This is a genomic window from Streptomyces sp. NPDC046349 (assembly GCF_055587885.1).
Genome location: NZ_JBVJFK010000011.1, coordinates 167,306 through 224,086, shown reverse-complemented (window position 1 = coordinate 224,086; position 56,781 = coordinate 167,306). Strand labels below are relative to the sequence as shown.

The 56,781-nt window shown below is 71.6% G+C and carries 50 protein-coding genes, 1 tRNA gene and 2 pseudogenes (2 of these 53 only partly in view); 23 read left to right on the top strand and 30 right to left on the bottom strand.

Translation table 11 applies throughout. The features are described 5' to 3' along the window. Window positions 1-404, top strand: the end of a protein-coding gene (locus ACZ6JS_RS25975) for an SDR family oxidoreductase (protein ID WP_469301381.1). Its footprint begins 514 nt before the window's first position; only the last 404 of its 918 coding nucleotides appear in the window; the start codon falls outside the window, past its left edge; it ends in the stop codon at window positions 402-404. A 136-nt stretch (window positions 405-540) separates the two neighbouring features. On the opposite strand, the gene ACZ6JS_RS25970 is transcribed toward ACZ6JS_RS25975, so the two are convergent. From ACZ6JS_RS25970 to ACZ6JS_RS25910, 13 genes are all read right to left on the bottom strand, one after another. Further along, window positions 541-1,272 carry a TetR/AcrR family transcriptional regulator gene (locus ACZ6JS_RS25970; protein WP_469301379.1) on the bottom strand — a complete coding sequence of 244 codons (732 nt, stop codon included), beginning with the start codon at window positions 1,270-1,272 and terminating at the stop codon, window positions 541-543. A 65-nt stretch (window positions 1,273-1,337) separates the two neighbouring features. After that, entirely contained in the window at window positions 1,338-2,693 is a 1,356-nt protein-coding gene (locus ACZ6JS_RS25965; protein WP_469301378.1) for an amino acid permease, read from the bottom strand. A gap of 228 nt (window positions 2,694-2,921) precedes the next feature. Continuing rightward, complete coding sequence (locus tag ACZ6JS_RS25960) at window positions 2,922-3,668, bottom strand: SDR family NAD(P)-dependent oxidoreductase (RefSeq protein WP_469301376.1); 747 nt, start codon at window positions 3,666-3,668, stop codon at window positions 2,922-2,924. Window positions 3,669-3,720: 52 nt separating this feature from the next. Further along, the gene (locus ACZ6JS_RS25955; protein WP_469301374.1) at window positions 3,721-4,917 is read right to left on the bottom strand and encodes an MFS transporter; all 1,197 of its coding nucleotides are present in this window, start codon (window positions 4,915-4,917) and stop codon (window positions 3,721-3,723) included. A 116-nt stretch (window positions 4,918-5,033) separates the two neighbouring features. Beyond that, window positions 5,034-5,627 carry a TetR/AcrR family transcriptional regulator gene (locus ACZ6JS_RS25950; protein ID WP_469301373.1) on the bottom strand — a complete coding sequence of 198 codons (594 nt, stop codon included), beginning with the start codon at window positions 5,625-5,627 and terminating at the stop codon, window positions 5,034-5,036. 60 nt (window positions 5,628-5,687) lie between these two features. Further along, window positions 5,688-6,194 (bottom strand): cupin domain-containing protein, encoded by a 507-nt coding sequence (locus tag ACZ6JS_RS25945; RefSeq protein WP_469301372.1) that lies wholly within the window; start codon window positions 6,192-6,194, stop codon window positions 5,688-5,690. Window positions 6,195-6,197: 3 nt separating this feature from the next. Then, the gene (locus ACZ6JS_RS25940) at window positions 6,198-7,142 is read right to left on the bottom strand and encodes a methionyl-tRNA formyltransferase (RefSeq protein ID WP_469301370.1); all 945 of its coding nucleotides are present in this window, start codon (window positions 7,140-7,142) and stop codon (window positions 6,198-6,200) included. Window positions 7,143-7,190: 48 nt separating this feature from the next. Next, window positions 7,191-8,369 (bottom strand): acyl-CoA dehydrogenase family protein, encoded by a 1,179-nt coding sequence (locus ACZ6JS_RS25935; RefSeq protein ID WP_469301368.1) that lies wholly within the window; start codon window positions 8,367-8,369, stop codon window positions 7,191-7,193. Window positions 8,370-8,416: 47 nt separating this feature from the next. Further along, window positions 8,417-9,901 carry an FAD-binding oxidoreductase gene (locus ACZ6JS_RS25930; protein ID WP_469301366.1) on the bottom strand — a complete coding sequence of 495 codons (1,485 nt, stop codon included), beginning with the start codon at window positions 9,899-9,901 and terminating at the stop codon, window positions 8,417-8,419. Between the two features lie 58 nt (window positions 9,902-9,959). Continuing rightward, complete coding sequence (locus ACZ6JS_RS25925; protein WP_469301365.1) at window positions 9,960-10,334, bottom strand: chorismate mutase; 375 nt, start codon at window positions 10,332-10,334, stop codon at window positions 9,960-9,962. Next, complete coding sequence (locus ACZ6JS_RS25920) at window positions 10,331-10,870, bottom strand: flavin reductase family protein (protein ID WP_469301363.1); 540 nt, start codon at window positions 10,868-10,870, stop codon at window positions 10,331-10,333. The genes ACZ6JS_RS25925 and ACZ6JS_RS25920 overlap by 4 nt, the downstream gene beginning before the upstream one ends. Before the next feature lie 371 nt (window positions 10,871-11,241). Continuing rightward, window positions 11,242-11,919 carry an HAD family acid phosphatase gene (locus ACZ6JS_RS25915; protein ID WP_469301361.1) on the bottom strand — a complete coding sequence of 226 codons (678 nt, stop codon included), beginning with the start codon at window positions 11,917-11,919 and terminating at the stop codon, window positions 11,242-11,244. Between the two features lie 152 nt (window positions 11,920-12,071). After that, the gene (locus tag ACZ6JS_RS25910; RefSeq protein ID WP_469301360.1) at window positions 12,072-12,968 is read right to left on the bottom strand and encodes a hypothetical protein; all 897 of its coding nucleotides are present in this window, start codon (window positions 12,966-12,968) and stop codon (window positions 12,072-12,074) included. A gap of 171 nt (window positions 12,969-13,139) precedes the next feature. Here ACZ6JS_RS25910 and ACZ6JS_RS25905 point away from each other — a divergent pair, with 171 nt between their 5' ends. The 7 genes from ACZ6JS_RS25905 (at window position 13,140) to ACZ6JS_RS25875 (ending at window position 22,910) form a co-directional block, all read left to right on the top strand. Beyond that, the gene (locus tag ACZ6JS_RS25905) at window positions 13,140-13,892 is read left to right on the top strand and encodes a S1 family peptidase (protein ID WP_469301358.1); all 753 of its coding nucleotides are present in this window, start codon (window positions 13,140-13,142) and stop codon (window positions 13,890-13,892) included. Between the two features lie 253 nt (window positions 13,893-14,145). Further along, window positions 14,146-14,775 carry a response regulator gene (locus ACZ6JS_RS25900; protein ID WP_469301595.1) on the top strand — a complete coding sequence of 210 codons (630 nt, stop codon included), beginning with the start codon at window positions 14,146-14,148 and terminating at the stop codon, window positions 14,773-14,775. Between the two features lie 482 nt (window positions 14,776-15,257). After that, window positions 15,258-15,614, top strand: coding sequence for a chorismate mutase (locus ACZ6JS_RS25895; protein WP_392056418.1), 357 nt, complete (start codon window positions 15,258-15,260; stop codon window positions 15,612-15,614). A 40-nt stretch (window positions 15,615-15,654) separates the two neighbouring features. Further along, the gene (pepN, locus tag ACZ6JS_RS25890) at window positions 15,655-18,165 is read left to right on the top strand and encodes an aminopeptidase N (protein ID WP_469301356.1); all 2,511 of its coding nucleotides are present in this window, start codon (window positions 15,655-15,657) and stop codon (window positions 18,163-18,165) included. 365 nt (window positions 18,166-18,530) lie between these two features. Next, a complete protein-coding gene (locus ACZ6JS_RS25885; RefSeq protein WP_469301354.1) occupies window positions 18,531-19,913 on the top strand; it encodes a pyridoxal phosphate-dependent decarboxylase family protein in 1,383 nt (460 codons plus the stop codon). Then, window positions 19,910-21,319, top strand: coding sequence for a lysine N(6)-hydroxylase/L-ornithine N(5)-oxygenase family protein (locus ACZ6JS_RS25880; RefSeq protein ID WP_469301352.1), 1,410 nt, complete (start codon window positions 19,910-19,912; stop codon window positions 21,317-21,319). Before ACZ6JS_RS25885 ends, ACZ6JS_RS25880 begins: the two co-directional genes overlap by 4 nt. Window positions 21,320-21,419: 100 nt before the next feature. After that, window positions 21,420-22,910, top strand: a complete 1,491-nt coding sequence (locus ACZ6JS_RS25875) for a hypothetical protein (RefSeq protein WP_469301350.1) — start codon at window positions 21,420-21,422, stop codon at window positions 22,908-22,910. Window positions 22,911-22,971: 61 nt separating this feature from the next. On the opposite strand, the gene ACZ6JS_RS25870 is transcribed toward ACZ6JS_RS25875, so the two are convergent. Further along, window positions 22,972-24,777: a bifunctional metallophosphatase/5'-nucleotidase gene (locus ACZ6JS_RS25870; RefSeq protein ID WP_469301349.1), complete on the bottom strand. Its 1,806-nt coding sequence runs from the start codon at window positions 24,775-24,777 to the stop codon at window positions 22,972-22,974. Between the two features lie 126 nt (window positions 24,778-24,903). Between ACZ6JS_RS25870 and ACZ6JS_RS25865 the strand changes: the two genes are divergently transcribed. From ACZ6JS_RS25865 to ACZ6JS_RS25850, 4 genes are all read left to right on the top strand, one after another. Beyond that, window positions 24,904-25,608: an SIMPL domain-containing protein gene (locus tag ACZ6JS_RS25865; protein ID WP_469301347.1), complete on the top strand. Its 705-nt coding sequence runs from the start codon at window positions 24,904-24,906 to the stop codon at window positions 25,606-25,608. A gap of 146 nt (window positions 25,609-25,754) precedes the next feature. After that, window positions 25,755-27,182 carry a pyruvate kinase gene (pyk, locus tag ACZ6JS_RS25860; protein WP_469301345.1) on the top strand — a complete coding sequence of 476 codons (1,428 nt, stop codon included), beginning with the start codon at window positions 25,755-25,757 and terminating at the stop codon, window positions 27,180-27,182. Between the two features lie 484 nt (window positions 27,183-27,666). Further along, the gene (locus ACZ6JS_RS25855; protein ID WP_469301343.1) at window positions 27,667-28,281 is read left to right on the top strand and encodes a GNAT family N-acetyltransferase; all 615 of its coding nucleotides are present in this window, start codon (window positions 27,667-27,669) and stop codon (window positions 28,279-28,281) included. A gap of 10 nt (window positions 28,282-28,291) precedes the next feature. Continuing rightward, on the top strand, window positions 28,292-28,636 hold the full coding sequence (locus ACZ6JS_RS25850; protein ID WP_469301341.1) for a hypothetical protein: 345 nt from the start codon (window positions 28,292-28,294) through the stop codon (window positions 28,634-28,636). Here the strand turns inward: ACZ6JS_RS25850 and ACZ6JS_RS25845 are convergent. From ACZ6JS_RS25845 to ACZ6JS_RS25835, 3 genes and pseudogenes are all read right to left on the bottom strand, one after another. Further along, window positions 28,637-29,404 (bottom strand): annotated as a pseudogene (locus tag ACZ6JS_RS25845) (IS5 family transposase). It abuts the gene before it with no gap. Window positions 29,405-29,407: 3 nt separating this feature from the next. Beyond that, a pseudogene (locus ACZ6JS_RS25840) lies at window positions 29,408-29,640 on the bottom strand (transcriptional regulator); the annotation flags it as partial. Between the two features lie 186 nt (window positions 29,641-29,826). Further along, window positions 29,827-29,899, bottom strand: a tRNA-Leu gene (locus ACZ6JS_RS25835). 99 nt (window positions 29,900-29,998) lie between these two features. On the opposite strand from ACZ6JS_RS25835, the gene ACZ6JS_RS25830 reads away from it, so the two are divergent. Next, a complete protein-coding gene (locus tag ACZ6JS_RS25830; RefSeq protein WP_356812124.1) occupies window positions 29,999-30,652 on the top strand; it encodes an ANTAR domain-containing response regulator in 654 nt (217 codons plus the stop codon). 69 nt (window positions 30,653-30,721) lie between these two features. On the opposite strand, the gene ACZ6JS_RS25825 is transcribed toward ACZ6JS_RS25830, so the two are convergent. The 6 genes from ACZ6JS_RS25825 to ACZ6JS_RS25800 all read right to left on the bottom strand — a co-directional run bounded on the left by ACZ6JS_RS25825 (window position 30,722) and on the right by ACZ6JS_RS25800 (window position 37,450). Continuing rightward, complete coding sequence (locus tag ACZ6JS_RS25825; protein WP_046775340.1) at window positions 30,722-31,438, bottom strand: ABC transporter ATP-binding protein; 717 nt, start codon at window positions 31,436-31,438, stop codon at window positions 30,722-30,724. Next, entirely contained in the window at window positions 31,435-32,487 is a 1,053-nt protein-coding gene (locus ACZ6JS_RS25820; protein WP_469301593.1) for an ABC transporter ATP-binding protein, read from the bottom strand. Before ACZ6JS_RS25820 ends, ACZ6JS_RS25825 begins: the two co-directional genes overlap by 4 nt. Window positions 32,488-32,492: 5 nt before the next feature. Beyond that, complete coding sequence (locus tag ACZ6JS_RS25815; protein ID WP_469301591.1) at window positions 32,493-34,229, bottom strand: branched-chain amino acid ABC transporter permease; 1,737 nt, start codon at window positions 34,227-34,229, stop codon at window positions 32,493-32,495. A gap of 5 nt (window positions 34,230-34,234) precedes the next feature. Continuing rightward, window positions 34,235-35,167, bottom strand: a complete 933-nt coding sequence (locus ACZ6JS_RS25810) for a branched-chain amino acid ABC transporter permease (RefSeq protein ID WP_469301338.1) — start codon at window positions 35,165-35,167, stop codon at window positions 34,235-34,237. A gap of 108 nt (window positions 35,168-35,275) precedes the next feature. Beyond that, window positions 35,276-36,508 (bottom strand): branched-chain amino acid ABC transporter substrate-binding protein, encoded by a 1,233-nt coding sequence (locus ACZ6JS_RS25805; RefSeq protein WP_031149227.1) that lies wholly within the window; start codon window positions 36,506-36,508, stop codon window positions 35,276-35,278. Window positions 36,509-37,048: 540 nt separating this feature from the next. Beyond that, the gene (locus tag ACZ6JS_RS25800; protein WP_469301336.1) at window positions 37,049-37,450 is read right to left on the bottom strand and encodes a hypothetical protein; all 402 of its coding nucleotides are present in this window, start codon (window positions 37,448-37,450) and stop codon (window positions 37,049-37,051) included. Window positions 37,451-37,570: 120 nt separating this feature from the next. Here ACZ6JS_RS25800 and ACZ6JS_RS25795 point away from each other — a divergent pair, with 120 nt between their 5' ends. Beyond that, a complete protein-coding gene (locus ACZ6JS_RS25795) occupies window positions 37,571-38,041 on the top strand; it encodes a HEAT repeat domain-containing protein (protein ID WP_469301334.1) in 471 nt (156 codons plus the stop codon). Window positions 38,042-38,090: 49 nt separating this feature from the next. Here the strand turns inward: ACZ6JS_RS25795 and ACZ6JS_RS25790 are convergent, their stop codons facing one another. Beyond that, a complete protein-coding gene (locus tag ACZ6JS_RS25790; RefSeq protein ID WP_469301332.1) occupies window positions 38,091-38,582 on the bottom strand; it encodes a PaaI family thioesterase in 492 nt (163 codons plus the stop codon). A gap of 54 nt (window positions 38,583-38,636) precedes the next feature. Next, window positions 38,637-40,907 carry an FdhF/YdeP family oxidoreductase gene (locus ACZ6JS_RS25785; protein ID WP_469301330.1) on the bottom strand — a complete coding sequence of 757 codons (2,271 nt, stop codon included), beginning with the start codon at window positions 40,905-40,907 and terminating at the stop codon, window positions 38,637-38,639. Window positions 40,908-41,107: 200 nt separating this feature from the next. Here ACZ6JS_RS25785 and polA point away from each other — a divergent pair, with 200 nt between their 5' ends. After that, entirely contained in the window at window positions 41,108-43,831 is a 2,724-nt protein-coding gene (gene polA / locus ACZ6JS_RS25780; RefSeq protein ID WP_469301328.1) for a DNA polymerase I, read from the top strand. A 40-nt stretch (window positions 43,832-43,871) separates the two neighbouring features. Here polA and ACZ6JS_RS25775 read toward each other — a convergent pair whose 3' ends face one another. Further along, the gene (locus tag ACZ6JS_RS25775) at window positions 43,872-44,744 is read right to left on the bottom strand and encodes a DUF4184 family protein (protein WP_469301326.1); all 873 of its coding nucleotides are present in this window, start codon (window positions 44,742-44,744) and stop codon (window positions 43,872-43,874) included. Window positions 44,745-44,927: 183 nt separating this feature from the next. Here ACZ6JS_RS25775 and ACZ6JS_RS25770 point away from each other — a divergent pair, with 183 nt between their 5' ends. The 3 genes from ACZ6JS_RS25770 to pgfA all read left to right on the top strand — a co-directional run bounded on the left by ACZ6JS_RS25770 (window position 44,928) and on the right by pgfA (window position 47,462). Next, entirely contained in the window at window positions 44,928-46,154 is a 1,227-nt protein-coding gene (locus tag ACZ6JS_RS25770) for a lytic transglycosylase domain-containing protein (protein ID WP_469301324.1), read from the top strand. A 164-nt stretch (window positions 46,155-46,318) separates the two neighbouring features. After that, a complete protein-coding gene (locus ACZ6JS_RS25765) occupies window positions 46,319-46,459 on the top strand; it encodes an SPW_0924 family protein (RefSeq protein ID WP_469301322.1) in 141 nt (46 codons plus the stop codon). Window positions 46,460-46,472: 13 nt separating this feature from the next. After that, window positions 46,473-47,462: a cell envelope lipid trafficking protein PgfA gene (gene pgfA / locus ACZ6JS_RS25760; RefSeq protein WP_469301320.1), complete on the top strand. Its 990-nt coding sequence runs from the start codon at window positions 46,473-46,475 to the stop codon at window positions 47,460-47,462. Here pgfA and ACZ6JS_RS25755 read toward each other — a convergent pair. Continuing rightward, window positions 47,452-50,052 carry an ATP-dependent RNA helicase gene (locus tag ACZ6JS_RS25755; RefSeq protein WP_469301318.1) on the bottom strand — a complete coding sequence of 867 codons (2,601 nt, stop codon included), beginning with the start codon at window positions 50,050-50,052 and terminating at the stop codon, window positions 47,452-47,454. The two genes, pgfA and ACZ6JS_RS25755, sit on opposite strands and share 11 nt — an antisense overlap. Window positions 50,053-50,056: 4 nt before the next feature. Then, a complete protein-coding gene (locus ACZ6JS_RS25750; protein ID WP_469301317.1) occupies window positions 50,057-50,905 on the bottom strand; it encodes a class I SAM-dependent methyltransferase in 849 nt (282 codons plus the stop codon). A gap of 354 nt (window positions 50,906-51,259) precedes the next feature. On the opposite strand from ACZ6JS_RS25750, the gene rpsA reads away from it, so the two are divergent. The 4 genes from rpsA to ACZ6JS_RS25730 all read left to right on the top strand — a co-directional run bounded on the left by rpsA (window position 51,260) and on the right by ACZ6JS_RS25730 (window position 55,079). After that, window positions 51,260-52,768: a 30S ribosomal protein S1 gene (gene rpsA / locus ACZ6JS_RS25745; RefSeq protein WP_030666059.1), complete on the top strand. Its 1,509-nt coding sequence runs from the start codon at window positions 51,260-51,262 to the stop codon at window positions 52,766-52,768. 236 nt (window positions 52,769-53,004) lie between these two features. Further along, window positions 53,005-53,943: a PAC2 family protein gene (locus tag ACZ6JS_RS25740; protein ID WP_031149201.1), complete on the top strand. Its 939-nt coding sequence runs from the start codon at window positions 53,005-53,007 to the stop codon at window positions 53,941-53,943. A gap of 59 nt (window positions 53,944-54,002) precedes the next feature. After that, window positions 54,003-54,626, top strand: a complete 624-nt coding sequence (gene coaE, locus ACZ6JS_RS25735; protein ID WP_469301315.1) for a dephospho-CoA kinase — start codon at window positions 54,003-54,005, stop codon at window positions 54,624-54,626. A gap of 78 nt (window positions 54,627-54,704) precedes the next feature. Further along, window positions 54,705-55,079: a tetratricopeptide repeat protein gene (locus ACZ6JS_RS25730; protein WP_469301589.1), complete on the top strand. Its 375-nt coding sequence runs from the start codon at window positions 54,705-54,707 to the stop codon at window positions 55,077-55,079. A 92-nt stretch (window positions 55,080-55,171) separates the two neighbouring features. Here ACZ6JS_RS25730 and ACZ6JS_RS25725 read toward each other — a convergent pair whose 3' ends face one another. Next, window positions 55,172-55,432 carry a DUF6343 family protein gene (locus tag ACZ6JS_RS25725; protein WP_469301313.1) on the bottom strand — a complete coding sequence of 87 codons (261 nt, stop codon included), beginning with the start codon at window positions 55,430-55,432 and terminating at the stop codon, window positions 55,172-55,174. Window positions 55,433-55,542: 110 nt separating this feature from the next. After that, window positions 55,543-56,160, bottom strand: coding sequence for a hypothetical protein (locus ACZ6JS_RS25720; RefSeq protein ID WP_469301312.1), 618 nt, complete (start codon window positions 56,158-56,160; stop codon window positions 55,543-55,545). Between the two features lie 171 nt (window positions 56,161-56,331). On the opposite strand from ACZ6JS_RS25720, the gene ACZ6JS_RS25715 reads away from it, so the two are divergent. Beyond that, window positions 56,332-56,781 carry the beginning of a helix-turn-helix domain-containing protein gene (locus tag ACZ6JS_RS25715; RefSeq protein ID WP_469301310.1) on the top strand. 879 nt of this gene lie beyond the right edge of the window, so only the first 450 of its 1,329 coding nucleotides appear in the window; the start codon lies at window positions 56,332-56,334; its stop codon lies beyond the right edge, outside the window.

The window sequence follows — 56,781 nt, the reverse complement described above, 5'->3', positions numbered from 1 at the left end:
GCGCAGCCAAGGCGGGCATCCTCGGCCTGACCCTGGTCGCGGCCGCCGAGATGGGCCGGTACGGGGTCCAGGTCAACGCGATCGCCCCGGCCGCGCGGACGCGCATGACGGAGCGGGCCTTCGCACGGACCATGGCAGCCCCCCAGGACGGCGGCTTCGACGCGATGGCCCCCGACAACGTGTCACCGCTCGTGGTCTGGCTCGGCGCGGACGCCTCGGCCGGGGTCACCGGACGGGTCTTCGAGACCGAGGGCGGCCGGATCACGGTCATGGAGGGCTGGCGCCCGGGCCCCACCGCGGACTGCGGGGCCCGGCGTACCCCTGCGGAGGCGGGGGAGACGGCGGTCAAGCTCCTGGCCGCGGCCGAACCGCCGCTGCCGCCGTACGGATCCGGCCCGGCCTAGGAGGTGACCGGCCGATCAGGGCCGGACGGCCCCGCCCCCGGCCCGCAGAGCCGGGCGGAGCGCCGCCCCGCTCTGCGGGCCGGAGGGGGACCCGTGACGGGGAAGCCGAGGGGCCCGCCCTCCGGGCGCCCCGGCGCTACTTCGCGGCCACGGCCGAGGCCGGGTCCGCGGACGGCTTCTCCAGGCCGAGCATCTCCAGGGCCGAGTCCATCTCCGCCCGGAACAGCAGCCGGGGGTTGGCGTCCGGGCCGAACTGGCGGTAGACCTCGAGCGCGACGGGGCCGTACATGCGGCCCCACACCCGCAGTGACGCCAGCAGCGCCTGCGGCGGGAGGTGGGGGAAGCACTCGCGGGCGAGCGCGGCCAGGGAGGGGACGAAGTCGGCCCATTCCGCCTCGGCCCGCTTGAGCTGCTCGGGCGCCTGCGGCCAGGCGGCGTCGACCAGGCCGAGGAGGATCATGCAACACCGGCGGGCGGCCGCCACGACGCTGTCGGCCGTCGGGGCGTATCCCGGGGAGCTGTCCCCGTAGGTGAGGCGGAACTCCGCCGGGTGGGTGCGGGCCCACTCCCGGAAGGTGCCCGCGACCGCGAGCAGCCGGGCCGCGGTCGCGTCCTCGGGGAGCGCGTCCCGGGCCGCCTCCTGCTGGTCGGCCAGCCGGTTGTAGGTGTCCGCGGCCAGCGTCGCCAGCAGGTCGTCCCGGGTGTCGAAGTAGCCGTACAGGGCCGCCGCCGTCATGCCCATCTCGCGCGCGATGCCGCGCAGGGTGATCCCGGCGACGTCACCGGCGGCGAGCAGGTCGAGCGCGACCGCCTTGATCTGGGCGGTGGTCTCGATCCGAAGGCGTTCGCGGCGGGACAGGGTCTGCATGGCGGGGGCTCCTCCTCAAGGGCACGGTGAGAGAGTGTCGCACCCCCCGTACAAACACCGTTTACTTACCTTACCGTGTTGACGAACTGCAACCCGCCGGTCCTCCGCCGGCCCCGCGTCAGGACGCAGGCCACCAGCACCACCCCCAGACTGCCCAGGCTCATCAGCAGTTGGGGCCGCGTCTGCGCGGTGAACAGCATGGAGCACAGGACCGCAGACAGCGCCAGCACCACCAGCAGCGTGAGGTACGGGAACCCCCACATCCGGAAGGTCAGTCTCTCGGGCTCGGTGCGCTCGGTCCGGATCCGCAGCACGAATTGGGAGACGGCGATCCCCAGATACATGATGACCAGAACGGCGCCGGTCGAGTTGAGCAGGAAGGGGAACGTCCGCCCGGGGCTCACCGCCTGCGCCACGACCGCCCCGCAGCCCACCACGGTGCCGAGCAGGACCGCCCGCCGCGGTGCGGCCGCCCAGCGCGGCGCGTCCCCGTGTCCGGCCAGCGTGTGCAGCATGCGCGAGGAGGCGTACAGCGTCGATCCCAGTACGGACAGCAGCGCGGTCAGGATCACCGCGCTCATCGCGGACGCCGCGAACGGCACGCCGATCCGGTCCAGCGCCGTCACGTACGGGCTCTCCCCGCCGGTGATCTGCGGCCAGGGCACGATCGCGACCACCAGCAGCACCGAGCCGAGGAAGAACACCAGGATCCGCCAGACGATCTGACGGGTGGCCCGCGCGACGGCCCGGCCCGGATCGGGGCACTCGGCGGCGGCGACCGCCACGATCTCCGTCCCGCCGAAGGCGAAGACGACGCCGACGGTCGCGGTGAGGACCGCGCCGAACCCGTGCGGCGCGAACCCCCCGTGCGCCGTGAGGTTCCCCAGCGCCGGCCCCGACGTGCCGCCGCCCAGCAGGTACGCCCCGCCCAGGACGAGGAACGCGAGGATCGCACCGATCTTGACGATCGCGAACCAGAACTCCGCCGTCCCGAAGGACCGGCTGGAGCGCAGGTTCACCCCCGTCAGCGCCCCCAGCAGCACCAGGCTGCACGTCCACGCCGGAACCTGCGGCAGCCACCCGTGCACGATCCGCCCGCCCGCGATCGCCTCGATGGCCACGATCGCGACGAAGGCGTACCAGTACAGCCAGCCGACCGTGAAGCCCGCCCAGTCACCGAAGGCGAGCCGGGCGTAGTCGGCGAAGGAGCCGGCCATCGGGCGGGCCGCGACCATCTCGCCGAGCATCCGCATGACCAGCAGCACCAGCAGCCCGGCGAGCGCGTAGCTGACCAGCGCGGCCGGCCCGGCCGCGCGGACGGTCTCCGCCGAGCCGACGAAGAGGCCGGTGCCGACCGCGCCGCCCATGGCCATCATGGTCAGGTGGCGGCTGCGGAACGTCTGCGCTCCGTCGCCCGTCACGGCGCGACCGAGAGCTTGTGGCGGAGGACGCCGTGCGGATCGTATGGCTCGGCGACGGCGGAGGCGGCGAGGAATCCGCGGCGGTCCAGATTCGGCATACAGGTTCCCTTGCGTGGCGCGAGTGCGGTACGTGGTGGGGGCTGTGCGGTGGGGAGGGGGGAGCCGGGCCCCGGAGCGGAGCGGGGGCTCGATGCGTCTTCGGGACCCGGCGTCAGGGGGCCGGCGGCCTCAGGCGTTGGCGCCGCCGTCGACGGTCAGCGTGGTGCCCGTGACGAACGAGGCCTCGTCGCTCGCCAGGTAGAGGACGGCGCTCGCGATCTCCTCGGCGCGGCCGTAGCGTCCGAAGGCGTTCAGGCCCCGCTGGAAGTCGGCGGACGGGCCGTCGGCCGGATTCATGTCGGTGTCGATCGAGCCGGGCGCCACCTGGTTCACCGTGATGGCGCGCTCGCCCAGGTCACGGGCGAGGCCCACGGTCAGGCCGTGGACGGCAGCCTTCGACATGGCGTACGGGGTGAAGCCCGGGGCGGGTACCTGCGTGGCGAGGCAGGAGCCGATGTTCACGATGCGGCCGCCGTCGGGCATGGACCGGGAGACGGCCTGGGCGGTGAGGAAGGCACCGCGGACGTTGATGTCCAGGGTCCGGTCGAGGGTGGCGAGCGGCACCTCGGCGAGCGGCGGGCAGGTCATGTCCGCGTAGCCGGCGTTGTTGACGAGGATCCGCACCGGGCCGAGTTCGTGCACGACCCGGTCCACGGCCGCGGTGACGGCCTCCGCGTCGGCGGCGTCGGCCTCGACGGTCACGGCGCGCCGGCCCAGCGCCCGCACCTGGCCGGCGACCTCCTCGGCCTGTTCCTTGTTCGAGCGGTAGGTGATCGCCACGTCGGCGCCGTTGGCGGCGAGCGTACGGGCGATCTCGGCGCCGATGCCACGGGAGCCGCCGGTCACCAGGGCCACGCCGTGGAGAGTGGTCGTCACGATGATTCCTTTTTCTGTGCGGGGAGTCGGGCGATCTGGAGGGGTGCCGGGCTCAGGCCGCGGTCGGGTGCCGCTCGGGGGCGGCGGGGGAGGAGCCGCCGGCGGCGCCCTTCGCGCTGCGCAGGTCCGGGAGGAGGGTGAACAGGCCGAGGAAGGCCATGATCACGCCCAGTACGAGCGGGGCCCGGAGCCCGTAGGCGTTGATTCCGACACCGCCGAGCCAGGAGCCGATGACGATGCCGAGAGTGATGAAGGACGAGTGCACGGTGTTGACCAGCGGGCGGGCGTTCGCGGTGCGCTGGACCCGGGTGATCATGCAGGGGTTCATCGTGACGCCGACCAGGCCGATGCCCATCATGAAGATCAGGGCGGGCACCGTGACCTCGGCGAAGAGGGCGAAGCCGGCGAGGAAGACCATGTTCAGGCCGAGCCCGACGAGCTGGGTCACGATGGTGTGCCGGTCGGCGAAGCGGCCCACGATGTTGTTGCCGACGACGGTCGCGGCGCCGTAGGCGACCAGCAGCCATGGCACCGCGCCCTCGCTGAAGCCCGTGAGCTCGGTGAGGATCGGGGTGAAGTAGCTGAACGCGGAGAAGGTGGCGCCGATGATCAGCGTGGAGGTCGAGAACACCAGCCACAGCCGGGGGTTCTTGAAGGCGCGCATCTCCTCCCTGACAGAGGAGCCGCCCTCCGCCTCGGCGCCGGTCACGGACGGCACGCCGAAGACCGTGGCCAGGGCGGCGACCACGGTCAGGGCGGAGATCGCCCAGAACGCGGCCCGCCAGCCCAGCTGCCCGCCCACGAAGGTGGAGATGGGCAGGCCGAGCAGGGTGCCGAGCATCAGACCGTTCATGGCGGCGCCGATGGCCTTGCCGCGCATCTCGGGCTTGGTGATCTCGGCGACGACCGAGAGCGATACGCCGAAGAAGGCGGAGGAGGCGACACCGGTGATGACGCGGCCGACGGCCATCGTCACGTAGTCGGTGGACAGCGCGGCCAGGATGTTGCCGCCGAGGAAGACGGCGAAGAGGACCATCAGGGCGCTCTTGTGCGGGAGCTTCAGGACGGCGGTCGCCAGGAACGGCCCGCCGAGGGCCATGGCGACGGCGAACGCCGTGATCAGATAGCCGACTTGGGGAATGGTCGCCCCCAGTCCCTCGGAGATCTGGGGCATCAGACCGGCCACCACGAATTCGCTGGTGACCATGGCGAAGATGCCGAGGGCGAGGACGTACACGGCCTTGGGCACGGCCGTCACAACCTTTCTATAAATAAACGATCGTTCCAGAACTTGGGCAGGCGCAACCCGGGTGCGGCGCAGGCGGATTGCGGATCAGTCAGAGGGTCGGACGGTCGGGGCGGCCGTCAGGCGGCGCAGGACAGGCCCCTCAGGGCCTGGTCCACGACCCGGGCCAGGTAGTCCCGGTCCGCCGTCCGCTCCATCACGCGCAGGCCCTGGGTGAGGGTGACGAGGAAGCGGGCGGTGGACCGCACGTCGGTGCCGGGTGCCAGCTCGCCGGCGGCCCGGGCCCGCAGCAGGAGGTGGGCGAAGGCCTCCTCCAGCGAGCCCAGCGCGCCGCCGAGCCGCTGCGCCGCCTTCTCGTCCCCCGGCAGCCGCTCCAGTACGCCGTGCGTGACCATGCACCCGCCGCGCAGCGGGTCGGCCAGTGCCGAGTCGACGTACGAGAGGAGGAAGGCGCGCAGGACCGGCAGGGCCGGGCCCGTGTCGGACTCGGCGAGGCTCTGCCGGGCCCGGTCCGCCTCGACGGCGCAGTACAGGTCCAGGGCCTTGAGGTAGAGGTCGTGCTTGGAGCCGTAGGCGGAGTACATGCTGGAGCGGTTGATGCCCAGCGCGTCCACCAGGTCCTGGATCGAGGTGGCCTCGTACCCCTGGCGGCGGAAGAGTTCCATCGCCGCCACCAGGGCGGTCTGCGGGTCGAACTCCTTGGGCCTTGCCATGGGCCGAGGCTACCCCATTCCCAACCGGTCGTTTCAGAAAGGTGGCGCGGTGGTGCGCGATCAGTCGAAACTGGCCGGAATCACACCATGGCGCGCCCCCACCTCGGCCACGCCGGGCGGGTCCTCGACCGGTACCGGCATGCCCGCGGTGGGCTCGGTACCGGCCTCCAGGAAGAAGTTCTCCACGCCGCCCGGAGTGAAGATGAGCAGCAGCTTCGCCGAGTGCAGGGAGTGGTTGTGGAACTGGTGCGCCGTGCCGCGCGGCACGAACACGAAGTCCCCGGTGCCCGCCTCGTAGGTGTTCTCGCCGACCCGGATGGTCAACCGGCCGTCCAGGACGTAGAAGGCCTCGTCCTCGTCGGCGTGCCGGTGCGGGGGCGGACCGCCGCCGGGCGGAACCGAGGCCTCCAGTACAGCGATGGACCCACCGGTCTCCGCCGCGCCCGCCTTGACGCTGTAGACGTCACCGGACAGCCAGGTGGCCTTCCCGCCGCCGGCCGGCACGTGCAGCACCCGCCGCACCTCCGTCGGCACCTCGGCCTGCTGTGTCGCTTCGAACAAGGACATCGTTCACCCCACCGTTGTCGCTTCGCCGAGGAGCGCGAGGGCCGGGTCGTCGACGGCCACCTCGCGTCCACCGCATTCCACCGTGACCAGCCGCAGCCAGCCGCCGTCCGCGCACGCCACGTACAGCCCGCCGCCGTCGCGCACCAGGGTGCCGGGCGGCCGTTCGCCCAGGGCCGGGCTGTCGTCCTCGCCGTACGCCGCCGACAGCAGCCGGACGCGCTGCCCGCCGGGCGCGGTGAACCAGGCACCGGGGCTGCGGTAGGCGGCCCGGACGTGCCGCTCCACGACGGCGGCCGGCAGGGAGAAGTCCAGCCGGTAGTGCTCGTCCCGCGGCCGCCCGTAGTAGGAGCGGCGGGAGACGTCCTGGGGCGTGCGCTCCAGGGTGTCCTCCACCAGGTGCGGGATCAGGTCGAGGAGCATCAGGACGTTGGCCCGCTCCTGCATGGTGCGCAGTTCCAGTCCGGTCTCGCGCCCCGAGAGCGGAATGTGGTGCTGCATCAGCAGGTCGCCGTCATCGAGCTTGCGGCCCATCTCGATGGCGGACACGGAGCTGGCCGAGGCGCCCTCGCGGACCATCCAGTAGAACGGCGCGAGCCCGGCGAACTCGGGCAGCGGCGAGGGGTGGAAGTTGACTGCGGTGCGCCGTGGGAGGTCCAGCAGCGGCGGCTTGAGGAGCTGCTGGAAGTTGCCGACGAGGAAGTAGTCGGCCTCCAGGGCGGCCAGGGCCTCCACGGCGTCGGGGTCGTTGACCGAGCGCGGGCGCAGGACCCGCACGCCCAGGGCGCGCGCCTGGTCGGCGACGTCGACGGCCTCCTCGTCGTCGGTGAAGTACGAGCACAGCTTCCCGGGCGGAGAGGTGACCACGGCGGCCAGTTCCACGTTCGGGTGGCCGTGCAGGATGCTCAGGAACGGTGATCCGAGTTTGGAGTTGACTTCGGTGAACAGCACAACACGTATGGAATCCATGACGGTTGGACGCTTTCTCGTCTTGTGTTTTTAGAAGAAGGGTGAGGCGGACCTGCCGCCCAGGAGGACGTTCCCGGTCAGCTGGAGGACCGAGTCCTGGGCGACGGCGTGCTGGCACATCGTGTTGGCGTCGCGCAGCCAGCGGTCCAGCGGGTTCGGCTTGTAGACGGACGACCCGCCGACGAGGTCGAAGAGCTCGTGGACGATGGACCGGGCCGTTCGGAAGGCGTGGCGCCGGGCGATCGCGGTGGCCACCCGGGCGTCGTCGCTCAGCGCGTCGCCCGAGGAGAGCGCGTCCCACTGCACCTGGAGCGTGCTGAACACCCCGGCGCGGGCGGCGATCAGTTCGCCCTCCAGGCGGGCGATCACCGACTGGATCCGGTAGTCCTCCCGCCAGGGGGTGCCGGTCTCGCGGTCGGTGCGCTGCGCGGCCAGTTCCCGTACGTGGTCCAGCGCGGCGCGTGCCATGCCGAGCGGGATGCCGGGCATCTTGCGCAGGATGGCGTCCGGGGTGGCGTGCAGCGGGCCGGTCCGCCTGGGGTCGGAGAAGGAGAAGGACCTCTCTTCCGGCACGAACAGGTCGGTGCAGGAGTAGTCCTGCGAGCCGGAGCCGGCCAGGCCGGTGGTGTGCCAGGTGTCGTGGAACTCGTATGCGCCGGGACGGGCGATCATCACCCGCCAGTGCCGCGGGGCGCCCGTGACCGGGTCGGTCTCCGGCTGCCCGTCCTCGTCGAAGACGTGCACGCCGGCGCCCAGCCAGTCGCAGTGCGAGGAGCCGGAGCCGAACTTCCACCGGCCGGTCACGCGGTAGCCGCCGGGGACCCGGACGGCCCTGCCCTGCGGGTAGATCCAGCCGGAGTTGGCCAGGTCGAGGGTCGGCCACATCCCGCGGGCCACCTCGTCGTCGAGGTAGCCGGAGTAGATCCCGGAGTCCATGCCGATCATCGCGCACCAGCCGACGGAGACGTCGCCGGCGGAGAGGATCTCCAGGAGTTCGGCCTGCTGCATCGAGGTCAGCTCCGGACCGCCCCAGGTCCTGGGCATGGCGGCACGGAACACCCCGGCGCCGCGGAGCAGTTCCACGATGTCCTCGGGCAGCCGGCGCTCGGCCTCGATGCGTGCGGAGCTCTCCCGCAGGACCGGTACGAGCTCGCGGGCGCGCTCCAGGATCGCCGCGGCGGTGTCGGGTACGTACGGCGTCGTCGTCATCACGTTCTCATCAGGGGTGCGGGTCGGGCGGGACGGGGCGGCGGCGCTCACGCGTAGCGCCCGGCGGCCATGACCCCGAGCGGGTCGACGGCGGCGCGCAGGGCGCGCTGGAGGGCGGCCTCGGCGGCGGCGCCTCCCGCGACGGAGCGGGCGTGTCCGGAGTCGAGGCGGTAGGGGCGCAGGCCGGCCTCGCCGAACCAGGCGTGGGCGAGGTCGAGGGCGCTGTGGGCCGCCTCGGCCTGCGTGGCCCGGTCGAACGGGAAGGACACGACGAGGTCGATGACGTCGGTGTCCAGGGCGTTGACCGTGGAGCCGGGCCGGATGCCGGTGGCCAGGTGGATGCGGTCCAGGATGTCCAGGGCGCGTACCACCGAGGCCCCGTCGAAGGGCAGGAACGGCAGGAAGAACAGCCAGCCGTTGCCGTCGGCGTCCACCCGGTCGGCGGCCGCCCCGGTGGCGGAGGCCAGCATGCGCTCGTTGTGCGCGACCGAACCGCGGTAGGCGGCGTCCACCACGTGGGCGACGACGTCGTCGGCGGGAGGCTGCTCGTCGGCGGGAGCGGCGGGGGTGAACAGGCCCGTCTCGGCCATCTCGGCCAGCAGGGCCGCCTTGAGGGCGTCGGCCGAGCGTTCGGTGCCCTCCACGCTCATGTGGGCGACGTAGCCGCCGGCGGTGTCCCGGCCGCCGTAGGTCGCGGTCGAAGCGGTGTCGTACACCTTGATCACACCCGAGACCAGGCCGTTCGCCTTCCACGTGCGCAGCGCGTCGACCGCCTGGGCCAGCGCCTCGCGGTGGAACCGGGCGCGGACGGTGCTCTGGCGCAGCGGGCGCGGCAGCAGCCGGACCACGGCGGCGGTGACGATGCCGAAGTCGGACTGCGTGAACAGGTGCAGCAGGCTGGGTCCGAGGCCGAGCGGGTTGAAGCCCGTGCCCTTGCCGTGCGCGGCGTCGCCGGGCCACCAGCCGATGTGCGCGACCGAGCCGTCGGGCAGCACGACCTCCAGGCCGAGCAGATCCTCGGTGCGCTGGTGGCGCAGTCCGACCCCGCGGTCCAGGGTGTTGCCCAGGACGCTGGTGTGGCCGGAGGACGCGGTGACGTTCAGCATCCGGCCGGTCCCGGCGAGCCGTTCGGAGAGTTCCTTCTGCGTGACGCCCGGCTCGACGACGGCGTAGCCGGCCTCGGTGTCGAGCTCGCGCAGGGCGTCGAGTCCGTCCAGTTCGACGCGCACGACGGGTCCGGCGGCAGGCTCCTTGGAGCCCAGCCCCCAGTTGCGGCCGGTGGAGACGGCCTGGAGGCCGGGGAGTTCGCCGCCGGACGCCTTGGCGTGGTGGACGGCCCCGACGAGGGCGCGGACGTGGGCGAGGGAGCCGGGCCGCAGCACGGCACGGGTGTCACGGGCCGCGAAGGCGGAGACGTTGGGGGCCGGGGGCAGCGGGGCCGTGGCGTCGTGCCGCACGCGCGCCGCGCCCAGGGCCTGCGTCAGTTCCTCCAGGACGGCCTTGAGATCCGGGTACAGGGACGGGTCTTGCATGTCTCGACCTCGATCGTGATGTGGGTGGTCGGTGAGGTGGACGACCGGTGGGCAAGGGCTACGCCGGGGACTGCGCGGGACGGGTGGGCGCACAGTCGCCCAGGTAGACGGGTGCGAGCGGACCGCACGAGATGACGTGGGCCAGGACGCGAAGGGTGCGGGCGGGTGCTCCGGACCAGGCGGTGTCGGCCGCGCACAGCGCGGGCACCTCCCAGCCCGCCTCGCGCAGCGCGAGGGCCGGGGTGTCGCTGGTGAGGTCCGGGCTGCAGGTGAACATCAGGCTGATGACGGCGTCGCGTTCCAGTCCGTTGCGGACGAGGAGTTCGCCGACGAGCGTGCGGGTGGCGGCCGCGATCTGCCCCGGGCTGTCCTCGGCCACCGTGATCGCCCCGCGCACGGCCTGTACGGCCGCGGGGCCGGGGGTGGGGCTCACTCCGCGGCCGCGGGAGCGGGCGTCAGGCGGCCCCGGTGGAACAGCAGCGCGCCGCCGCTGTCCTCGCCGGGCCGCACGTGCTCCACGCGGGCGAGGAAGAGCGTGTGGTCCCCGCCGGGGAACCGCTCCTCGATCCGGCAGCCGAGCGAGGCCAGGGCGCCGGGCAGGTAGGGGTGGGAGCCCTCGCCGTCGGTGGCGAAATGTCCTTCCAGGTCCCGCCCGAAGGGCTTGTCGCGGGAGGCGAACAGCCGCGCCACCTCGCCCTGCCGGTCGGAGAGCAGGTGGACCTGGAACTCCCCGCTCGAGTCGATCGCCGGATAGGTGCGGGACGACTTCATGACGGAGACCAGCACGCGGGGCGGGTCGAGCGAGATCGAGACGAACGAGTTCGCGGTCATCGCCGCCGCGCGGGCGCCCCGACCGGACGACACCACGGTGACGCCTGTCGGGAACATCCGCATCACGGCCCGGAGATCGTCCGGCGGCGCGGATGCGGGCCGGGGTACGGGCCTGGCTGGGCCCAGAGTTGTGGCCATGTCCCCCTCCTCAGGAGTTATCGGCGGAAGGAAACTTAACAGAGTTTAGTAACGATGGAAACCCAGGTCAGGAGCCTGTGGATCGCCTTTAACGCAATCGAAATGGGCTTTGGACCATGGAGTTAACGGAGGGGGTGGGCTCGGTGGCCTGGCCTGCCACGCCGGCGGTCCGGAGGGGTCCGCCCGCGGAGGCCGGAAACGGAAGCGGGCCCGGCCCCCTGGCGAGGGGTCGGGCCCGAGTCTTCGTCGGTGCGTTGAGGTATGACTACCCGCTGGGTCCACCGGCTGAACCGCAGTCTGGCCGTCATGTTGTGCGCGAAGGTCCGCGCGACGTGTCGTGCGCGAAGGGGAACGGGTGGTTCCCCCGTGCGTCAGGAGAGCTTGCCGTCGTAGTCCGGCAGCTTGACGGTCCGCTCGGCGTGCCCGCCGGCCAGGTCGGTGGGGCTGTTGCCGATGTTGGCGATGATCGTGTAACCGCGGGCCTCGATCTCCGCGCGCTTGGCCGTCTTGTAGGTGCTGACCTCCTCGAAGAGGTCGGGCAGGTCGCGGACGTAGAGCCCCGACACGGGGTAGCCGACGGCCTTGAGGTTGTACTCGGTGAGCGAGTGGATGATGCCGGGGCGGGCCGTGACGAAGAAGACGGCCACACCGCGCTCGTGGGCGTACTGGGTCAGCGCGCGGACCTTGGCGATCGCCGGCGTCGGGTAGGTCCAGAACCAGTGGAAGTCCGTCTCCAGCGAGGTGTTGTCGATGTCGAGGACGAGGGCCGGCTTCTCGCCGGCGGGCGAGTTCGCGATGCGCTGCTCGATGGCCGGACGGGCCGCGTCGACGATCGCGGCCACCTCCCGCTGCCAGGCGGCGTAGTCGATGCCGAGGATCGCCGCGTTACCGCCCGGCGCGGACGCGTTCGTCGAGGCGGAGACGGGCGCGGGCGCGGCGACGGGGGCCGCTTCGGCCGCGGTGGCCGGAACGAGCGTCAGGACGGCGGCCGCTGCGGCGAGGCCGGCGGCGGCGGTACGGGGCGTTCGGGTGCGGCGGGACAGGCGCATGTGGGGTGCTCCTCGGTCGCGAATTGACATGGACGTGACCAGAGTTGGCGAGAACCGCACCGGTGTCTACTGGCCGGTAGGAAACTTTTCGCGACCGGACGGTGAATGATCAAGCCAAGTCCGCCCGGACCGGACTCCTGGGCCCGCCGGGACTACGTGTCGCACTCCAGCACCGTGCGGCACAGGCCGCACCGCGCCCGCAGCCGCCCGCGCACCGGGACCCGCACCCGCTGCTCGCACACCGGGCAGGGGAAGCTGACCCGCAGTCCGGGGCCGGAGTCCTCGCGCTCGAAGCGGTACGCCGACCCGCCGGCCGGGGCGGCCCCGGTGCGCCGCGCCTTCGCGTACCGCCGCCGCGCGAGCGGGCCGGCGGCGGCGAGCGGCGCCCTGCGGCGGTCCCGGGCCGCCAGCTCGCTCCCGCGCACGTAGGCCTCGTACGCCTGGGGGCTGGTGAACCACGTGGACGGGTCCTCGCCCAGCAGTGCGGCCCGCTTGGCGAGCACGTAGCCGAACTCCTCCGGCGTCAGGTAGCCGAACCTCTGGTGGGTGAGGGCGTCCTCCCGGTAGGCGTCCAGGAGCAGCCAGCCCGCGCCCAGGTAGGCGGCGGCGGTGTCCGTGAGGATCTCGTTCTCCGCCGGATCGGGGAAGGCGAGTTCCAGCCGGTGCAGCAGCACATGGGCGACCTCGTGCGACAGTGCGGCCGCCAGGTCCCGCCGGTGGGTGCGGAAGCGGTCGTTGACCTCGACGAAATACTCCGGTCCTGCGGCCAGTTCCACCGTGGCCGCCTCCTCCATCGGCCGGAAGGCGACCACCATGCGCGCGTCCGGAAGCCGCAGCGCGCGCACCACCGCCGAGGCCACCCGCTGCGCCCCCGGATACAGGTCCTCGGAGGCGTCGAAGGCCGCGTCGGCGGGGGAGAGGCTGTCGGCGTAGGCGCGGATCCCGTCGGCTGACATGCGGCGGAAGAGCGCGGTGATCGAGGCGCGCACGATCGCCAGATGCGGAAAACCGTGCTCGATGGTCCCGCCCGGCACGCCGTTCTCCTCCATCAGGGCCTCCTTACCGCAATCCCTGTTGTTCTGACGGGAGTTGGCCGAAACTGCGTTCTTGTTGGCCGCCGCCCTCCTGATGTGTCATGGACCCGTCATTCCCCGATGACGCGCACGGCCCAACCCCCCACGAAAGGCAGTGTGTTGACTGTGACCAGCCTTGTGCGATTCATGAAGCGCACCCTCGCCGTCGGCGCCGTAGCCCTCGCAGCCGTCAGCCTCCAGCCCGGTACCGCCACCGCCGGCCCGGCACCCGTCGTAGGCGGCACCCGAGCCGCCCAGGGCGAGTTCCCCTTCATGGTGCGCCTCTCCATGGGATGCGGGGGCGCCCTCTACACCCAGCAGATCGTCCTCACCGCCGCCCACTGCGTGAGCGGCTCCGGCAACAACACCTCCATCACCGCCACCGCCGGAGTCGTCGACCTCAACAGCTCCAGCGCCATCAAGGTCAAGTCCACCAAGGTGCTGCGGGCCCCCGGCTACAACGGCACCGGCAAGGACTGGGCCCTGATCAAGCTCGCCAAGCCCATCAACCTGCCCACCCTCAAGATCGCCGAGACCAAGGCCTACGACAACGGAACCTTCACCGTCGCCGGCTGGGGCGCCACCCGCGAGGGCGGCGGCCAGCAGCGCTACCTCATGAAGGCCACCGTCCCCTTCGTCTCCGACGCCGACTGCAGCGCCGCCTACAGCGACCTGGTCCCCGGCGAGGAGATCTGCGCCGGCTACCTCGACCAGGGCGGCGTCGACACCTGCCAGGGCGACTCCGGCGGCCCCATGTTCCGCCGCGACAACGCCGGCGCCTGGATCCAGGTCGGCATCGTCAGCTGGGGCATAGGCTGCGCCCGCCCCGACTACCCGGGCGTCTACACCGAGGTCTCCACCTTCGCCGCCCAGATCAAGAGCGCCGCGGCGACCCTGTAGCCCCCACGGTCCACGCACCGCCTCGTCCTTCCGGCCCGGCACGAACCGGCCGGAAGGACGAGGCGCACCCGCTTCCGCCTCCGTGGCCTGGGCTGACGTACCGCAAGGCCGGACCGTCGCCGCCCGGACCTCGCGACACCCTCCCCGCCGCCCGCCGTACGGGTGCGGGCTGCCGCCCCCGGCGGTCCCAAGGGAGGAAACCGGTGGCAGAGGGCGACAGCGGGACGGGTGGCGCACGGCGGTCAGTGCGGTCATCGCAAACGACCAGGAGACGGTCGGAACCGGCTTCCGGATGATCCTCGACAGCCGGCCGGACACCGAGGTCCTCGTCGGCGCCGTCGGCGCGGACGCCGCTCTCGCCGAGGACGCCCGGCGCCGGCCCGACATCCTGCTCCTCGACATCCGCGTGCCGGGGCTCGACGGCCTCGCAGTCACCCGGCGCCTGTCCGGCAGCGACCGGCCGTGCATCGTCATCGTCACCACCTTCGGCCTCGAGTACGTCCACGCCGCCCTCCCCGGCGGAGCGTCCGGCCTCCACCTCGAAGACGCGAGCCCGGCCGTGCGGGTTGAGACCGTACGGGCGGCAGCCGTCGGCGACTGCCCCGTCCCGCCCGCCGGCACCCGGCGGCTGGTGCACGAGATGGCCCCGAAGAACCCGGCCGCCAAGGCCCGCCGCCCCCGCGAACCGCTCACGGCACGCGAACGCGACGTCGTACGGGGCCCCGCCCACGCAATGACCACGCCGATCGCCGGCGAGCCCCACGCCTCCCGCTCCACCGGCAAGGCCCACCTGGCCGGCGGCCGGACCGGGCCCGACGCCGGCAACCGCGTCGGGACCGCCGCATGGGCCTGCGGAAGCGGCCTGGCCGCCACGACGACGTGACCCGCCTGCCCCCGCCGCACTGCGACGACGAACCGGCGCGTCGTCCACGGCCCCGCGGTGCTGCTCCCGCCGGGCAGATCCGGCCCCGCCGGCGTTCCAGGCGCGGGGTCCGGGGCGGAGCCGCGGCGCAGCAGCCCCGCCGCGAGGCAGTCCTGCCCGCACACCCCCCGTAGCCCCGCGACAGGTCCGGGCCGGGGCCGCCGTGCGACCACCGCACCGGGTCCGGGCCGGGGCCCGGGGACCACCACCGGCGGAGCCGGGCCGGGGCCCGGGAACCACCGGCGGAGCCGGGGCCCCGGGAGCCACCCGTGAACCCCCTCGACAGCTGGGTCCGCGGCCACCCGCACGCCGCCCCCTGGGTCCTCCTCCTCACCTGCCCCGGCCGGGCCGTCACCGCCCTCCTGCCCCGGTGACCCGGCCGCCGTCTCACAGGCCGACTACCCCCGCGACCTGCGGGCCCGCGCCACGTATTCTCGGGAACCATGAACATCAGCGACCTCGACAACGGCACGGGCAACGGCCAGGGCCGCGCCGCCGACGGCATCGACGAGAGCGTCACCGCCGAACTCGCCCGCCTGCGGGACAGCATCGACAACATCGACGCGGCCGTGGTCCACATGCTCGCCGAACGCTTCAAGTGCACCCAGCAGGTCGGCCACCTCAAGGCACGCCACCAGCTGCCCCCCGCCGACCCCGGCCGCGAGGCCAGCCAGATCGCCCGGCTCCGGCAGCTCGCCGAGAACGCCAAGCTCGACCCCGCCTTCGCAGAGAAGCTCCTCAACTTCATCATCGCCGAGGTCATCCGCCACCACGAGACGATCGCCGCGGGCGAAGAATAGACACCCGGGTCCGGCCGCCCACTGCGGCAGCATGGGCCCCATGTCCGCACTCAAGCGCAACGAAGCGCAGCTCCGAGCCCAGCTCCTCGACGTCCACCACTACGCCGTCACCCTCGACCTCACCGGCGGCGACGACACCTTCGACTCCACCACCGTCATCCGGTTCACCGCACGGACCAGCGGCGACACCTTCGTGGAGCTGAAGCCGGACACACTGCGCTCGGCGACCCTCGACGGCAACCCCCTCGACCCGGCCGCCCTCGAAGACAACCGGCTGCCTCTCACGGGCCTCACCCAGGGCCCCCACGAGCTGCACCTCGACACCCGCATGCGCTACTCCCGCACCGGCGAGGGCCTGCACCGCTTCACCGACCCCGCGGACGGGGAGACGTACGTCTACAGCCAGATGTTCCTCGACGACGTCCAAAGGGTCTTCCCGGCCTTCGACCAGCCCGACCTCAAGGCGGTCTTCGAGTTCACCGTCACCGCCCCCGGCCACTGGACCGTCCTCGCCAACGGCATCACCACCCGCCTCGCAGACCGCGACACGGACGGCGCCGGCATCTGGCAGTCCGCCCCCACTCCCGTCATCTCCACCTACCTCGCCGCCGTCGCCGCCGGCCCCTGGCACAGCGTGACCACCGAACACGCAGGACTGCCCTTCGGCATCCACTGCCGCCAGTCCCTCGCGCCCCACATGGACGCCGACGCCGACGAGATCCTCTCCATCACCAAGGCCTGCTTCGACCGCTACCAGGTCAAGTTCACCGAGCCCTACCCCTTCGACTCCTACGACCAGGCCTTCGTCCCCGAGTTCAACGCCGGCGCCATGGAGAACCCCGGCCTCGTCACCTTCCGCGACGAGTTCATCTACCGCTCCGCCGTCACCGACACCGAACGCCAGTCCCGGGCCATGGTCATCGCCCACGAGATGGCCCACATGTGGTTCGGCGACCTCGTCACCCTCGCCTGGTTCGACGACATCTGGCTCAACGAATCCTTCGCCGAATACATGGGCTACCAGACCCTCACCGAAGCCACCCGCTTCACCGACACCTGGACCGACTTCGGCGTCACCCGCAAGCCCTGGGGCTACGACGCCGACCAGCGCCCCTCCACCCACCCCGTCGCCCCCACCCCCGACGACGTCCCCGACACCGCCTCCGCCCTCCTCAACTTCGACGGCATCTCCTACGCCAAGGGCGCCTCCGCCCTGCGCCAACTCGTCGCCTGGCTCGGCGAAAAGGACTTCCTGGCCGGCATCAACACCCACTTCGCCCGCCACAAGTTCGCCAACGCCTCCCTCGCCGACTTCATCGACTCCCTCGCCGCCCACACCGAACGCGACGTCCGCGCCTGGGCCGACGCCTGGCTGCGCACCACCGGCACCGACACCCTCACACCGCGCATCGAGGCCCCCGAAGGCACACAGGGCTGGACTCTCACCGTCGACCGCGACGGCAGCCGCCCCCACCACATCGCCGTCGGCGTCTACGACCACGACCCCGTCGACGGCCGCCTGCTCGAACTGCGCGAACTCCTCGACCTCGACGTCCCCTCCGACGAGATCATCTCGGCCGGCGGCACCCGCCCCGCACTGCTCCTCCTCAACGACGCCGACCTCACCTACACCAAGATCCGCCTCGACGAGACCTCCCTCCAAACGGTCCTGCGCGGCCTCTCCGGCATCCCCGAGGCCCTCACCCGCGCCGTCGTCTGGAACTGCCTGCGCGACATGGTCCGCGACGGCGAGCTCGATCCGGGGGACTTCCTGGCCACCGCCGGCGCACATCTGCCCGCCGAGCACGACCTCGCCATCGTCCAGGGCGTCCTCGCCTTCGCCCGCAACGAGGTCGCCGTACGCTACGTCGCCCCCGAGGACCGCACGGAGGCACTCGCCACCCTCACCACCATCGCCCGCGACCTCCTGCGCCGCACCGAGGACGGCTCGGAGCCCGGCATGCGGCTCACCGCCGTACGCACCCTCGTCGGCAGCGCCACCCAGCCCGACACCATCGCCGCCTGGCTCGCCGACGACACCGTCCCCGGAGGCCCCGCACTCGACCCCGAACTGCGCTGGCGCATCCTGGGCCGCCTCGCCGTCCTCGGCGCCATCGGTGAGAGCGAGATCGACGCCGCCCTCGCGGCCGATCCCAGCGCCACCGGCGAGGAAGGCGCCGCCCGCTGCCGCGCCGCCCTCCCCACCCCCGAGGCCAAAGCAGCCGCCTGGGACCGCCTCTTCCACGACGACAGCCTCTCCAACTACCTCTTCACAGCCACCGCCCAGGGCTTCTGGCAGCCCGAACAGGCCGACCTCCTGGCGGAGTACGTGACCCGCTACTACCCCGAAGCGGTCGCCCTCGGCGCCCGCCGCGGCCCCGCCATCGGCGAGGCCGCGGGCCGCTACGCCTTCCCGGCGTACGCCGTCGACGAGGCCCACCTCAAGGCCGGCCAGGCCTGCCTCGCGGACCCGGACGTCATCCCGCTCCTGCGCCGCAAGCTCGTGGACCAGCTCGACGACCTGTCCCGCGCCCTCCGCGTCCGCCGCTGAGCGGTCCCTTTCGGATCTCGTGCCGGTTGAGCCCGCGTCGTCCGGTGCCGTGCACCGCAAGGCGCAGGGGCGCCCGGGTACGGGACGTACTCGGGCGCCCCGACACCGCGGCGAGGCGCGGTGCCGGACGACGCGGGCCCGGCAAGATCCGGAAGAGACGGCCCAGCCCGGCGGGCGGCCCGGCGGATCGGGAGCCGCCCCCGCCCCCCCCCCCCCGCCCCGGCACCGGCCCCCGGGCAGACCCGGCCCGGAGGGAGTGGCCCGGCAGGGATTCGGACAAACCCCGGCGGTTACCCCATTCGGGTCTGATCGTTGTACTGGGCGGGTGCCCCTCACCGCACCCCGGCCAGCCCCCGGAGGTCCCGTTGACAGCGCCGCACGGCAACCCGCTCGCCGGCGGAGCCACCGGCCCCCAGGCCCTGCGCCCCCTCCTCGACACCGTCCTCGACGCCCTCCGCACCGGCACCGCCGCACGCCGCGGCCCGCTCCCCGCCGGCGGGCCCGACGCCGTCACCGCCCACGTCCGCGAAGCGCTCGGCACCGCACTCCCCGACCACGGCACCGGCGACCACGAGGCCCTCCGCACCCTCGTCCACGCCCTCGCGGCCGGCGCCGCGGACCCCGCCGACCCCCTCTGCGCCGCCCACCTGCACTGCCCGCCACTCGCCGTCGCCACCGCCGCGGACCTCGCCGCCGGCGCCCTCAACCCCTCCCTCGACTCCTGGGACCAGGCCCCCGCCGCCTCCGCGATCGAAGCCCTCCTCACCCGCACCCTCGCCGCCGAGTTCTACGACACCCCCCACCCCGACGCCCTCGTCACCACCGGCGGCACCGAAGCCAACCAACTCGCCCTGCTCCTCGCCCGCGAACGCCACGGCCCCCGCCTCACCGTCCTGCACGGAGCGAGCGCCCACCACTCCGTCCCCCGCGCCGCCTGGCTCCTCGGCCTGCCCCCGGCCACCGAACTCCCCACACCCGCCGGCGTCCTCGACCCGGCCCGCCTCGCCGACGCCCTCGCCACCACCCCCGGCCCCACCCTCGTCACCGCCACCGCCGGCACCACCGACGCAGGGCTCATCGACCCGCTCCCCGCCATCGCCGACCTCTGCGAACACCACGGCGCCGACCTCCACATCGACGCCGCATACGGCGGCCTCCTCGCCCTCAGCCCCCGCCACCGTCACAGACTCGCCGGCCTCGGCCGCGCCCACTCCCTCACCGTCGACCTGCACAAACTCGGCTGGCAGCCCGTCGCAGCAGGACTCCTCGCCGTCCCCGACACCGCGCTCCTCGCCCCCCTCGCCCACCAGGCCGACTACCTCAACGCCACCGACGACACCGAAGCCGGCCTCCCCGACCTCCTCGGCCGCTCCCTGCGCACGACCCGCCGACCCGACGCCTTCAAGATCGCCGCCACCCTGCGCTCACTCGGCCGGAACGGCCTCGCCCACCTCATCGACCGCACCTGCGAGCTCGCACACCACCTCGCCCGACGCCTCGACGCCCACCCCGGCTTCGAACTCCACTCCCCGCCCACCATCAGCACCGTCCTCTTCCGGCCCACCCACGCCACCGACGACGAGCTCGCCACCCTGCGCCGCGCCCTCCTCCACCAAGGCCGCGCCGTCCTCGGCCGCACCCACGCCGACGGCCGCCTGTGGCTCAAAGCCACCCTGCTCAACCCGCACACCACGGCGGGAGACCTGGACACCCTCATCGCCCTCCTGGAAGGCAGCACCCACCGATGACCGCCCAGCTCGATGCACCCCACGACCTCGTCGGAATCGGCATCGGACCGTCCAACCTGTCCCTCGCCGCCCTCGCCCACGGCCTCCCCCAACAAGGAGCCGGCGAACTCGCCACCGCCTTCTACGAGCAGCGCCGCGACTTCCGCTGGCACCCCGGACTCCTCATCGACGGCACCACACTCCAAGTCCCCTTCCTCGCCGACCTCGTCACCCTCGCCGACCCCTCCAGTCCCTGGAGCTTCCTCAGCTACCTCAAGCACAAGGAACGGCTCTACCCCTTCTACTTCGCCGAGCAGTTCCACATCCACCGCGCCGAATACGACGCCTACTGCCGCTGGGTCGCCGGCCGCGTCCCCGGACTCCACTTCGGCCACCAGGTCGACGCCGTCCGCTGGAATCCCGAACGCGACCTCTTCGAAGTCGACTTCACCCAGCTCGACCCCGCCGGCGAAGCCGAGGCCCTCGGCCGCACCCACGCCCGCAACCTCGCCCTCGGCATCGGCACCGCCCCCCACATCCCCGACCCCCTGCGCCCCCTCGCCGAAGCCCCCACCGTCCCCGTCGTCCACTCCGCCGACTACCTCGACAACCGCCGGCGCATCCTCGGCGCCGAACACGTCACCGTCATCGGATCGGGCCAGTCCGGCGCCGAAGTCTTCCTCGACCTGCTCCGCGCCCGCCCCGTCGGCCGGGAACGCCTCACCTGGCTCGCCCGCACTCCCTCGTTCGCCCCCATGGAGTATTCGAAACTCGGCCTCGAACACTTCACCCCCGACTACGCCCGCTACTTCCACTCCCTCCCCGAACCCGTACGCGACCACCTCGTCCCCGCCCAGTGGCAACTCCACAAGGGCATCGACACCGCCACCATCGCCGCCATCCACGACGAGCTCTACCGCCGCACCCTCCACGGCGGCTGGCCCGACGCCGTCCTCACCCCCGGAGTCACCGTCCGCACCGCCGGACGCGTCGCCACCACCAAGGTCGAACTCCACCTCGAGCACACCGAACAGGGCGCCCGGTCCCGCCTCACCACCGACGCCGTCGTCCTCGCCACCGGCTACCGCGAGCGCCCCCTCACCCGACTCCTCGCAGGCCTCGACCCCTACCTGCGCAAGGACTCCTCCGGCCGCCCCCGCATCGACGACCGCTACCGGATGGTCCTCGACCCCTCCGTCACCGGCAGCATCTTCGTCCAGAACGGCGAACGCCACACCCACGGCGTCGGCGCCCCCGACCTCGGCCTCGCCGCCTGGCGCAGCGCCGCCATCCTCAACACCCTCACCGGCAAAGAGGCCTACCCCCAGCCCCCGCGCACCGCCTTCACCACCTTCGGCCTCGAACAGCGCGAACACACCCGCCCCCGCCCCGCCGGCGAGCTCCTCCCGCTCGTCGAACACCCGTAGCGGGTGTCCTGTCGATCAGGCCTGATCGACAGGACACCCCGGGCCCCTTCCGGCGGCCCCCTCGGCCCACCACACCTGACCTGCGACTATCGTCGCCGTCATGCAGCGAACCAGTGCCGACGGGGTCACCGTCCTGTGGGAGGCCGCCCCCGGGCCGGGCCCCCTCACCGCAGTCCTCTCCTTCGGCACCGGGCTCCGGGACGAAACCGCCCCCACCCTCGGCGCCGCCCACCTCGTCGAAGCCCTCGTGAGGACGCACCTCGGCAGGCGGCCCCACGAGTTCACCAGCTCCGTCGGGGAGGAAGCGACCCACTTCGCCGTCAAAGGCACCCCCGCAGAGGTCACCGGCTTCCTCCACACCCTCTGCAGTGCCCTGCGCGACCTGCCGACCCAGCACACGGAGCACGCCACCCGCCTCCTCGGCCTCCGACCGCCCCGCACCTGCGACCACCGCGGCGCCGAACCCCTCAGCGCCCGCTACGGACCCCACGGCCTCGGCCTCGTCGCGCACCACCACCCCGACATGTACGCCCGGCTCACCCCCGACGCCGTCCGCACCCACGCCACCGCCCACTTCACCCGCGGCAACGCCGTCCTGGCCCTCGACGGCCCCCCGCCCCCCGGACTCACCCTCCCGCTGACCGACGGCCCCCCTCCCGACCGGCCCGGCCCCCGACTGCGCGCCGGCGTACCCGGAACCTGGCAGCACCGCCTGGTCGACACCGTCTCACTCCTCCTGACCTCACGGGCCCACGAACCCGCCGCCGTCGCCGCAAGCCACGTCCTGAGCCACCGCGTCGAACACCTCACGCACGACACACGCGGCATAGCCGACGGCGTCACCCTCCACCGGTTCCTCCGCGACCGACTGACCCTCGACCGAGTCCTCGTCCTGCGCCCCGCCGACGGCCACGCCGAAGAAGCCGCCGACATCCTCTGGAACGAAGCCCTCGACCTCGCCCGACGAGGCCCCACCCGCCAGGAGCTCGACGCCTTCAGCGAGCACACACGCGCCGAACTCCACTGCCATGACGGACACTGCGGCCACGACCGCTGGACGTCCCTCCAACGCGCCCTCGAAAGCGAACACTTCGCCATCCCCTACCACGACGCCGGCACCCTCCTGGCGCAGTACGCCGCCGTCACCCCGCAGGACGTCGCCGACCATCTGCAACGCGCCCTCACCGACGCCGTCCTCGTCGTCCCACACCAGGCCTCCCCCCTGCCGACCACCCTCCGCGGCACCCCCCTGCCCAACTCCACCTGCTGGCGCTTCCACGGACAACACCCCCCCACCCCCGGCACCCGCTTCCGCATGAACCGCCTCCGCCGCGCCATCACCCCCCGTCACGAACGCGGCGAATACGTCCTCACCCCATGGGGCCTGGTCGTCCGCGACGCCCACCGGGACGAGCACGCAGTCCGCTTCGCCGACATCGCGCTCATGCGCCACGACGGCGCCGGCCGCATCGTCCTCGCCGGCTGCGGCTGCACCCAGCACATCCACCCCGACCAGGTGGCCCGCGGCGAACGACTCGTCGCCGCCGTCGACGCCGCCGTCCCGGCACACCTCGTCCGCACCGGCACCTGAAACACACGAGGGGCCGGTGTCCGCCGCCGCGGACACCGGCCCCGTCACGAACGACCGCCGACTAGAACACCGGCACGCCCGCCCGGGTCAGCCGCCAGTCCACCGAAGCGAACTGCGCCGGATCGATCGTCCCCTTCGCCTTCACCCACTGGATGATCGTGTTGCGGATCTCGTCCGAGTTCGACCACAGCTGCTTGGCCTGCGGCACGTGCGGGAAGTTCCCACCGCCCGACGCGCGGTAGTTGTTCACCGCCAGCACGAACTGCGCCGCCGGATCCACCGCCTTCCCCTGGAAGGACAGCCCCGAGATCCGCGAACCCGCCGGCTGCGCGATGTCGATGTCGTACGCCAGTCCGTACACCGCGTCGTAGTTGTAGTCCGGAATGCTCTCCGCGTTCGTCAGCTTCGCCGGATCCACCGCGTCACCCGGCGCCGTCCGCACGAAGTACCGCGCCGAGTACTCCAGGTAGTCCTTCAGCTGCGCGCCCGTCAGCAGCCGCGCCTCCATCGTGTTCTCGAACGGGTAGAGGCCCGCCGCATCCCGGATCGTCACCTGCCCGGCCGGGATCGCCGCCGTCCGCGAGAAGCACGAGGCCTGCGACAGCACCGGCAGCGCCGCCCACTGCGTGCCCGCCAGAGCCGTCCTCACCGTCTCGGCCTGCACGTGGTTGATCAGGTCGATGATCGGGACGTCCTTGACCGGACCCTCCGCCGACGACATCGCCTGCGTCGAGGTGCCGATCACCTGGTTCACGTACGCCACGACCTTGCGGTGCTCGTCCGACAGCAGCCGCGTGATCTTCGCGTCCTCGGGCACCGTGTTCGAGTTCAGGACCTTCGCCGCGACCTTCGCCACCGACCAGCGGCCCTTCTCCCACACCAGCTCGAAGTCGAACAACGTCAGCCGCTGCCCCCACTTCAGCGGCTCCGACAGCACCACGTCCTTGCCGGTCGCCCTGTTCTTCACCCGGTACTCCGGGATCTCCGTGTGCGCGTGCCCCACCAGGATCGCGTCGATCCCCGGCACCTGCTCCGCCACCAGCGCCGCCGCGTTCTCGATGTACGGCAGCTGGTCACCGTACGAAGAGGTACCGCTCGACCCGGAGTGCGCCGACACGATCACCACGTCGGCGCCCATCGAACGCAGCTTCGGCACGTACTTCGCCGCCTGCTCCTCCAGCCCCGGGAACGTCATCTTCCCCTGCACGTTGGCCTTGTCCCACAGCGCGATGCCCGGGTTCGTCAGCCCCAGCACCGCCACCTTCACGTCCCGCCCGTGCGGGGTCCGCAGCCGGTGCATGCTGTAGGGCGCGAACGCCGGCTTCGACGTCTTCGCATCCAGCGCGTTCGCCCCCAGAAGCGGGAAGTCGCACTGCTCCTCGAACTTCCGCAACACCGGAATGCCGTAATTGAACTCGTGGTTCCCCAGCGCCGCCGCGTCATAACCGATCGCGTTCATCGCCTGCGCCATCGGGTGCACCGGACCGCGCCGCGCCGTGATCGGATCGACCTTCGCGTAGTAGTACGACAACTGCGTGCCCTGAATGGTGTCACCCGCGTCGATGAGCAGCGTGTTGCACCGCCCCTTCTCCGACCGCACCTGATTCACCAGGGTCGAGATCTTCGCCAGGCCGACGTCGTTGTGCGCCTTGTCGTCGAACTCCTTGTCCGTGAAGTAGTCCCAGTTGAAGACGTTCCCGTGCAGGTCGGTCGTCCCCATCACCGTGAACGCGTACGTCCGCGGCCCCGGCTTCTTCGCATCCTGCTGCCCGGCGGCGGCCGCCGGGGTGCTCGCGGCCCCCGCCAGCGCCACGGCCGCACCCGTCGCGGCCGTGGTCCCTATGAAAGTCCTGCGGTCGAACGCCATGCCATCTCCCTCTTGCGGCTGAACAACGCGCGTAGATTCTGACCCAGCAGTAACAAGCCGCAACACCCCCGTCAGGTTTCGATCCGGTGACCACACCCGAACGGGCGACAGTGCGAGAGTGAATCCATGACCCAGGACGCATCGCACCAGCCCTACGGCACCCCCGAAGTACCCCGCGTCGCAGTCCGCGGCGAAGCCCGCCTCGAAGTCGACCCCGAGATCGCCCGCATCGGCATCACCGTCAGCGCCCGCGGCACCGACCGCCGCACCGCACTCGAAGACCTCACCCGCCGCAACAACACCGTCCTCGACCTCATCAAGAGCTACGGCGATCCCGTCGAAAAGCTCGAAACCGGCGCCCTGTCCATCACCCCCGAACTCACCCGCCACGGCCGGGCAGAACGCGTCCGCGCCTACCACGGCCGCGTCCACATCACCGCCGAGATCGGCGACTTCACCGCCCTCGGTGAGCTGACCACCCGCCTCGCCGACCTCGAACTCACCCAGGTCGACGGCCCCTGGTGGGCCCTGCGCCCCACCTCACCCGCCCACGGCGAGGCCCGCCGCCAAGCCGTGCTCGAAGCCGTCCAACGCGCCCGCGAATACGCCGAAGCCCTCGGTGCCCGCCTCGCCGCCCTCGTCGAACTCGCCGACCTCGGGGCCGAGAACGCCGCCCCCTTCGCCCAGGCCCCCGGCGGATCCGGCATGCGCACCATGGCCTTCAGCACCACCGAGGACGCCGGCCCTCCGCCGCTCGACCTCGAACCCCAGCGCCAGACCGTCCACGCCCAGGTGAACGCCCGCTTCACCATGACCCCGCCGCAACTCTGAAACGAGAATAGGAAGGCCCCCCGGGGGTGCTCATCAGAGCACCCCCATGCACATTCAACAGTTGTCAACAACCCTTTCCTCAAAGGTTGTTGAGTGGACACCAGGAAGCGATTACCTACCCGTTGGTAGGGGAATAGGCTCGCCCCATGCGCCGAGCGAAAATCGTATGTACCCTGGGCCCCGCCACCGACTCATACGACCAGATCAAAGCACTGGTCGAAGCCGGAATGGACATCGCACGCCTCAACCTCAGCCACGGCACCTACGCCGAACACGAGGAGCGCTACCAGCGCGTACGCAAGGCCTCCGACGAGACCGGCCGCAGCGTCGGCATCCTCGCCGACCTTCAAGGCCCGAAGATCCGCCTCGGCCGCTTTCGCGAAGGCCCCGTACTCCTTGAACGCGGCGACGACTTCACCATCACCGTCGAAGACCACGAAGGCGACCGCCACACCTGCGGCACCACCTACAAAGGACTCGCCGCAGACGTCACCACCGGCGAACGCATCCTCGTCGACGACGGCCGCGTCACCCTGGAAGTCACCGCGGTCGACGGCCCCCGCGTCCGCACCCGCGTCGTCGAAGGCGGTATGGTCTCCGACCACAAAGGCCTCAACCTCCCCGGCGTAGCCGTCTCCGTCCCCGCCCTCTCCGACAAGGACATCGAAGACCTCCGCTGGGCCCTGCGCACCGGCGCCGACGTCATCGCCCTCTCCTTCGTCCGCAGCGGCCGCGACATCGAAGACGTCCACCGCGTCATGGACGAAGAAGGCCGCCGCCTCCCCGTCATCGCCAAAATCGAAAAGCCCCAGGCCGTCGACAACATCGACGACATCGTCGCCGCCTTCGACGGCATCATGGTCGCCCGCGGCGACCTCGGCGTCGAAATGCCCCTGGAACAGGTCCCGATCGTCCAGAAGCGCGCCGTCAAACTCGCCAAGCGCAACGCCAAACCCGTCATCGTCGCGACCCAGATGCTCGACTCGATGATCGACAACTCGCGGCCCACCCGCGCCGAAGCCTCCGATGTCGCCAACGCCGTCATCGACGGCACCGACGCCGTCATGCTCTCCGGCGAAACCAGCGTCGGCAAGTACCCCGTCGAAACCGTCCGCACCATGTCCCGCATCGTCGAAGCCGCCGAAGAGGACATCCTCGCCAAGGGCCTCCCACCCCTCACCGACCGCAACAAGCCCCGCACCCAAGGCGGAGCCGTCGCCCGCGCCGCCGCCGAAATGGGCGACTTCCTCGACGCCAAGTTCCTCGTCGCCTTCACCCAGAGCGGCGACACCGTCCGCCGACTCTCCCGCTACCGCTCACCCATCCCCCTCCTCGCCTTCACCCCCGACCCCGCCACCCGCTCCCAGCTCAACCTCACCTGGGGCGTCGAAACCTTCCTCGGCCCCCACGTCGACTCCACCGACGCCATGGTCGCCCAGGTCGAAGAGGAACTCCTGCGCATCGGCCGCTGCGTCACCGGCGACGTCGTCGTCATCACCGCAGGCTCGCCCCCCGGCGTCAGCGGCTCCACCAACCTCGTCCGCATCCACCACATCGGCGACCCGGTCCGCTGACCCCCCGCACCACCGCGCCGGGCCCGCCGAGCGGCCCGGCGCGCCACCCTGCCCACGCCACCACAACACGCGCCGACACCGAGCCCACTTGAGGTCCTACGGTCATCCGCATCACCGCCACCCGGCAGTACTCCCGCGAACAACGCGCCGCCCAGCCCGTCGCGGCCACCGGAGCCGCACGGCCCCGTACGTCGACCAGCACACCGACTTCGACACCGCCCACGACGACCTCGCAGGCCCGCGGCCGGCTCACCGCGACCCCCGACGGCCTGTCACCGACCGAGACCGGCGAGGCGGGCCGCCACCGCGCCCACGACCGCAACGCCGCGGTCCACGCGAGGATGCGGCACGGCATCGACGACGCCGCGTACGCAGCCACCATCGACGTCCTGCGCCGCATCGTCGCCAACCCCGGCGACGGCGACCGGCCGTAGCCCGAGGAAAGGGCTGGCGACAGGCCCGGGCGCCGAGTAGGAAGGGCGTCATGAGCACTGCCATACGGACCTTCGCCCGCACCACGCTCGACCTCGGCGACGCAACGCTCCACCCCTGGGGCCGCAAGCCCGCCGGACCGGAACTCCTCGACGACCTCGTCGCCGCTGCGGCCGACCCGACGATCGCCCTCTGGAACCCCCTGCCCGCAGCCGATCACAAAGCCGCGCAGACCTGGCTCGAAGCCCGCGAGGACGGCTGGGACCGGGGCGCGGGCGCGGCCTTCGCGGTGCTGTCCGCCCCCGACGGCGCCCTGCTCGGCACCGTCAACCTCCGCTGGACCGACCGGGCCGACGGCCTTGCCATGATCGGCTACTGGTTCCTCCCGCACGCCCGCGGACGCGGCCTGGCCACCCGCGCCACGCGAGCCGTCACCACGTGGGGCTTCCGCACGGCCGCCGCCCGCCGCATCGAGCTCGCCCACGCCACCGGCAACGACGCCTCCTGCCGCGTCGCAGCGCGCTGCGGCTACCTCCCCGAGGGCACCCTGCGCGAGTCCCACCTCTTCGGCGACGGCCTCCACCACGACGAACACCTCCACGCCCGCCTCGCCACCGACCCGGAACCGGGCCCCTGGATTCTGTCCGGCGGATCAAAGGCGTCGTAGGCTCCGGTTCATGCACAGCACCCTGACAGAGCACGCTCGGTGCCTCTACGGAGATGAGTACCGGCCGACACCGGAGTGCGGCCGGGAACACCGGGAGCACTACTTCGTCGAAGAGCTGACTTTCGCCGATGCGGACGAGATCCTCGCCATGCTGCGCGAGCTCTGCCCGCAGTACGTCGACGGAAATCTGCCTGTCTGGATTCGGAACCTTTCGTATCGGCTGGTGCTGTTGCAACGGCCGGACGAGCCCGAGCTGATGCGTGAGGCCGCGATGGTCCTGCAGATCTTCGGTCCCGACTGGGACGACATCGCAGCGAACCTGATGAAGCAGGCTGACGCTCTGGAATCGGGCTGATCATGTCTTGAGCCAGAGGCGGATCGAAGCCACCGTGACGGTGCCGCGGAAGACGCAGGCCCTCTTGTCCTGGCGGGTTGTGACGGCCCGGGAAATCTTGAGCCGGTTGGTCGTGCGCTCGACCTCGCGGCGGCGTGTGTGGATCTCGCTGTGGAAGCCGGTGCGCCGGCCGCCCTTGCTGCCGCGTCGTCTGCGGTTGGCCCGCTGGTCCTTCGGTTCGGGGACGGTGTGTTGATCTGGCGCCTTCGCAGGTAGCGGCGGTTGCAGCGTGAGCTGCATGCCTTGTCGCCGCCGAGGTGGTGCCGCCGGGTGCGTGGCCGTCCGCCCTACGGCCGGGACACCCGGATCCGCTCCAGGACCTCGATCATCTGCGGGGCGTCGCCCCAATGGCCCGGTGTGAGCAGGATGGCCGTCGGCCGGCAGCCGCCCCCACCCGCAAGATGGATCTTGCAGGTCAGCCCGCCCCGAGACCGTCCGAGTCCTTCGTCGGTGCGGTGGTGCCGGGGCGTTGTCCTTTTTCGGGACACGCGGCTTCTTCTTGCGGGCTCCGGCCGCGTGCTGATGGGCCCGGCAGGACGTCGAGTCGAGGCTGACCCTGCTCCAGTCGATCCGGCCCGCGAACGTCGGCCTCCGCCTGGACGGCCCACAGGCTCCGGTCCCACGTGCCGTCTGCGGTGATCGTTCCACCGCCCGCCACGCCGTCCCGTCCGCCGGCAGGTGCGGCTCCGGCCGAGCCCACTCCGCATTCGTCAGATCACCCCGCCTCATCTCCTAGTGCCTCGGCCCGATGTGGGCGTCCATGAGGGCGACGGAAACCTTGCGGGCGATGGACACGTTGAGCGGGGTCGCTGCCCCGGCCAGGACCGTCCACTCGACGCCGAGCGCGGTGAGCGTGTCGGTGCAGAGCTTCCGGATGTCGTCGGACTTGTTGGTGAAGAGTGCTTCGGGTATTCGTAGCGCTTGCCGTTGCGGACGGTCCAGTTGGTGATCCGACACCCGTCGGAGCACCTTGGGCTGGGCCATGGACAGGTGGTGCCGAGAAGGACTGCTTCTTCGCGCATGACGGGATTGTGCTCCCCGTCCGGGAGCTTCGTCGATATTCGTCCGGATAGCCGTAAATCGACGTTTCGGTCACCGTGACGAGTGAAGATCGCAAAATTCGCTAGGCGACCTTGAAATCGAAGGAGAAGTACCCCGGGTCGGATTCGAACCGACGCTGAATGGGTTTTGAATCCATCGCCTCTACCGCTGGGCTACCGGGGCCCCTTCGAAATGAAGGATACAGAAGACCCTCCGTGTCACAAACATACAGGAGCTAGGTAGGCTCGGGGGAGCTGAATCGCCTTGCAACAAGGAGCACCCGTGACCGCCGAGCACGAGTCGACGCCCACGCCCGACGCCGACCAGTCGCACGTTCCGCCGCTGACGACCCGGGTCGTCATCGCGGAGGACGAGGCGCTCATCCGTCTCGACCTCAAAGAGATGCTCGAAGAAGAGGGCTACAGCGTCGTCGGCGAGGCCGGCGACGGGCAGACGGCCGTCGAGCTCGCCCGCGAGCACCGGCCCGACCTGGTCATCCTCGACGTCAAGATGCCCGTCCTGGACGGGATCTCCGCCGCCGAGAAGATCGCGCAGGAGTCCATCGCCCCCGTCCTGATGCTGACGGCGTTCTCGCAGCGCGACCTCGTCGAGCGGGCCCGGGACGCCGGGGCCATGGCGTACCTGGTGAAGCCGTTCAGCAAGAGCGACGTGGTGCCGGCCATCGAGATGGCCGTGTCCCGGTTCGCGGAGCTGCGCGCGCTGGAGCAGGAGGTCGCGGACCTCTCGCAGCGGCTTGAGACCCGCAAGCTGGTCGACCGGGCGAAGAGCATCCTGCAGACGCAGTACGGGCTGACGGAGCCCGCGGCCTTCCGCTGGATCCAGAAGTCGTCCATGGACCGCCGGATGTCGATGCAGCAGGTCGCCGAGGTGGTCATCGAGGACGCCGAGGCGAAGAAGAAGGAGAGCGGGAAGTAGCTTCCGCGCCCGTACCGGAACATGCGTGAGGCCCGCCTCCCCCGAGGGAGGCGGGCCTCACACGTTCTGTCAGTCCTCGCCGAGGTAGGCCTTGCGGACGTCCTCGTTGTGGAGGAGGTCCTGGCCGGTGCCGGAGAGGACGATCTTGCCGATCTCCATGACGTGCGCCTGGTCGGCGAGGGAGAGCGCCGCCTGGGCGTTCTGCTCGACGAGCAGGATCGTCATGCCCGAGGCCTTGAGCTCGGAGATGGTCGACATGATCTTCTGCATCATCAGCGGGGAGAGGCCCATGGAGGGCTCGTCCAGCATGAGGAGCTTCGGCTGGCACATGAGCGCGCGGCCCATGGCGAGCATCTGCTGCTCACCGCCCGAGAGGGTGCCGGCGGCCTGCTTGCGACGCTCGCCCAGGATGGGGAAGAGGTCGTAGGCGCGCTGGATGTCCTTCTCGATGCCGTCCTTGTCGCTGCGGAGGAAGGCGCCGAGCTGGAGGTTCTCCTCGATCGTCAGCCGCGGGAAGATGTGCCGGCCCTCGGGGGAGTGCGCCAGCTTCAGGGCGACGATCTTGTGGGCGGGGACGCCGACCAGGGGCTGGCCGTCGAAGGTGACGCTGCCCGCGGTGGGCTTCAGGAGCCCGGAGAGGGTGCGGAGGGTGGTCGTCTTGCCGGCGCCGTTGGTGCCGACGAGGCAGACGATCTCACCTTCGTTGACCTCGAAGGAGATTCCCTTGACGGCTTCGATCTTGCCGTAGGCGACCTTGAGGTCCTCGACCTTGAGCAGTGCGGTCACTTGGCCTCTCCTTCCGTGCGGGTGGTGCTGGTGGTGCTGTCCGCGTCGGCGTCCGCGTCGGCGTCCGCGTCCGCGGCGGGTGCGTTCTCCGAGTCGGCCGCGGGGGCCTCGTCCTCGTCCGCAGCTTCGTCCGCGGCCGCAGCCTCGGGCTCGGCTTCGTCCGCGGCCGCAGCCTCGGGCTCCGCGTCGGCCGCAGCCTCGGCGTGGGCCTCCGCAGCCTCGACCTCGGCGACCTCCGCCGCGCCCGGCTCGCCCTCGAAGGGGGTGCCGAGGTAGGCCGCGATGACGCGCTCGTCACCCTGGACCTCGGAGGCGGTGCCTTCGATGAGCTTCTCGCCCTGGACGAGACAGGCGACGCGGTCGCAGAGGTTGAAGATGAAGCGCATGTCGTGCTCGATGACGAGTACGGCGATGCCCATGTCCCGGATCGCGAAGATGAGCTCCTCGGCGGCGCGGGTCTCCTGCGGGTTCATGCCGGCGGTCGGCTCGTCCAGGAGGATGAGGCCGGGGTCGCTGGCAAGGGCGCGGGCGATCTCCAGCTTGCGCTGCTCGCCGTAGGGGAGGTTCTTCGCGAGGTGGTCGGCCTTGTGCTCCAGGCCGATGAACTCGAGGAGTTCCATGGCGCGTGCCTCGCTGGCGGCTTCGGCCTTCTTGAAGCCGGGGCCGCGCAGCAGGGCGGACCAGAGGCCTTCCTTCGTGCGGGTGTGGCGTCCGACGAGGACGTTCTCCATCACCGTCATGTTGTGGAAGAGCCGGATGTTCTGGAAGGTACGGGCGATGCCGGCCTCGGTGACCCGGTGGGGCTTGGGCGGGAGGACCTTGCCCTTGTAGCTGACGGAGCCCTCGGTGGGGACGTACAGCCCGGTGAGGCAGTTGAAGAAGGTGGTCTTGCCGGCGCCGTTGGGGCCGATGAGTCCGACGATCTCGCCCGCGTTGACCTGGAGGTCGACGCCCTTGACGGCGGTGAGGCCGCCGAAGCGCATGGTGACGCCCTTGGCTTCGAGAACCGTGGTCTTGGTCTTGGTGGTGGTGTCCGTGGTGGTCGTCATGTCGTTCACGCCCCCGCCTTGGCGGTGGCCAGGTCCTTGGGGGCCTGGTCAGCGGTGTCGTCGTGGAACTCGAGCTGCGCGCGCTTGTTGGCGATGAGGCCTTCAGGGCGGAAGCGCATGAGCAGGATGAGGGCGATGCCGAAGGCGAGGAGCTGGTAGTCCTGGAGGAAGGCCAGCTTCGCCGGGATCAGGAAGAGGAGTGCGGCGCCGAGGATGGGGCCGCGGATGGTGCCCATGCCGCCGAGGATGACGGCGGCGAGGAGGAACGCGGAGTTCGGCGGGACGGGCCCGGCGAAGACGTAGTTCTCGGGGACGACCGTGGTGTTGACGTGAGCCTGGACGGTGCCGGCGAGGCCGGCGAGGGTGGCGCCGAGGGCGAAGGCGATGAGCTTGACCTTGAAGCCGTTGATGCCCATGGCTTCGGCGGCGGTCTCGTCCTCGCGGATGGCGACCCAGGCGCGGCCGATGCGGCTGTTGCCGGCGCGGGCGAAGACCACGACGACCAGAGCCATCACCAGCAGCATCAGGAAGTAGTAGTTGGCGTAGGCGCCGAGTTCGATGCCGGCGACCATGTGCGACTCGCCGAAGTTCCACCCGAAGATCTCGAGGTGGGGAATGTTCGGGATGCCGTTCGGGCCGTTGGTGACGTCCGGGCCGGAGGTGCCGTCGAGGTTGCCCATGGCGATGCGGAAGATTTCTCCGAAGCCGAGGGTGACGATGGCGAGGTAGTCGCCGCGCAGGCGGAGGGTCGGTGCACCGATGACCACGCCGAAGACGAGCGAGACGATGGCGCCGACGATGACCGCCGCCCAGAAGGGGAGGTGGATGCCGAAGGCGGAGGCGGTGCTGCCGGAGACCAGGGCGGCGGCGTAGGCGCCGACACCGAGGAAGGCGACGTATCCGAGGTCCAGGAGGCCGGCGAGTCCGACGACGATGTTCAGGCCGAGGGCGACGGTCGCGAAGATCAGGATGTTGACCGCGATCAGCGTGTAGGTGTCGCCGCTCTGCTGGATGAACGGGAAGGCGATCGCGGCGGCCGCGGTGCCGAGGAGGGTGACCTGGCGGTTGTTCGCGGTGAGCACCGAGAAGCGGGCGAGGAGGCCCGACTTGTTCAGGGCGAGGGCCGCGACGCCGACCGTGATCAGGTAGGCGACGAAGAGCTGCGGTTCCTTGTCATCGGTGTCGATGCCGAAGGTGATGACGAAGAGGCCGACGGCGAAGACGACGGTGATGATGAGGATCTCGGCCCAGTTGGGCAGCTTGCTCTTGGCCGGGGCGACCTTGCGGGTGTCGTCGGGGAGCTTGTACGCGGCGAGGGCCGGGACGAGGGAGCCGACGAGGGCGACGTAGGCGCCGGGCTCGAGGTTGATGACACCGCCGAGGACGACGGTGATCGCGATGACCGTGAACCAGGTGGCGGCCAGGTTGCCGAGCGCCAGGAACCAGATGGCCTTGCGGGAGCCGGCGGGGGTGAGCCAGCTGAAGCCCTTGACGCCGAGCGCGGCGAGCGCGTGGACGAGGGTGAGGGCGGCTCCGGCCAGGGTGACGTACTGGAGGTCGGCGGGGCTGCCGTAGAAGGTGAGGTCACCGGGGAAGTCGGCGGTCCACGTCCAGGCGAGGAAGGCGCTGACGATGGTGAGGAGGCTGCCGCCGACGATCGCGTAGAGGAGCGCGGCGGGTGCGGGGGCCGTCTTCGCGGTAGGGGTCGGCGTCTGCGTCTGCGGGGTGGTGTTGGTGGTCATGGTTCTCACGCCCGATCCGTGACGCGCTGGCCGAGCAGGCCTTGGGGCCGCACGAGGAGGACGACGATGAGGAGTACGAAGGCCCAGACGTTGGACCAGGCTCCGCCGCCGAGCTGCTGCATGCCGGGGATCTCTTCGATGTAGGCGATCGAGAGGGCTTCGGCGAGTCCGAGGACGACGCCGCCGACCATGGCTCCGTAGATGTTGCCGATGCCGCCGAGGACGGCTGCGGTGAAGGCCTTGAGGCCGAGGATGAAGCCCATCTCGAAGTTGATCTGGCCCTTGTCGACGCCGTAGGCGACGGCGGCGACGGCGGCGAACGCGGCACCGATGGCGAAGGCCATGACGATGATGCGGTCGGTGTTGATGCCCATCAGCTTGGCGGTGTCGGGGTCCTGCGCGGTGGCCTGCATGGCGCGGCCGCTACGGCTCTTCTGGACGAAGACGCCGAGGGCGAGCATGCAGAGCGGGGCGAGGATGAGGACGAAGAGGTCCGCACGCTGGATCGCGAGGCTGTCGGTGAGCTTGAAGGCCGGGCCCGTGAACTCGGGGAAGCTGACGGCCTTCTTGGCGTCCGGGTAGAACTGCCAGACGAGCTGCTGGAGCGCGATCGAGAGGCCGATTGCGGTGATGAGGGGTGCGAGCCTGGGAGCGCTGCGCAGGGGGCGGTAGGCGAAGCGTTCGGCTGCGCATGCCACGGCGACGGAGCAGATGGCGCCGCCGACGATCATGACGGGTATCGCGATCAGCAGGGTGGTGCCGGTCGGGAGGATGGCGTAGGCGGTGAGCGCGCCGAAGCCGCCGATCATGAAGATCTCGCCGTGGGCGAAGTTGATGAGCTGGACGATGCCGTAGACCATGGTGTACCCGATGGCGATGAGGCCATAGAGAGCACCGAGGGCAAGGCCGTTGGCCAGCTGTTGCGGCAGTTCGTGCACCGCAGGGCCTCCGATGAGCGTGTCGGATAAGACTCCGCGCGAGGGCACTGTTTGCGCCCTCGCGCGGCGTTGGTTCAGGTGTTACGGGTGGTGCTGGGTGCTACGGGCTTACTGGTTGAAGGTGTCGCTCTTGACGTCGACCCACTTGCCGCCCTCGACCTTGTAGACCGTGAGCTGCTTGTTGGTGGTGTCGCCGTACTGGTCGAAGGCGACCTTGCCGGTCACGCCCTCGAAGGAGACCTTGCCGAGAGCCTCGACGACCTTGGCGCGGGCGTCGTCGGGGAGCTTGCCGCTGTTGGCGGCGACGACGGCCTTGACGGCCTGGATGACGGCCCAGCCGGCGTCGTAGGAGTAGCCACCGTAGGCGGCGTACGGGTCCTTGTAGCCCTCGGCCTTGTAGTCCTCGATGAACTTCTTGGCGGTGTCGAGCTTCTCGACCGGGTAGCCGATGGAGGTGGCGAGGTCGCCCTCGTTGGCCTCACCGGAGGCGCTGATGAAGGCGGGGTCCTGGATGCCGTCGCCGCCCATGAGCGGGACGGCGGCGCCGGCCTTCTTGATCTGGTCGGCGAGCAGGCCGCCCTCGGGGTACTGGCCGCCGAAGTAGACGGAGTCGGCGCCGGAGGACTTGACCTTGTCGGCGGTGGAGGAGAAGTCGGTCTCCTTCACGGTGACGTGGTCGGTGCCGGCGACCTCGCCGCCGAGCTTCTTGAACTCCTCGGCGAAGATCGCGGCGAGGCCGGCGCCGTAGGTCTGCTTGTCGTCGACGATGAAGACCTTCTTCTTGCCGGCGTCCTTGAAGAGGTACTGGGCGGCGAACTTGCCCTGGACCACGTCGGTGGCGGCGGTGCGGAAGTAGGTGTCGAAGCCGCGCTTGAACTCGCCCTTGCCCCAGTTGTCGCCCTGGCTGAGCGCGGGGTTGGTGTTGGCGGGGGAGACCTGCGCCAGCTTGGCGGAGGCGAAGACGCCCTGCATCTGCTGGGCGACGCCCGAGTTCAGCGGGCCGACGACGCCGAGGACGTCCTTGTTGCCCACGAGCTTGGTGGCGTTGGCCTGGCCGGAGGCCGGGACGGCCTGGTCGTCGAGGGCCTCGACCTTGAACTCGATGCCCGGGACCTCGTTGTTCTTGTTGGCCGTCTTGGCCGCGAGGTCCACGGAGTTCTTGATGCCCTGACCGAGAGCGGAGAGGGAACCGGTCAGCGGGGCGTCGACGCCGATGACGACGACGGTCTTCTTGCCGCCGCTGTTGTCCTTGGAGCCTCCGTCGCGCGATCCGCAAGCGGTGAGGGTCAGTGCTCCCGTGGTGATCACGGTGGTGAGGATGAGCAAAGAACGGTGTCGCACGATTCTTCCTTTCCCTGGCGCAGCCCTCTGTCGAGGTGCCGTTGGGTCGCCGGGCCGCACTGGAGAGGTCCACGGCCGTGCTGATTCGCGCCCTGCGGCGCGGTGACTGGCCGTGACTCTAGGGCCGAGGTGGCGAGCACCGGGAGGCGGGAAAGGAGGATGTGACGCTCTTGTTATGCCAAGGCCAAGAATGTGCGGTGGGAGTTTAAACAAACCGGACATATAGGCACCTTGGAGATCGTCCGCATCGTGAGAAATCGCAGTTCCTCTAAGGGGCTTGAGGCCTTCATGCTCCTGTCTTAGATCAAATTGAGCCGAATGTGGCTGCGCGTGTCCAAAAGAATCCTCCGGGTGGCCATTCCCAAGGGAAAAGGTGGATTCGAGCCGTCTCGGAAATTACACAGAGTGATGGTCGCAGCGTTGTGTCGGAACAGTGACTGATCTTGTGTCGGCGGCGGCATGGCCTCTCACCTGCGGTTCGGCCCCATGGAGGCATCTGCCCGGAAGACGGACAGCGTGCTCGGAATCCGGTGACGCCGGTCACATCGGGGGGCGCTGGTTCTCCGAGCTGCGGGTCGCGCCGCCCTGTTCGGCGCAGTGCTGCGCCACGAAGCGGTCGATAAGCTCAAGTGCCTTTTCCCGCCCGGCAGTTCGCTCTTCGGTGCGCCCTGCTGCCACCGCTTCCTCGTGGATCGCGTACTGATCGTTGGAAAGCCCCTTCTGCTCCCAGTCGAGGCCGGACCACCTGGTGCCCAGGAGGGTCTCCTTCGCCCAGTAGGACACGAGGCTCGTGCACACCTGTACGGGGGAGGCGGGGGTGGGGGCGGAGGGGCTCGCGGAGCCCGCCGCGGAGGGTGGTGCGGAGGATGAGCATCCGGTCAGGGCGAGCGCCGCGAGCAGGGTGTGGGCGGCGTACCGGGCCGTGCGTGGCATGGTCCCCATGGGGCGACGGTAGGCGGTGGCCACCGGTGAGACAACAGATGTCACCGCGAAGCGTGCGGACTGGCGGATTCCGGGCTGTTGCGGGCCGGCAGCTCCTCGCCCGGCTCCTATGCTCGGTCCATGAGCCGACGCCCGAGCCCGATGGCCTTGACCGAGTCGGCCTGGCGGCAGCTCGAGGCCCCCGACACGGGCAGCCGGGAAGGCTGTCTCGAAGTCGTGGCCGACATCCTGGAGTGGGGCCTCCTCGAGCGGGCCGACGCCGAGCGCGTCGCCGCGCGCCTCGTCGCGGTCGCCCTGTCCGACGAGAGCTACGCGCTGCGGGAGTCCGCACTGAACGCCCTCAGCGCGGGCACCACGTCGTACCGGTTCCCCTACCGGGTGCTGGAGCCGCTGGCCGCCGGCGCGGACGCCTTCGAGGTGCTGCTCCTCGAGTACGTCCTGTCCGTCATCGGGTGCGCCGCCGACCGGGCGGCGCTGCCGGTCGTGGAGCGGTTCCTGGGCCACCCGGACCCGGCGGTGCGCCGGGAGGCGGCCCACGCGGTGCGGGAGTTGCACTGGAGCCTCGGGCGCGACCGGGAGGGGCCGGCCTGAGCCCCGGCGGCGGGCCGGGGGCACGCTCGTCGGGGCCGTGCGGGGCGGGTCAGGCCTGGGAGTGGGCCTCGGCGCCGCCGGGGACCTGGTCGACGTCGCGCAGCAGGCACGTCAGGCGGGCGGTGCAGATCCGCTTGTCCTGCTCGTCGGTGATGACGATCTCGAAGGTGGTGGTCGAGCGGCCGCGGTGGACCGGGGTGGCGACGCCGGTGACGATGCCGCTGCGGGCGCCCCGGTGGTGGGTGCAGTTCAGGTCCACGCCGACGGCGATCTTGCTGATGCCGCCGTGCATCATGGCGCCGATCGAGCCGAGGGTCTCGGCCAGGACGGCGGAGGCCCCGCCGTGCAGCAGTCCGTAGGGCTGGGTGTTGCCCTTGACGGGCATGGTCGCGACGACGCGGTCGGCCGAGGCCTCCAGGATGCGGATGTCCATGCGCTCGCCGAGGTCTCCGGCCGAGAACAGCGCGGGCAGGTCGATGCCCAGGGCCGTGTACTCGTCGAGGACCTCCTGCGGGAACTTCACTGCGTGCTGCTCACCCATGGTCAGGCTCCGTTCGTCAACGCTCGTTAACCTTCTTGTCCTGAGGTCGTTCTATCAGGCGGGTTCGAAGCGCACGACGACGGACTTGCTGGCCGGGGTATTGCTGGTGTCCGCGGTCGAGTCGAGTGGGACCAGCACGTTCGTCTCGGGGTAGTACGCGGCGGCGCAGCCGCGGGCGGTCGGGTAGTGCACGACGCGGAATCCGGGTGCGCGCCGCTCCACGCCGTCCTTCCACTCGCTCACCAGGTCGGTGTACGAGCCGTCGGCGAGGCCCAGCTCCGCCGCGTCGGCGGGGTTGACCATGACGACGCGGCGGCCGCCGGTGATGCCGCGGTAGCGGTCGTCGAGCCCGTAGATCGTGGTGTTGTACTGGTCGTGGCTGCGCAGGGTCTGCAGGAGCAGCCGGCCCGGCGGGACCTGCGGGTACTCGACGGGCGCGGCGGTGAAGTTCGCCTTGCCGGTCCTGGTGGGGAAGCGGCGTTCGTCGCGCGGGGCGTGCGGGAGGCGGAAGCCCTCCGGGCGGGCGGCGCGGGCGTTGAAGTCCTCGAAGCCGGGGACGACGCGGGAGATCCGGTCGCGGATGGCGCCGTAGTCGCGCTCGAACTCCTCCCACGGCGTGGCGGAGGCGGGGCCCAGGACGGCGCGGGCCATGCGGGCCACGATCGCGGGCTCGGAGAGCAGGTGCGGGGAGGCGGGGGCGAGGTTGCCGCGGGAGGCGTGGACCATCCCCATGGAGTCCTCGACGGTCACGAACTGCCTGCCCGCGGCCTGGACGTCCTTGTCGGTGCGGCCGAGGGTCGGCAGGATCAGGGCGCGCCGGCCGGTGACCGCGTGGGAGCGGTTGAGCTTGGTGGAGACGTGGACGGTCAGGGAGGTGCGGCGGATCGCGGCCTCGGTGACCTCGGTGTCGGGGGTGGCGCCGACGAAGTTGCCGCCCATGGCGAAGAGGACCTTGGCGCGGCCGTCGCGCATCGCCTGGATGGAGCGGACGACGTCGTAGCCGTGCGCGCGCGGCGAGGTGATGCCGAATTCCCTGTCGAGGGCGTCGAGGAAGGCGGGAGCGGGCCGTTCGAAGATGCCCATGGTGCGGTCGCCCTGGACGTTGGAGTGGCCGCGGACGGGGCAGACGCCGGCGCCGGGGCGGCCGATGTTCCCGCGCAGCAGGAGGAGGTTGACGACCTCGCGGATGGTGGCGACGGCGTGCTTGTGCTGGGTGAGGCCCATGGCCCAGCAGACGATGGTGCGCTTCGAGGCCAGGATCATGGCGAGGGCGCGCTCGATCTCGGGGCGGGTCAGGCCGGTGGCCGTGAGGGTCTCGTCCCAGTCGGCTTCCTTCGCGGCTGCCGCGAGGTCCTCGTAGCCGTGGGTGTGCGCGCGGATGAAGGCCTCGTCGGTGGCGCCGTCGGTCTCGATGACGAGCTTGTTGAGGAGGCGGAAGAGGGCCTGGTCGCCGCCGATGCGGATCTGCAGGAAGAGATCGTTGAGTGCGGTGCCCCGGAGCATGCCGAGGGGGGTCTGCGGGTTCTTGAACCGCTCCATGCCGGCCTCGGGCAGCGGGTTCACCGAGATGATCTTCGCGCCGGCCGTCTTGGCCTGTTCCAGGGCGGAAAGCATGCGCGGATGGTTCGTGCCCGGATTCTGCCCGGCGACGATGATCAGGTCGGCCTGGTGGAGGTCTTCGAGGGAGACGCTGCCCTTGCCGATCCCGATGGTCTCGGTCAGTGCGGAACCCGAGGACTCGTGGCACATGTTGGAGCAGTCGGGCAGGTTGTTGGTGCCGAACTCGCGGGCGAAGAGCTGGAAGAGGAACGCGGCCTCGTTGCTGGTGCGGCCCGAGGTGTAGAAGAGGGCCTCGTCGGGGGAGCCGAGCGCGGTCAGCTCCTCCGCGATGATCGCGAAGGCGCGTTCCCAGCTGACGGCCTCGTACCGGTCGCCGCCCTCGGGGAGGTACATCGGCCGGGTGATGCGGCCCTGCTGGCCGAGCCAGTAGCCGGAGCGGGTGGCCAGGTCGGCCAGGGGGTGCGCGGCGAAGAACTCGGGGGTGACCCGGCGCAGGGTGGCCTCCTCCGCGACTGCCTTGGCGCCGTTCTCGCAGAATTCGGCGGTGTGCCGCTTGTCGCCCTCGGGCCATGCGCAGCCGGGACAGTCGAAGCCGTCCTTCTGGTTGACCTTGAGGAGGGTGCGGGCGGTACGGGCCAGGCCCATCTGCTGCTGCGCGATGCGCAGGGTGTGGCCGATCGCCGGAAGGCCGGCCGCCGCGTGCTGGGGCGGTGTGACCTGCGGTGCGTCCTGTACCGGATCACCTGTGGGCGGCTTGGTCGCCATCGCGCTCCCCTTCGAGCGTTCGTACGTGTGCAGCACGGGTGGCCGCGTGCTTCGATCCTTGCACGACCCACGGGGTTCGGGGGAGGGCGGGCCGGTGTTCGCGGCGCCCTGCCTGGTGCGCCGGGGGCGTCCGGTGGGGCGGATGCGCTGGGGGAGGCGACGGGCCGGAATTGTCGGTGGGGGCGCCTAGGATCGGGGGCGTGGCAGATTCAGCATCGAAGAAGACGGACCAGACGACCGCAGCGGACCGCCCCCGCCTGATGCTCATGGACGGGCACTCCCTGGCGTACCGGGCGTTCTTCGCGCTGCCCGCGGAGAACTTCACGACCGCGACGGGGCAGCCGACCAACGCCATCTACGGCTTCGCGTCGATGCTGGCGAACACGCTGCGCGACGAGGCGCCCACGCACTTCGCGGTGGCGTTCGACGTGTCCCGCAAGACGTGGCGTTCGACGGAGTTCCCCGAGTACAAGGCGAACCGCTCCAAGACGCCCGACGAGTTCAAGGGGCAGGTCGAGCTGATCGGCGAGCTCCTCGACGCGATGAAGGTGCCGCGGTTCGCCGTCGACGGCTTCGAGGCCGACGACGTGATCGCGACGCTGGCGACGCAGGCGGAGGCCCTCGGCTTCGAGGTGCTGATCGTCACCGGAGACCGGGACTCCTTCCAGCTCGTCTCCGAGCACACGACCGTGCTCTACCCGACCAAGGGCGTCTCGGAGCTGACGCGCTTCACGCCGGAGAAGGTCGAGGAGAAGTACGGACTCACCCCGCAGCAGTACCCGGACTTCGCGGCCCTGCGCGGAGACCCGTCCGACAACCTCCCCGGCATCCCGGGCGTCGGTGAGAAGACCGCCGCCAAGTGGATCATCCAGTTCGGGTCGTTCGCGGAGCTGGTGGAGCGCGCCGAGGAGGTCAAGGGCAAGGCCGGGCAGAACTTCCGGGACCACCTGGAGGCCGTCAAGCTCAACCGGGTCCTGACCGAGATGGTCAAGGACGTGGAGCTGCCCAGGAGTCCCGCCGACCTCGGCCGCCTGCCGTACGACCGGTCCGCGGTGACCGGTGTGCTGGACGTGCTGGAGATCCGCAACCCGTCGCTGCGCGAACGGCTGCTGGCCGTGGACCCGGGCGCGGCCGAGCAGGAGGCGGCCCCGGCGCCCGCGGCCGGGGTGGAGCTCGATGCGTCCGTGCTGGGCACGGGGGAGCTGGCGCCGTGGCTGGAGAGCCACGGGGGCGGGCCGCTGGGTGTCGCGACCGTCGACAGCTGGGCGCTGGGCCAGGGCAACGTCGCAGAGGTCGCGCTGGCCGCCGCCGGGGGAGCTGCCGCCTGGTTCACGCCGGCCGAGCTGGACGAGAGCGACGAGCGGGCCTTCGCGGCCTGGGCGTCCGACGCGGCCCGCCCCAAGGTCGTGCACAACGCCAAGGGTCTGATGCGGGTCTTCCCCGAGCACGGTTGGAGCCTCGCCGGCGTCACCATGGACACCGCGCTCGCGGCCTACCTGGTCAAGCCGGGCCGGCGCTCCTTCGCCCTGGACGCCCTGTCCACGGAGTACCTGCACCGTGAGCTGGCCCCCGCCGCCGCCGACGGGCAGCTGGCCTTCGGCGCCGACGAGACGGCGGAGGCCGAGGCGCTGATGGCACAGGCCCGCGCCGTCCTGGACCTGGGTGAGGCCTTCTCCGGCAGGCTCACCGAGGTGGGCGCCGCGGAGCTGCTGCACGACATGGAGCTGCCGACTTCCGAGCTGCTCGCCCGGATGGAGCGCGCCGGCATCGCCGCCGACCGCGATCACCTGGAAGCGATGGAGCAGCAGTTCGCGGGAGCCGTGCAGCAGGCGGTCAAGGAGGCGCACGCGGCGGTCGGCCACGAGTTCAACCTCGGCTCGCCCAAGCAGCTCCAGGAGGTGTTCTTCGGCGAGCTGGACCTGCCGAAGACGAAGAAGACCAAGACCGGCTACACCACGGACGCCGACGCGCTGGCCTGGCTGGCCACGCAGACCGACCACGAACTCCCGGTGATCATGCTCCGCCACCGGGAGCAGGCCAAGCTGCGCGTCACCGTCGAGGGCCTGGTCAAGACCATCGCCGCGGACGGCCGGGTGCACACCAGCTTCAGCCAGACCGTCGCCGCGACCGGCCGCCTGTCCTCCACCGACCCGAACCTGCAGAACGTGCCGGTGCGTACCGACGAGGGGCGCGCCATCCGTCGCGGCTTCGTCGTCGGCGAGGGCTTCGAGTCGCTGATGACGGCCGACTACAGCCAGATCGAGCTGCGCGTGATGGCCCACCTCTCGGAGGACGAGGGCCTGATCGAGGCGTTCGCCTCCGGCGAGGACCTGCACACCACCGTGGCCTCCCAGGTCTTCGGCGTGGAGCGCGACCGGGTCGACGCCGAGATGCGCCGCAAGATCAAGGCGATGTCCTACGGCCTGGCCTACGGGCTGTCCGCGTTCGGCCTCTCGCAGCAGCTGGGCATCGAGCCCGCCGAGGCGCGCGGGCTGATGGAGACCTTCTTCGAGCGCTTCGGCGGGGTCCGCGACTACCTCCAGCGCGTGGTGGACGAGGCGCGGGCCACCGGCTACACGGCGACGATCTTCGGCCGCCGCCGGTACCTGCCCGACCTCAACAGCGACAACCGCCAGCGCCGCGAGGCCGCCGAGCGGATGGCGCTCAACGCCCCGATCCAGGGCACCGCCGCCGACATCGTCAAGGTCGCGATGCTGCGCGTGGACAAGGCGATCACCGAGGCGGGCCTGCGCTCCCGCATGCTGCTCCAGGTCCACGACGAAATCGTGCTGGAGATCGCCCCCGGCGAGCGCGAGCAGGTGGAGGAGCTGGTGCGCCGCGAGATGGGCGCCGCCGTCGAGCTCCGCGCTCCGCTGGACGTGTCGGTGGGGGTCGGCGCGGACTGGGAGTCCGCCGCGCACTGACCTGTGTGACGACGTGCGGGCAGCGCCCGTCCCCGCCCGATCAGGCGGTGGGGACGGGCGTTCGCGTTTCCTCGTCCGTGCGGTCCGCGCCGCGGTGCCGGTCACGGCCGCGGCGCTGTCGCAGGCGTACGAGGACCCCGTACACCAGCAGGGACACGCACAGGCCGCCGCCCGCCCCGAAGCAGACCGTCGGAATGATGTCGAGGGGCGTACGGATCCGGTCGAAGAAGGTGAAGAAGCGGATCACTCGGAAGGTCACCCCGGCCGCGACGCCCGCCGCGATCACCGCCAGCGCACCCCAGTACTCCGCACGGCCGAGCACCGGCACGGACGCGGGCGGCGTGCAGGCAGGCAGCCGGCGCAGCGCGGTCGCCGTGAACCACAGCAGCGCGCCGGCCGCGATCGCCGAACTGCCGTACTGCAGGAAGGTGTAGGGCGGGAAACCGAAGGCGATGGGCTCACCCAGCCAGGGCAGCGCGTTCGTCCCCCACCGGTCCATGTGCGTGAAGCTGTCCCACAGCACGTGCGTCAGGGAACCGATGACCGCCGACACGTAGAACCAGGCGGCGAACACCGGCAGTCGGCGGCGGCTGCGCCATTCCTCGCCCCGCAGGAAGGCGTGCACCCTGCCCTGCCACCTGTCCGGCAGGAGCGCGACGAGGGGCTCGCGCAACAACAGCCAGCAGCCCACGAGGAGCGCGGTGAGGACGGCGTCCAGCGTGAAGATCCCGAGCAGCGAGTGCGTGACGCTCCCGTACGCCATGAAGCCCTCGACGACGGCGTCGGTGAAGTAGAAGGTGTCCGGGGCGAAGGAGCCGAGGACCATCGCGGAGGCGACGAGGGGACCCCGTGCACGTCCCGTCCGGCGGATGGCCGGCAGTACGGCAGCCGCATGGCTGAGAGTGAACGGCATGACACCTCTTCTGTGCGTTCCTGCGGTCGTTCCCACTTCGGGCCAAAGCGCCCGAACGGTGCCGACAGTATGCGTGAGCTGCCCGTGGACGTGGGGATCCGGTGAATTCCAGCCCGTGGTGCGTGCCCGTTGCAGGGAGTTGACGTAGGGTCACGCGGACGTCGAGGGGGAGGGGTCCGGCTCATGTCGTCTCGGATATTCGGCCGCAGGCTGCGCAAGGGGGCAACGGCCGCGCTGGTCTGCGCGCTGACGGTCGCCGCACTGACCGCTTCTCGGGGTCCGGCGGGTCCGCCGCCCAACGCGGCGGTGGCGGCAGGCGGGGGCGCGGACGGGTCGCTCCCGGCGCCGGAGAGCGGCGGCGACTCGGCCTACTTCACCGAACTGCCCCCGCTCGTGAGCCCGCAGCCGCCGGCGGTGCTGCTGCCGGAGGGAACGCCGCCGACGGCGGGCGCGGACCCGGAGGTGCAGCCCGAACAGCCCTCCGCGCCGGTCGTGACGGGGCCGCGGGAAGGGGCGCAGGGAATACCGGCGAGCGTGCTCGCGGCGTACCAGCGGGCCGAGAGGACCGTCGGACGGAGCGATCCCGGCTGCGGACTGCGTTGGCAACTCCTGGCCGCCATTGGCAAGGTGGAGTCCGGGCAGGCGCGCGGCGGCCGGGTCGACGCGGCGGGGACGACCCTGCGGCCGATCCTCGGACCGGTGCTCGACGGCAACGGATTCGCGAACATCCGGGACACCGACGGCGGCGCATACGACGGCGACGCGACGTACGACCGGGCGGTCGGGCCGATGCAGTTCATCCCCTCCACATGGGCGGCCTGGGGCCAGGACGCGGACGGCGACGGGCGCCGCAACCCGAACAACGTGCACGACGCGGCCCTCGCGGCAGCCCGCTACCTGTGCGCGGGCACCCGGGACCTGCGGGTGGAGGCGGACCTGGACCGCGCGGTGCTTTCCTACAACCACTCCACGGAGTACCTGCGGACGGTGCGGTCGTGGTTCACGTACTACCTCGAGGGCACGCACGAGGTCCCGGACAGCGGTGGCGGTACACCGGAACCCGACCCCGCGAAGCCGTCCCCGAAGCCGACACCGACGCGGACGCCGGACCCGAAGCCGGACCCGAAGCCGAGCCCGCCCCCCACGCCGACACCGACCCCCACCCCCACGCCGACCCCCACCCCCACCCCCACCCCGACGCCTGCGCCGACCCCCACCCCCACGCCGACGCCTACGCCCGACCCGAAGCCGACGTCCTCCCCGGCCCCCACGCCGACGCCGAGCCCGGCCGTGACGCCGGCGCCGAAGCCGTCCCCCACGGCGAGCGCGCCGGCGCCCGCCCGGATCGCGGTGCCGCCGGCCACTGCGGAGCCCGCCCCGTCCCCCGCGACGGCCACGGCGACCCCGTAGCGCCGACCGGGTGATGCCACCCGCCCGTGGCCTGCCCGCCACGAGCAGGTGGCTCGCCGCTTCCCGCCCACCGCGGTGGACCCGTCGCCTGACGGTTCTCATCTCGACCCCGCGTTGCTACGGTGCCCCTTCTCTGACGCCTCATCAGATTTCGGAGCCCCGGCATGCGCGCATTCGTCGCCGCCGTCATCGGTCTCGCGGCCGCGCTGGCCCTCGTGTTCGCCGTCACGGCGTTCGGGATGCCCGAAGGCGAGACCTCGCCAAAGCCCCTGCTCACCACCGCGCCCCCCGCGCCCGGAAAGTAGAGGAGGGCCGGGCGTGCGACGCAGAGCGAGCCTTGTCCTGCTGGCCCTAGCCGTGTTCTGCGCAGCCCTCGCGCCGCTGCTGCGCTGGTACGCGTACCCGCGACTCGCGAAGATCCCGCCGAACCAGTACCAGGAGATGGTCCTGGAGGCGAAGGACGCGACGCTCCTCGACTACACCGGCGGCATGCAGCCCAAGAAGGTCGACAAGGTCACGATCGTCCAGACCCTCAAGGGCAACGTGGAGGCCTCCAGGGAGATTGAGGCCAGTGCCGGCAGGGACGTCGTCGTGTGGGACACGCTCTCCCACATCATCGGCCCGGACGGCAAGATGGTCTCCCAGATCCCCGAGCGCTATATCTTCGACGCGCACACCCAGGACCCGGTGCACGCCACCGGGGAGATGGTCGACGGCGACGCGGTCGAGCGCCAGGGGATCGAGTTCAAATGGCCCTTCTTCACCGAACCCCGCGACTACCTCTACTTCGACGCCCAGACACGCACCTCCTCGCCGATCCACTACGTCGGACCGCGCCGCTTCAAGGGCATGGACGTCTACTACTTCGAGCAGACCATCCCCTGGACCAAGGTGGCCATGCCGAAGAAGATGCCGATCGAGGGCATCGACCCCGCGACGATCGAGGCGGCCACCGGCACCACCCTCTGGTACACCGCCAAGGTGCGCTTCTGGGTCGACCCGGTGACCGGAGCGCCGGTCAACGCTGAACAGGACATCCAGCAGGAGATGCGCGGCGGTATCGCCTCGGGCGGCCCCGACGGCCGGCTCACCGCCTTCGCGGGACACGTCACCATGCGCGAGGACTACTCCGACTACACCGTCGACCTGGTCAAGGCGAACCGGGCCAAGATCCTCGCGCTGCACACCTACGCCCCGGCCGGCCTGGCCGCCGGCGGCCTCGCGCTGCTCGGGGTGGCGCTGTGGCTGGAGGCCCGGGGCCGCCGCGTGCGGGTCGAACCCGTCCCGCAGGACGAGGTCAGCGTCTGAGCCGGGCGTTGGTGTGGCGCGTGGGCTCGGCCGTGGCCGGGTCCTGCGGCCAGGGGTGCTTGGGGTAGCGGCCGCGCAGCTCCGCGCGGACGGCCCGGTAGCCGCCCTGCCAGAAGGAGGCCAGGTCCGCGGTGACGGCCGCGGGCCGCCCGGCCGGCGACAGCAGGTGCACCAGCACCGGCACCCCCGCCACACGCGGGGTCTCGGCCAGGCCGAACAGCTCCTGGAGCTTCACCGCCAGCACGGGCTGTTCGGACGTGTAGTCGACGCGGATCCGGGACCCGCTGGGCACCTCGATCCGCTCGGGCGCCAGCTCGTCCAGCCGGGCCGCCTCACCGGTGGCCCACGGCAGCAGCCGGTTCAGGGCCTGGCCGGCGTCGATCCGGGCCAGGTCCGCGCGCCGCCGGGCCCGGGACAGCTCGGGCTCCAGCCAGTCGTCGGCCCGCTCCACGAGCGCCGCGTCCGCCTCCACGTCGGGCCACGCGCCGCCGAGCGTCCGGTGCAGGAAGCCGAGGCGGGCCCGCAGTACCCGCGCCTCCGGGGACCAGCGCAGCAGGCCCAGCCCCTCCGCACGCAGGCCGTCGAGCAGGGCCGCCCGTACGAGCCCCGGGTCAGGGGTGCGCAGCGGACGTACGGCCAGCTCGACCGCCCCGAGCCGCTGCGCCGCGCGGGCGACCACGTCCCCGTCCTCCCACTGCACCTCCTCGGTGTCGGTGCGCAGGTGTGCGGCGGCCGCCAGGGCGGTGTCCTCGTCGATGACGGCAGCCAGCCGGATCCGTGCCGAGGCTGAGTGCGGGGGCCGGTCGGCGACGGCGACGGCCAGCCAGGGCGCGTTGCGCAGGCCCGAGCCGTCACCGAGCTCCGCCCCGGTACCGGAGGCCATGAGGAACGCCCCCACCCCCCTGGCCCGGGCGACCCGTTCGGGGAACGCGAGGGCCGCGACCAGCCCGGCCGCGGCGTCGTCGGGGCTGCGTCCCGCACCCCGCACCTCCCTCGCCGGCGGGGCCGGACTCGCCGGCCGCGGTCCGCCGGGGTCCGCGCCGGAGCCCGGCCACGCGGAGCCGGGCCCGGCTGCGGACGTGAGCCCCGCCGGGGCGGCGGAACGCTCCAGGCGGCGGACCTCCGTGCGCCAGCGGGCGGCGTACGCGTCGCCGCCCGCGCGGGCCCGGCGCCAGGCCGCCGCCAGGTCGTCCCCGTACTCCCGCGGCGGCTCCTCGCTCAGCAGCGCCACCACCTCCGCCGCCCGGTGCGCGCCGAGCGCGGCACTGCCGTCCAGCAGGGCCCGCGCCAGCCGCGGATGCAGCCCGAGCCGGGCCATCCGCAGCCCGCGCGGGCTCGGCCGCCCGGCCGCGTCCACCGCGCCGACGGCCACGAGCACCTCCCGCGCCGCGGCCATCGCCCCGGCCGGCGGCGCGTCCAGCAGCGCCAGCCCCGACGCGTCCGGGTCGCCCCAGCACGCCGCCTGCAGCGCGAACTGCGCCAGGTCGGCGATGCGGATCTCCGGCGCGGGGAACGCCGGCAGCCGGACGTCCTCCGCCTCCGTCCAGCAGCGGTACACCACACCCGGCGCCTCACGCCCGGCCCGGCCCGCCCGCTGGCGCCCGGCCGCCCGTGAGGCCCGAACGGTCGCCAGCGCGCCCAACCCGCGGGCATGGTCCACCCGGGGTTCGCGGGCCAGCCCCGAGTCGACCACCACGCGTACCCCGGGGACGGTCAGGCTCGATTCCGCCACCGCCGTCGCGAGGATCACCCGGCGGCGGTCCGAGGCCGACAGCGCCGCGTCCTGCACGGCGGCCGGGGCCCGGCCGTGGACCTGGAGCACCTCCGCGTCCACACCGCCCAGCTGCCCCGCCACCCGCGCGATCTCGCCCACACCGGGCAGGAAGCACAGCACGTCACCCGGACGCTCGGCCAGCGCCCGCCGCACCACCGAGGCCACGTGCGCGAGCTGCGCCGGGTCCACCCGCATCCCGTGCGGGGGCCGCACCGGGCGGGCCGGGGGCGCCCAGACGGTCTCCACCGGGTAGGAGACGCCCGCGGCCTCCACCACCGGCGCACCCCCGAGCAGCCGGGCCCACCCGGCCGCGTCGGTCGTCGCCGAAGCCGCCACGAGCCGCAGCTCCGGGCGCAGGGTCTCCCGTACGTCGAGCAGGAACGCGGCGACCGTGTCGGCGTCCAGGTGCCGCTCGTGGCACTCGTCCAGGACGACCACGTCCGCGCCGGCCAGCTCCTGGTCGCGCTGGAGCCGCTGGAGCAGCACTCCGGTGGTCACCACCTCCACCACCGTGCCGGGGCCCGTCACCCGCTCGCCGCGGACGGTGAACCCGACCGAGCCGCCGGTCTGCTCGCCCAGCAGCCAGGCCATCCGGCGCGCCGCGGCCCGGGCGGCGATCCGCCGCGGCTCGGCCACGACCACCCGGCGCCGCGGCCCGCCGCCCACCAGGCCCGCGAGTACCAGCGGGACCAGTGTCGTCTTGCCGGTTCCGGGCGGCGCGCAGAGCACCGCGGTGCCGTGGTCGTCGAGCGCGGAGACGAGTCCGGGCAGGGCCTCGCGTACGGGGAGGGCGCCCAGGGCGGCCTGGCGGATCAAGGCGTCAGGCCCTCTCGCAGACGAAGATCGCGGTGCCGGGGATCAGGTTGCCGCGCAGCGGGGACCAGCCGCCCCACTCCTGGCCGTTCCACGCGGGCCACTCGGGCTCGACGAGGTCGAGCAGGCGGAAGCCGCCCGCCACCACGTCGCGGACGCGGTCGCCGAGGGTGCGGTGGTGCTCGACGTACACGGCGCGCCCCTGGTCGTCCTGCTCGACGTACGGGGTCCGGTCGAAGTAGGAGGCGCAGACGGTCAGGCCCTCGGGGCCGGGCTCGTCGGGGAAGGCCCAGCGCACCGGATGGGTCACGGAGAAGACCCAGCGGCCACCGGGGCGCAGGACGCGGTGCACCTCGCGCATCACGTTCACCGGGTCGGCGACGAAGGGGACGGCGCCGTAGGCGGAGCAGGCGAGGTCGAAGGAGCCGTCGCGGAAGGGGAGCCGGCCGGCGTCCGCCTCGACCAGGGGGATGCCGTCGCCGATGCGCAGCGCGTGCTGGAGCTGGCGGTGGGAGAGGTCGAGGGCCACCGGGCGGGCGCCCCGGGCGGCCAGCCAGCGCGAGCACTGGGCGGCGCCGGCGCCGATCTCCAGCACGTCCTTGTCCTTGAGGGAGTCGGCGGGGCCGAGCAGGGCCGCGTCCGCCTCGTCGAGCCCCTCGGGGCCCCAGACGAACCGGTCGTCGCCGAGGAAGGCGCCGTGCTCGCTCTGGTACTCGTCGGCGTTGCGATCCCACCAGCCGCGGCTCGCCCGGCTGCTCTCCGCTTCCCCCGCGTCACGGCGTGTGGCCTCGGCGTCGTCCGCGGAGCCCGGATCGGCCGCGTACGCGTCTTCGGGGGCGTCGTCCTCTTGGTTCATGGGGCCCGTCGTCGTAGTCTGCGAGTGTCTTGGGATGTGGCAGGAACCGCCATCAGGGCGTTCCCGCCCATGAATTGTGCCGGTTGTGCGGTGATCCGCCCGGGCTGTGGGCCTTCGCGCATTGACCCTGTCCGGCCGTCCCCGTATGCTACAAGTTGCGCTGCGAGCCTGTGCTCCTCAGACCTAGCAGGCTGCGCTTGCATCTGTTGATGTCCCCTCGGTTTTCGAGGCCCTCCCCCGCTTGTGCGGATCAGGGGCTTCCTTGGCTGTCCGGCTTCTTCGGCAGATGCCGATAAGGGCTCCCGGCGTAGCAGTACCTACGACTTTCTGTCCGTAACCGGAGCCCTTTCCCACATGACGAGCAGCACCGAGACCACCTCTACCACTCCGCAGGTAGCGGTCAACGACATCGGTAACGAGGAAGCCTTCCTCGCCGCGATCGACGAGACGATCAAGTACTTCAACGACGGCGACATCGTCGACGGCGTCATCGTGAAGGTCGACCGGGACGAGGTCCTGCTCGACATCGGTTACAAGACGGAAGGCGTGATCCCGAGCCGCGAGCTCTCGATCAAGCACGACGTCGACCCGAACGAGGTCGTCAAGGTCGGCGACGAGATCGAGGCCCTGGTTCTCCAGAAGGAGGACAAGGAAGGCCGTCTGATCCTGTCCAAGAAGCGCGCTCAGTACGAGCGTGCCTGGGGCACGATCGAGAAGATCAAGGAAGAAGACGGCATCGTCACCGGTACCGTCATCGAGGTCGTCAAGGGTGGTCTCATCCTCGACATCGGCCTCCGTGGCTTCCTGCCGGCCTCCCTCGTCGAGATGCGCCGCGTCCGCGACCTCCAGCCCTACGTGGGCAAGGAGCTCGAGGCGAAGATCATCGAGCTGGACAAGAACCGCAACAACGTGGTCCTGTCCCGCCGTGCCTGGCTGGAGCAGACCCAGTCCGAGGTCCGCCAGACGTTCCTCACCACCCTGCAGAAGGGTCAGGTCCGCTCCGGCGTCGTGTCCTCGATCGTCAACTTCGGTGCCTTCGTGGACCTGGGTGGCGTCGACGGTCTGGTCCACGTCTCCGAGCTGTCCTGGAAGCACATCGACCACCCGTCCGAGGTTGTCGAGGTCGGCCAGGAAGTCACCGTCGAGGTCCTCGACGTGGACATGGACCGCGAGCGTGTCTCCCTGTCGCTGAAGGCGACGCAGGAGGACCCGTGGCAGCAGTTCGCCCGTACGCACCAGATCGGTCAGGTCGTCCCGGGCAAGGTCACCAAGCTGGTTCCGTTCGGTGCGTTCGTCCGCGTGGACGAGGGCATCGAGGGTCTGGTCCACATCTCCGAGCTGGCCGAGCGCCACGTGGAGATCCCGGAGCAGGTCGTCCAGGTCAACGACGAGATCTTCGTCAAGGTCATCGACATCGACCTCGAGCGTCGCCGGATCTCGCTGTCCCTGAAGCAGGCCAACGAGTCCTTCGGTGCCGACCCGGCGTCGGTCGAGTTCGACCCGACCCTGTACGGCATGGCCGCGTCCTACGACGACCAGGGCAACTACATCTACCCCGAGGGCTTCGACCCCGAGACCAACGACTGGCTCGAGGGCTACGAGAAGCAGCGCGAGGCCTGGGAGACCCAGTACGCCGAGGCGCAGGCCCGCTTCGAGCAGCACCAGGCTCAGGTCATCAAGAGCCGCGAGGCCGACGAGGCCGCTGCTGCCGAGGGCGCTGCCGCCCCGGCCGCCGGTGGCAACGCCGGTGCGGGCATCTCGGGTGGTTCCTACTCCTCGGAGTCGGACGAGACCTCCGGCGCCCTGGCGTCGGACGAGGCCCTGGCCGCGCTCCGCGAGAAGCTGGCCGGCGGCCAGAGCTGATCGCAGCGCGCATCGCACTCCGGTGTGAGCAGAGCTGACCCAGTACGACGGTGAGGCCCGTCCCCTTCGGGGGGCGGGCCTCTCTGCGTTCCCGGAGCGGTTCCGCCGTCCCCGTGCTTCGGTGATCCCCGTGCCCGGTGTGATCCATTGCGTACCTGTGAAGAGGGCCAACTGGGGAATGGCGGCGGCCCCTTGGACGTTCTTGGCAGAGAACGAGACGAGGAGGAGTGGTGGCGGTGCTTGATCCACAGGGCTTGTACGAATGGGATGCCAAGGGTCTGGCGGTGGCGGACCTGGCGGTCGCCCAGGACTCGGCCGGGCTGGTCATGCTGTACCACTTCGAGGGGTACATCGACGCGGGGGAGGCCGGCGAGCAGATCGTCGAGCGGCTGCTGGACACGCTGCCCCACCAGGTGGTCGCCCGCTTCGACGCGGACCGGCTCGTGGACTACCGGGCGCGCCGTCCGCTGCTGACCTTCCAGCGCGACCACTGGGCGGAGTTCGAGGAGCCTCGGCTGGAGGTCCGGCTGGTCCAGGACGCCACCGGAGCGCCGTTCCTGCTGCTGTCCGGCCCGGAGCCGGACGTGGAGTGGGAGCGCTTCGCCGTCGCCGTCCGGCAGATCGTCGAGCGCCTCGGGGTCCGGCTCTCGGTCAACTTCCACGGCATCCCGATGGGCGTCCCGCACACGCGGCCCGTCGGCATCACCCCCCACGGCAACCGGACCGACCTCATGCCGGGCCACCGCAGCCCCTTCGACGAGGCCCAGGTGCCCGGCAGCGCCGAGTCCCTGGTGGAATTCCGCCTGTCGCAGGCCGGGCACGACGTGCTCGGCGTCGCCGCGCACGTCCCGCACTACGTGGCGCGCTCCCCGTACCCGGACGCCGCGCTGACGGTGCTCGAAGCCATCACGGCGGCGACCGGTCTGGTGCTCCCGGCCGTGGCGCACGCACTGCGGACCGAGGCGCACCGCACGCAGACGGAGATCGACCGGCAGATCCGCGAGGGCGACGAGGAGCTGGTCAGCCTCGTGCAGGGGCTGGAGCACCAGTACGACGCCGCCGCCGGGGCCGAGACCCGGGGCAACATGATCGCCGAGCCGGCGGAGCTGCCGTCGGCGGACGAGATCGGCCGCGAGTTCGAGCGGTTCCTGGCGGAGCGCGAGGGCGAGGGCTGAATCACCGCCCGGCGGCCCGGCCCCGCACGGGTGTCCGGACACCCCCTAAGCTGCGGGGCATGCTGAAAGTGGGCCTGACGGGCGGAATCGGTGCCGGCAAGAGCGAGGTCTCGCGACTGCTGGCCGGGTACGGGGCGATCGTCGTCGACGCCGATCGGATCGCGCGCGAGGTCGTGGAGCCCGGTACGCCGGGGCTCGCGGCCGTCGTCGCGGCCTTCGGGGAGGAGGTGCTGACTCCGGAGGGAGCGCTGGACCGGCCGAAGCTGGGATCCATCGTGTTCGCGGACCAGGACAAACTCCGCACCCTCAACGCGATCGTGCACCCGCTGGTCGGCGCCCGGTCCGCCGAACTGGAGGCCGCCGCCGGCCCCGACGCGATCGTCGTCCACGACGTACCATTGCTCACCGAGAACGGCCTCGCGCCCCTCTACGACCTTGTGGTCGTGGTGGACGCGGCTCCGGAGACGCAGCTGGCCCGGCTGACCGCGCTGCGTGCGATGGCCGAGGAGGAGGCACGGTCCCGGATGGCCGCACAGGCCACGCGCGAGCAGCGGCTGGCGGTGGCCACCCTCGTGATCGACAACGACGGGCCGCTGGAGGCGCTGGAGCCGCAGGTGCGCAAGCTGTGGGAAGAACTCACCGCACGGGCCTCGGGCCGGACCCCGGGCAGCGCCACCGCCTGACGTGTGCATGGAATAGTGCGCGCGGCGGTGGCGTTGAAGGCGCCGGTAGAGGGAAGGATCCATACCGTGTCCGAGACCATGCGTCCCACGCCGTCCAGCCCGGAAACACACGTCATCGACTTCCGGGCCGCCGAGCAGCTGCTCGCCGCACGCGACCCGCGCGGCGCGGTCAAACTGCTCGACTCGGTCGTGGCCGCCCACCCGGAGAACACGGCGGCCCGTCTGCTGCGCGCCCGGGCCTTCTTCGCCGCCGCCCAACTGCGACCGGCACAGATGGAGTTCGAGCTGGTGCTGGAGCGGGAGCCGGACAACGCGTTCGCGCACTTCGCGCTCGCCCGTACGCATGAGCGAGCGGGCCGGCCGGAGCAGGCGCGCAAGCACTTCCGGCTGGCCGCGGCCCTCGACCCGCAGCCCGACTACCTGGCGGCGGCCCGCTTCGAGCAACAGGACTGATCACCGACCGTCTGATGCCTGTCCGCCTGCCGCCTGCCGCCTGCCGCCTGTCCGCCTGCCGCCTGTCCGCCTGACCCGGCCGGATCAGGCGGTCATCGGCTGTCGGGCGGTTCGTACGGCGGGACGTCCCGGCCCGGCTGGTAGTGCGGGCCCTGGCGGAGGTGGCGCACGATCATGAACAGGTCCACGCTCACCACGACCGCCAGCGCCCCGCACGCAGCCGCCCACCCTGGACGGCCCGCCAGCGAGAAGGCGGCCGTGCCGACGGCCGCCCAGACCAGCCCCCAGACACCCAGCCAGAACCGCAGCCGCAGCGGAGTGCGCGCTGTCACCGGCTCGTTTCCGGAGCGCATGGTCATCGCCTCTCGCCGTCCATGGTCCCACTCGCCCGGCGGGGCCGGTACCGGATGGCGGGCGTCCGCGGGGCAGGACACCGGCCGAGGGCCGGGTTACGGGTTTCGGGTCAAGGGTTGAGCTTGTTCACGGCCTTGGTGGTCGTCTTCTTGAAGGCGGCGACGGGGGCCTGCGACAGGTCGCCCATCTGGCCCCACGTCACGACGGTCACGGTCGAGCCGTCGCGCCCGATCCCGTACAGGTGCACGCCCGGCTCGGATTCCGGGATCGAGGTGTGGACGCCGTAGACGTGCGCGCCCTCCTCGACGGGGAGGGCCCCGTAGTCCTGCCACGAGGCCGTGCCTCCCGGGGTCGTGCGCAGCCAGTCGGCGGCGCAGGCGGCGACCTTGCGCTCCAGCGCGCCGACGAGCTTCGCTGCCGCGGCGGGCGAGGCGGACCGTACGGAGACCTGGACTGCCCCGGTGTCGAGCTCGGTGCCGAACGTGCGGTGCCAGCTGCCCGCCGCCGGGAGCGCGCCGTCCAGGCAGAACGGCGCCGTCTCGGGCAGTCCCTCGGTGATCTCGCCGGCGTACCAGGGGGACGTCGGGTGCGGCGGCAGGTCGGTGCCGGTCAGGAAGCCGGGCGCGCCGGCGGCCGCGGCGGAGGCCGAGGTGGCGAGGACGAGGGCGGCGGCCGCCGCGGTCACCGCGGTGGCGAGGGTGGCGAAGGTGTCGGTACGTCGGAACATGTCGGTTCTCCCCGTGGATGCATCGGTGTGCCTGCCAAAGCTGTTCCCCGGTGGGGGCGCAGGGCCACGGTTCGGGGCGAAACCGGGACACTGGAACGCCCGTGCGCGCTGTCAGCTGGGGGAACACCTCAGGGATGGAACGGAGCCGCGGGACGTGGGACGGGGGACACCGTGAGTGAGGCCGAGGATTTCGCGCGGCTGATGCGGGAGCTGAAGGAGCGCGGCGGGCGGAGCTACGGCGTCCTGGCGCGCAGGCTGCACACCAGTACGTCGACGCTGCACCGCTACTGCAACGGTGAGGCGCTGCCGGCGGAGTTCGCGGTGGTGGACCGCTTCGCGCGAGCCTGCGGGGCGTCGGCGGCGGAGGCGGTGGACCTGCACCGGGCGTGGCTGCTGGCGGACGCGCGGCGGCGCGCGGGGCCGGCCGCGCACCGGCTCCGGGGCCCTGTGCCGGATCCGGCCCCGGCCCCGGCCCTGGATTTGGCCCCGGATCCGGATCCGGTACCGGTACCGGTCGTCGCGCGGGAGCCGGCCCTGCAGGTGGGTCCGGCCGCGGTGGTGGCGCCGGCAACCCGCCCGTCCTGGTACCGGCGCAGGGCGGTCGTGGTCGCCGCCGCCGGG

Bases quoted from the DNA above. Each gene is read 5' to 3' on its own strand.
- ACZ6JS_RS25770 (WP_469301324.1), top strand. From the start codon at position 44,928: ATGTCGTCTCGGATATTCGGCCGCAGGCTGCGCAAGGGGGCAACGGCC.
- ACZ6JS_RS25730 (WP_469301589.1), top strand. From the start codon at position 54,705: ATGCGTCCCACGCCGTCCAGCCCGGAAACACACGTCATCGACTTCCGG.
- rpsA (WP_030666059.1), top strand. From the start codon at position 51,260: ATGACGAGCAGCACCGAGACCACCTCTACCACTCCGCAGGTAGCGGTC.
- ACZ6JS_RS25905 (WP_469301358.1), top strand. From the start codon at position 13,140: ATGAAGCGCACCCTCGCCGTCGGCGCCGTAGCCCTCGCAGCCGTCAGC.
- ACZ6JS_RS25935 (WP_469301368.1), bottom strand. From the start codon at position 8,369: ATGACGACGACGCCGTACGTACCCGACACCGCCGCGGCGATCCTGGAG.
- ACZ6JS_RS25930 (WP_469301366.1), bottom strand. From the start codon at position 9,901: ATGCAAGACCCGTCCCTGTACCCGGATCTCAAGGCCGTCCTGGAGGAA.
- ACZ6JS_RS25815 (WP_469301591.1), bottom strand. From the start codon at position 34,229: ATGACCACCAACACCACCCCGCAGACGCAGACGCCGACCCCTACCGCG.
- coaE (WP_469301315.1), top strand. From the start codon at position 54,003: ATGCTGAAAGTGGGCCTGACGGGCGGAATCGGTGCCGGCAAGAGCGAG.
- ACZ6JS_RS25920 (WP_469301363.1), bottom strand. From the start codon at position 10,870: ATGGCCACAACTCTGGGCCCAGCCAGGCCCGTACCCCGGCCCGCATCC.
- ACZ6JS_RS25855 (WP_469301343.1), top strand. From the start codon at position 27,667: ATGAGCACTGCCATACGGACCTTCGCCCGCACCACGCTCGACCTCGGC.
- ACZ6JS_RS25870 (WP_469301349.1), bottom strand. From the start codon at position 24,777: ATGGCGTTCGACCGCAGGACTTTCATAGGGACCACGGCCGCGACGGGT.
- ACZ6JS_RS25765 (WP_469301322.1), top strand. From the start codon at position 46,319: ATGCGCGCATTCGTCGCCGCCGTCATCGGTCTCGCGGCCGCGCTGGCC.
- ACZ6JS_RS25800 (WP_469301336.1), bottom strand. From the start codon at position 37,450: ATGGGGACCATGCCACGCACGGCCCGGTACGCCGCCCACACCCTGCTC.
- ACZ6JS_RS25850 (WP_469301341.1), top strand. From the start codon at position 28,292: ATGCACAGCACCCTGACAGAGCACGCTCGGTGCCTCTACGGAGATGAG.
- ACZ6JS_RS25915 (WP_469301361.1), bottom strand. From the start codon at position 11,919: ATGCGCCTGTCCCGCCGCACCCGAACGCCCCGTACCGCCGCCGCCGGC.
- ACZ6JS_RS25775 (WP_469301326.1), bottom strand. From the start codon at position 44,744: ATGCCGTTCACTCTCAGCCATGCGGCTGCCGTACTGCCGGCCATCCGC.
- ACZ6JS_RS25910 (WP_469301360.1), bottom strand. From the start codon at position 12,968: ATGGAGGAGAACGGCGTGCCGGGCGGGACCATCGAGCACGGTTTTCCG.
- ACZ6JS_RS25895 (WP_392056418.1), top strand. From the start codon at position 15,258: ATGAACATCAGCGACCTCGACAACGGCACGGGCAACGGCCAGGGCCGC.
- ACZ6JS_RS25725 (WP_469301313.1), bottom strand. From the start codon at position 55,432: ATGCGCTCCGGAAACGAGCCGGTGACAGCGCGCACTCCGCTGCGGCTG.
- ACZ6JS_RS25945 (WP_469301372.1), bottom strand. From the start codon at position 6,194: ATGTCCTTGTTCGAAGCGACACAGCAGGCCGAGGTGCCGACGGAGGTG.
- ACZ6JS_RS25790 (WP_469301332.1), bottom strand. From the start codon at position 38,582: ATGGGTGAGCAGCACGCAGTGAAGTTCCCGCAGGAGGTCCTCGACGAG.
- ACZ6JS_RS25820 (WP_469301593.1), bottom strand. From the start codon at position 32,487: ATGACGACCACCACGGACACCACCACCAAGACCAAGACCACGGTTCTC.
- ACZ6JS_RS25880 (WP_469301352.1), top strand. From the start codon at position 19,910: ATGACCGCCCAGCTCGATGCACCCCACGACCTCGTCGGAATCGGCATC.
- ACZ6JS_RS25950 (WP_469301373.1), bottom strand. From the start codon at position 5,627: ATGGCAAGGCCCAAGGAGTTCGACCCGCAGACCGCCCTGGTGGCGGCG.
- ACZ6JS_RS25865 (WP_469301347.1), top strand. From the start codon at position 24,904: ATGACCCAGGACGCATCGCACCAGCCCTACGGCACCCCCGAAGTACCC.
- ACZ6JS_RS25720 (WP_469301312.1), bottom strand. From the start codon at position 56,160: ATGTTCCGACGTACCGACACCTTCGCCACCCTCGCCACCGCGGTGACC.
- ACZ6JS_RS25785 (WP_469301330.1), bottom strand. From the start codon at position 40,907: ATGGCGACCAAGCCGCCCACAGGTGATCCGGTACAGGACGCACCGCAG.
- pepN (WP_469301356.1), top strand. From the start codon at position 15,655: ATGTCCGCACTCAAGCGCAACGAAGCGCAGCTCCGAGCCCAGCTCCTC.
- ACZ6JS_RS25750 (WP_469301317.1), bottom strand. From the start codon at position 50,905: ATGAACCAAGAGGACGACGCCCCCGAAGACGCGTACGCGGCCGATCCG.
- ACZ6JS_RS25970 (WP_469301379.1), bottom strand. From the start codon at position 1,272: ATGCAGACCCTGTCCCGCCGCGAACGCCTTCGGATCGAGACCACCGCC.
- ACZ6JS_RS25795 (WP_469301334.1), top strand. From the start codon at position 37,571: ATGAGCCGACGCCCGAGCCCGATGGCCTTGACCGAGTCGGCCTGGCGG.
- ACZ6JS_RS25875 (WP_469301350.1), top strand. From the start codon at position 21,420: ATGCAGCGAACCAGTGCCGACGGGGTCACCGTCCTGTGGGAGGCCGCC.
- pyk (WP_469301345.1), top strand. From the start codon at position 25,755: ATGCGCCGAGCGAAAATCGTATGTACCCTGGGCCCCGCCACCGACTCA.